Source organism: Rhodopseudomonas palustris (assembly GCF_007005445.1).
Taxonomy (GTDB): domain Bacteria; phylum Pseudomonadota; class Alphaproteobacteria; order Rhizobiales; family Xanthobacteraceae; genus Rhodopseudomonas; species Rhodopseudomonas palustris_G.
This window is the reverse complement of sequence record NZ_CP041387.1, coordinates 341,860-395,796: the sequence shown is the minus strand read 5'-3', so window position 1 is coordinate 395,796 and position 53,937 is coordinate 341,860. Positions and strand designations below refer to the sequence as shown.

Here is a 53,937-nt window from a genome sequence, read left to right as displayed (position 1 = left end):
CTCGTCCGGAGCCCGTGTCTGCGCGATCAGCGTCAGCGCTTCGGTCCAGCCCAGCGCGGCGCGCTCCCGATCGGTGTAGAGCGGCGATTCCCGCCAGGCGTCGAGCAGATACAACCGCTGCTCGGTCTCGCCATGGGCGCGGGCGTCCTTGCTGTGCATGTCGAGGCAGAACGCGCAGCCGTTGATCTGCGAGGCGCGCATCTTGACCAGTTCGATCAGGCTCGGCTCGAGGCCGCTGCCCTGGATGTAGCTCTCCAGCGCGACCATCGCCTTGTAGGCGTCGGGCGCAGCAGCGGCGGGGTTGAGGCGCGGTGTCATGGTCGTCTCCCTTGGTTGACGAGCATAGGACGAGGCAGCCGCGCGTGGTGTGACATTGCCGCGAGTGGCGCTTGCGACAAAAAAGACGCCGCCCGCCTGGGGGCACAGGCGGGCGGCGCTGGAGGGGCGGATCAGGGCGCTGATCAGCCCTGCGCCGAATTGTCGGGCGACGGATTCGGCTTGGTCCGGTGCTGGGCCATGAAGGCGTCGAACTCTTCCTTGTCCTTGGCGTGGCGCAGGCGCTCGAGAAATTCCTTGAACTGGACCTGCTCCTCTTCGAGCCGGCGCAACGTCTCCATCCGATACTCGTCGAATGCGCGGTTGCCGCTCGACGGCTGGCCGAAGCCGAAGCCGTCCATGCGCGACCGCATCCGGTCCATCTTCGACTGCATCCGCTCCATTTTGCCTGCGAAGCGATCGCGATCCCAGCAACCCATGTTTCTGCTCCAGAGTGTGTACAAAAGAAGGGCGAGGCCGATCGGCCACCAGACGATGAAGCCGGCCACCGTCAGCAGGATCCAGCCGGGATGCCACGACGGCCGGAGCGCGGGCTGGTAGCGCGCTTCGGACGAGCCCCATCGATTGTAGTCAGCGGCGTTGGCCATTTGCTTCTCCATCGGCTCGGTGCCGTTGTGAATGTAAATAACATTTACATAGTTGGGGTGTCGCCCCTGTTTGTCAAGCAAGACCGAAATCGGTTTGACCGATTTTTCGCCGCAGGGCTCACCTTGCAGTGAGCTCCTCGATCAGGCCGGCGAGCCCCAAGGCCCGGCGCGCTTCGGCTCGGCGGGCTTCCCAGCTTCCATCGCCTGGTCGCTGCGGAACCCAAGGCCGCGCAGATAGATCAACACGCCCGCTTCCAGCAATTCCTCGGGCGCCATCGGCAACTTGCGCCGGGCACCGTCGCCTCGGCCGAACAGCGAGGCGATGCCGTGCGACATCGACCAGATATGCAACGCCATCATCAGCGCCGGCGGCCGCGCCACACCGGGCGGGGTCAACGCGGCCAGCCTTTCGGCCGCAGCCCGGATCACGTTGAAGGCGCGCTCCGACGAGGTCAGCAGCATCGGATTGACGTCGACCGGAACCCCGGATTCGAACATCGCGGCGTAATAGGCCGGCTCGTTGCGGGCGAAGCTCAGATAGGCGTGCCCGACCCGCATGAAAGCCGTCACAGTGTCCGGCCGGCCGTCATCCCAGGCTTTCGCCAGTACCTGCTCGAACCGCTCGAAGCCGCGCTCGGCGATGTTGGACAGCAGCTCGTCGCGGTCACGGAAGTGGCGGTAAGGGGCAGCCGGACTGACGCCGGCCATCCGCGCGGCATCGGCGAAGGTGAAGCCGCCCGGCCCCTTCTCCGCGATCAGCCCGAGCGCCGCCTGCAGCAGCGCCTCCTTCAGATTGCCGTGGTGGTAGCCGCGCTCGGCGCGGCTCTGGTCCTTGCGCCAGCTCATGTGAAGGGCTTTAACATGAGGGCGATGTGAAGGTCACTAACGCAGTTGCACCGGCCCCGGGCTTTTCCGGGCGGCCGTTCAGCGGCGGCCGGCGGCCTGCATGGCCTCGAACCCGGCCAGTTCATTCTGAACCTCGGCGGGGAAGTCGGCCGTCTCCTGCACCTGGCGAATTTCGATGATCTCGTCCGGTCCCGCCGGGCAGCGCATCGCCCAGGCGATCGCCTCCTCGCGGGAGGCGACCTCGATCAGCCAGTAGCCGCCGAGCACTTCCTTCACCTCCGCGAACGGGCCGTCGGTGACCACCGGCTTGCCGGTGCCGAAACCGACGCGTGCGCCCATCGACGGCGGATGCAGGCCCTCGCAAGTAATCAGCACGCCGGACTGCTGCAGCGCCTCGTTGTACTTCATCATCGCCGCGACAGCTTCCGCGGCCGGCAATACGCCGGGCTCCGCGCTCTCGTAGCCCTTCGGGATCATCAGCATCATGAATCGCATCGTCGGTCTCTCCTGCTCGATTGGCAATTTGAAGACGATCAGCGACGGCGCGCCCCGACAAGGTGCGAAAGATTTGCAGCGCAACGCACGGCAGCGCACAAATTCACCGACAAATTGCCGCCGCATTGAGTGACCAGCCTGCGGCCGTCACTATTCGCAGAGTGGGGACTCGAAGTGCGAATGGTCGTCGCGGGGTGTTCAGCGTATCTCATCAACGATCAAGTCCGGCACGGTGTCGCCGGGTCGTACCTGCGCCGCAGGTCGTGTCCGATCGTGATGCCCGCGGGCCGCAGCCAAGGCTCTGCAAGCTGGGGAGAGAATCGCATGAACGACACCACCAAACTCGCCGCCTCGCGCGCGCTGGCGCATCTGCTGGCCGCCGCGGCATTGCTGACGATCGCCAGCGTGGTCTTCTACGTGCGCTGACGACTGAGTGCAGTGCGCTGAAGACTGACCGCTCGAAAATCACGCGAAGCGCCGCCGGCAAGATGCACGGTGGCAGCCTGCACGGTGGCGCTTCGCCGAATCGTCATCAGTGAGTTGCTGTGAGGTCAGCTATTGGTGGTGACGTTCGGATCCGACTTGAGCTGATCGTAGGTTTCCTTTTCACCGCGAACCTCTTTTTCCGCCTGTAGCCAGAATTCCTCGCTGCGACCATCGGGCTGGCCCTGGGCCTGCCACAGCTCGTTGGCGCGATGGCGAATGCGCTGTTCGATTTCGTCTTGCATGCAAACCTCCCAAATCATCAAAGGCGGAGTCGGCCCCGCCTGGACGCGCAGTTGTATTTCAGTTCGATGTAAACCAGATGTCGTCGACTTGTTCCAAACCGCGATCGGCCGCGACCGCGCGCCGCGTTTGAACGAACCGCACTGGACAGGTTCGGCTCGGCACTGCATGTGTGCCTGGTAACCTGTGGTGCCCTGCGCACGACGCCGGCGCCGATGATCCTCCCGCCCGACGACACTCACATGACTGGAACGCCCATGACCTCATCCACGACTCGAGTCGCGCTGGTAACCGGCGCCGCACGCGGCATCGGACTGGCGGCAGCCAAACGCTTTCTCGCCGATGGCTGGTCGGTGGCGCTGCTCGATATGGACGATGATGCGCTGCGCACGGCGATGCAGGCGCTGGCGCTACCGGACCGCACGATCGCGCTGCATTGCGACGTCGCCGACGGCCAGTCGATCGCCCGCGACATCACCGCCGTCACCGAACGGTTCGGCCGGCTCGATGCGCTGGTGAACAACGCCGGCATCGCGGTGTTCAAGCCCCTGATGGACACCACGCCCGACGAATGGCAGCGGGTGATGGAGGTCAACCTCACCGGCCCGTTCCTGATGACCCGGGCCGCTGTGCCGCTGATGCGCGATTCCGGCGGCGGCGCGATCGTCAACATCACGTCGATCTCGTCGCTGCGCGCCTCGACGCTGCGCGTCGCCTACGGCTCGAGCAAGGCCGGGTTGGCGCACTTCACCAAGCAATGCGCGGTCGAACTCGCCGCGCTCGGCATTCGCGTCAACGGCGTCGCGCCCGGCCCGGTCGACACCGCGATGGCCAAGCAGGTGCACACGCAGGACATCCGCTCTGACTATCGCGATGCAATTCCGATGGCCCGCTACGGCCTGGAGGAAGAGCTGGCGGAGGCGATCTTCTTCCTGTGCAGCGAGCGAGCCAGCTACATCACCGGGCAGATCCTGGCGGTGGATGGCGGCTTCGATGCCGCCGGCATCGGCCTGCCGTCGCTGCGCGGCGAACGCAAGACCAGTTAGTCGCTGAGCCGATCCGACGACTACGCGCTCGCACGCCCTGCGGCCTCGTTTTCCTGCATCAGCCGATCGAGATGCATCCGGATGTGCGAGGCCTCGGCGGGAGTGCGGGCGAGCGCGATCGCGCGATCGAAGGCGATGCGGGCTTCATCACCGCGTCCCTGCTGGAGCAGCAGCGCGCCCTTGGCGCCGAAATAGTGAAAGTAGCTGCCGAGCCGCGCCTCGAGCGGCTCGATCATCGCCAGTGCCGCTTCCGGGCCGCGCAGCTTGGCCACCGCCACCGCGCGGTTGAGCGTCACCACCGGCGACGGCTGCAGAACCTCCAGCGAGCCGTACAGTAGATCGATCTGCGCCCAATCCGTATCCTCGTAGCGCGGCGCGCGCGCGTGCAGCGCCGCGATCGCCGCCTGGATCTGATAGGCTCCGGTGCGGCTGTGCCGCATCGCCTTGTCGATCAGCGCCAGCCCCTCGGCAATCATCGTGGCGTTCCACAGGCCGCGATCCTGATCCTCGAGCAGGACGAGTCCACCGTCCGCGTCGAACCGCGCCGCGGTGCGGGCATGATGCAGCAGCATCAGAGCCGTCAGCCCCATGATCTCGGGCTCGGCCGGGAACAGCCGCAGCAGCAATCGCGCCAGCCGGATCGCTTCCTCGCACAGCGGCGCGCGAACCCCGGCGCTCTCGCCCGCCGCCGAATAGCCCTCGTTGAACACCAGATAGATCATCGCCGCGACCGCGCCGAGCCGCTCGGCGCGCTCGACCGCGCCTGGTGTCTCGAACGGCACGCCGGCCCGCGCCACCCTGGCCTTGGCGCGGGTGATGCGCTGTTCCATCGCCGCATCGGAGATCAGGAATGCGCGGGCGATCTGCGGCACCGTCAATCCCGAGACGATGCGCAGCGCCAGTGCGATCTGCTGTGTCGGCGGCAGTTCGGGATGGCAGCAGATGAACAGCAGCCGCAGAATGTCGTCGCGATAGTGCGAGCCGTCTAGCCGCTCGGCGAGCGCGTCCTCGGCATCGCCGAGATCGGAAATCACAGCATCATCGGGAAGCGGTTGTTGCTTCTTGCCACGACGCAGATCGTCGATCGCGACGTTGCGGCCGACCATGATCAGCCAGGCGGCCGGATCGCGCGGCGGTCCGTTCTGCGGCCAGGCCTTCAGCGCCCGCAGGCAGGCGTTCTGGAACGCCTCCTCGGCGGTATCGAGATCGCGGAAGTAGCGCAGCAGCGCACCGATCGCCTGGGGCCGCGCCGCAATGATCGCGGTTTCGATCCAGGCGAGATCGGTCATGACTGCGCAGTCCCGGGTGTGAACAGGCCGATCGGGCGGATCTCGTATGCCCCGCCCGGATTGGCGCGGCCGAGATCGCGCGCAACGTCAAGCGCGGCGTCGAGATCGTCGCACTCGACCACGTAGAAGCCGAGCAACTGCTCCTTGGTCTCGGCGAACGGGCCGTCGATCACCACCGCCGGCTCGGAATCCTTGCGCAGGGTCGTCGCCGCAGTGGTCGGCAGCAGCCGCGCCACCGGCCCGAGACGGCCGGCTTCGGCGAGCTTGCGATGAACCGCCTTCAACTTCTCCATCACGGCGGCGTCCTCTTCCCGACTCCAGGAGCCGACGAAATTCTCATCGTGATAGCAGAGGATGGCGTAGAGCATGCGGCGTTTCTCCATGACTGCAAGACGATCCGCGTCGCGGTTGCCCGACAGCATGGCGAAGAAGTTTGCGTCGGCCAAGGCGGGCATCCCGGTTCCAGAGCGGAGTGCCCCAAACCCGGATCGCTGCGCGATCCGCGCCTCTCCTGCAAGCGGGAGAGGTTGCACAGTGAGCGGGGAGAGAGAGTCGAAATTACGTCAGCAGCCGTGCCTTCAACTCCGCCAGCGCGCGCGTAAATATCTTGGCGTCGTCGCGTGCGCGCGCCAGCACAAGGGCCCCCTGGATCGACAGCACCGCATCCTCGGCGCAGCGCCGGGCCGTGGCCGCCGATGAGCCGCAGCGGCGCAGCGCTGCCGCCAGCGCATCCTGCCAGCGGGCGAAATAGTCGTTCACCGGCGCGGCAAACTCGTCGCGCGCATGACCGAGCGCGATCACGCCGACCAGGCAGACGCGATGACCGGAACGAAAATAGTCGTCGACGCCGGCCAGCATTGCCGCAATCGCAGCCCGCGGATCGTCGGGCTCGCGCAGCGGCGCGAAGATGTGGGTTTCGAACCAGCCGTCGATCTCGGCCAGCACCTCCTCGGCCATCTGCTTTTTGCCGCCGGGGAAGAAATGATACAGGCTGCCTTTACCGAGTCCCGTCGCCTCGCTGATCAGCGCCAGCGACGCCCCTTCGTAGCCGTGGGCGCGGAACACCTCGCCGAGCAGCGGCAGCAGGGTGGCTCGATCCTTCATGTCTCTCCCGACACGGTCTCAGAACGGCTCTGCGGCGAGCCCCGACACATCGGCCGGACGAGGCCCCGGCGCCGGCCAGTGGAAGCGGCGGTCGCCCTCGCTGATCGCGACGTCGTTGATGCTGGCCTCGCGCCGGCGCATCAGACCGTCGTCGTCGAACTCCCACTGCTCGTTGCCGTAGGAGCGATACCAAAGCCCGGCGTCGTCGTGCCACTCGTATTGAAAACGCACGGCGATGAACCGGTCGTCGAACGCCCAGAGATCCTTGACCAACCGGTAGTCGTGCTCCTTCGCCCATTTGCGGGTCAAGAATTCGACGATCGCGTCACGGCCTTGCAGAAACTCGGCACGATTCCGCCAGCGGCTGTCTGGCGTATAGGCGAGCGCCACCCGCGCAGGATCACGCGAATTCCAGGCGTCTTCGGCCATCCGCACCTTCTGGGCGGCGGTCTCGCGGCTGAACGGCGGCAACGGCGGACGCGACATGACGGCTTCTCCACTGCGAACGGAACGCAGCGAGACTGTACCGATCGGTACAGAGAGTCAAGCGCGCCCGTCCGGCTCGTTCGTTGGCCGGGGCGGCTCCGGGCTCGCTTCAGCTTCGGCGTGCGCCCGCCTCGGTTCACCGTGATCGACCGGAACTGTGGGAGGGACCGCCACCAGGGTCGGCAGAGTTCGATACCAGGTGGCGAGCCAGGCGACACCGGTCAGAAGTCCGATGCCGCCGACGCTGACCAGGATCTGCATCGCGATGCTGCCCGAAACCTGAACCAGGATCCAATGCGCCGTGAAAGCGAGGATCACACCGAAGCAGAACACCGGCAGCGAGCGCTGGCCGCACAGGATGATCGGCCGCAGATACTCCGAGCGCAGCGCCGGCAGATCCGGCGGCAGCAGTTTCACCACGATCGCGAGCAGTGCCAGGAAATGGATCAGCCGCACCGGCGCCAGGCTGGTCTTGTCGATCGGATACAGGATCTTGCCGATCGACTCCGGCACCAGGCCGTACAGCGCTTCGAAATTCCACGACAGCGCGATCACCAGGGCCACCACCACGATGCACCAGCTCAAGAGCTGGTTGGGCAGCGACTTCACCCAGGGACGGATCTGCGGGCCGTTGCCGAAGCCGCACCAGATGCCGAACACGAACAGGAACTGCCAGGCGAACGGGTTGAAATACCAATGCCCGTCCGGAAACGACGGCAGATTCCAGCCGAAGTGGCGGGAGACGAAGTACAGCAGGCCCGAGCACACCAGCGTCAGAGTCGGCCTGCGCAGCAGCCCCCACAAGATCAGCGGCGCGGCGACGACCAACACGATGTACAGCGGCAGCACATCGAGATTGACCGGCTTGTAGGTGAGCAACAGCGCCTGCTGGATCATCACGTCGGGATTGGCGAGAAACTGCGCGACGTTGAACTCGTCCTTGTACATCGGATTGTCGAAACGACGCGCCGCGCGGGAGATCTGCGCGGTGAAGAACAGAAACAGGAAGATGTGAGCCACATAGAGCTGCACGGCGCGGGTCCACAGCCGCTTGGTGGCGGCGACCATTTCGCCTGCACGCACCGCTGGCCCGTAGGCGAAGCCGATCGAATAGCCGGAGATGTAGACGAAGAACTCGGCGGCGTCGCAGAAGCCGTAATTGCGCAGCGTGAACCAGTTGAGGAAATTGTACGGGATGTGATCGACGAAGATCATCCATTGGCCGACCCCGCGCAGGAAATCGAGCCGCAGATCGCGCTCGCCCTGCCCCATCAACGGCACCTCGCGCGGCTGCACTCCCCTCGTCACGCTTCGCCTCCCTGTGCGCCCGAATCAGCCGTTACGCGGCCAATCTAGCCGACGGCGGCTACAGAGGCTGTCCGGGAGACACCGGGGCGGCCCGAAGGCCGCCTGGCAAGCTAATGCAGCTTCACAGTGGGGGTGGGCCGTGTCGCGCCGGACAGCACGCTGAGCAGCGTGCGGCCGCGGCCGTACAGCGCGGCTTCGTGCATCTTATACAGCGAGCTGTACATGAAGCGGGCGAAATAGCCTTCGATCAGGAAGCTCTTGCCGACCAGCGAGCCCATCAGATTGCCGACAGCCGAATACTTGCCGAGCGACACCAGCGAGCCGAGATCCCGATAGCGGAACTCGCCGAGCGGCTCGCCCTTCAGCCGCTTCTCGATCTGCTCCAGCATGAACTCCGCCTCCTGATGGGCGGCCTGCGCCCGCGGCGGGATGCCGTTCTCATAACCGGGGATCGCACAGGCGGCACAGTCGCCCATTCCGAACACGTCGTCGTCCCGGGTGGACTGCAGCGTCGGGCGGACCACGAGCTGGTTGATCCGGTTGGTATCGAGCCCGTCGATCTCCTTGAGGAAATCCGGCGCACGCACGCCGGCGGCCCACACCACCAGTTCCGACGGAATGACCTCGCCGTCGGCGAGACGGACCGCATGATCGAGCACTTCCGCCACGCGAGCCCCGGTCCGCACCTCGACGCCGAGGTCTTGCAGCAGCTTGAGCGTCGCGTCCGAGATTCGCGGCGGCAGCGCCGGCAGAATCCGCGGCGCGGCTTCGATCAGCACGATCTTGAGGTCGTGCTCGGGATCGATCTTGTCGAGCCCGTAGGCGATGATCTCGCGCGCGGTGTGATGCAGCTCGGCGGCGAGCTCGGTGCCGGTGGCACCGGCGCCGATGATCGCAACGTGGAGCTGACCGGGCTCGATCGGGGTGTGCTGATGCTGGGCGCGCAGACAGGCATTGACCATGCGCTTGTTGAAGCGCGACGCCTGCTCCGGCGTCTCCAGCGGCACCGCGTGCTCGCGCGCCCCCGGGGTGCCGAAATCATTGGTGACACTGCCGACCGCGATCACCAGCGTGTCGTAACCGAGCTCGCTCTCCGGATTGATCTCGCGGCCCTCGTCGTCGACCACCGGTGCCAGCTTGATCACCTTGCGGGCGCGGTCGAGGCCGTTCATTTCGCCGAGGCGATAATGGAAGCCGTGCCAATGCGCCTGGGCCAGATAGTTCAGCTCGTGCTGGGAGCGGCGCAGCGAGCCGGCCGCAATCGCATGCAGCAGCGGCTTCCAGATATGGGTTCGGCTGCGATCGACCAGGGTGACGCGAACGGCATCCGACTTTCCGTATTTGTCCCCGAGGGCCGTGGCGAGTTCCAGGCCGCCGGCACCGCCGCCGACGATCACGATCCGATGGGGCTTAGCAGTCATGGGCAATCCAGGCGCAGGGGGGATGAAACGAGCGACCCGAACTGTTTACCATCAATCGGACCGGCACCCTAGCTCCGGTACGCAACCGCACACAGGATCAGTTAACATCCGCCTTCATCGCGAGCCGCAGCGGTACCGGGATCGGTCGGGCTCGACCGCCGGAGACGAACGCAACCTTGACCTTGGCCTCCATCAGCACGAGATCGCCGCGCTTGATCTGCTGCTGCATCGTGATCGAAGCGCCGCGGACTTCGATCGGCCGGGTGATCACCTCGAGCAGATCGTCCATCTTGGCGGATCTGAGAAAGTCGAGCTGCATCGCCCGCACCACGAAGGCGAAGCCCGGCGTCTCGTTTTCGGCCTCCTCGAACAACTCACTCTGCGCCGCGCCAAGCAACCGCAGGTAGTTGGTTCGCCCGCGCTCCATGAAGCGCAGATAGTTGGCGTGATAGACAATGCCGGAGAAGTCGGTGTCTTCGTAGTAGACCCGGACATGCATGTGGTGAGCGCCGTCGATGATGGCGCCGTCGAGGGGGTGGGGCAACTCGTCACTCCACTTGGGCGGAGATCGATAGTCGATCGGCCACCGCTTTTAATCTCTTATCGCGCGTCCATAGCTGCGCCTCAGGCGTCAGCAGCGTCGAAGCGACTAGATGTGCATCCACGTAGCCGATTCCCGAGCCGGCCAGCTCGGCGCGCGAAATGAGCCGCAATACCTCACCAGGCACCGCAATCGTCGCTTGAGGAAGGTCCGAAAGGTCGGTCGCGATCATCTCAAAGTGAACGTTATGGCCCAGCGCTAACTCGCCCAGAACAAAAGCATGGACCAGGACCTCTTCCCGACCAAGAGCGGCGCTGAGCGTCGAGTCTCCCTTGCGGAAATGGTCGATCCAGATCGATGTGTCGACCAGGAGCATCAGTCGTTGGTGAATTTGGGTGAGCGCCGACGCGGGGGCGCCTTGGCATCGGGCATCGACCCACCCATGCGCGCAAGTCGCCTCGCTGCTTCACGTTCGACATAGGCCTGCAGCGCCGTCTTGATCACTGCGGACTTTTCGTCGAGGCCTGCAAATTTCTGAGCTTTCGCAAACAACTCATCGTCGATGGCAATCGTCGTTCTCATGAGGCTCCTCCGTCGGCATCAAATGTAGCATCATCCGATGCCGATTTCTATGCCGCCTTTATTCCTCCTCCCCCCCGAACAACCCGAACTGCGACGGGTCACGCGACGGGGCGGCAAGGCCGAGGTGGCGGAAGGCGTGGTCGGTGAGCAGGCGGCCGCGCGGGGTGCGCTGCAGGTAGCCGCACTGGATCAGATACGGCTCGATGATGTCCTCGATCGCGTCGCGCGGCTCGGACAGCGCCGCCGCCATGGTCTCGACGCCGACCGGGCCGCCGCCATAATTCAACGCGATCGTCGAGAGATAGCGCCGGTCCATCGCGTCCAGCCCGGCGCTGTCGACTTCCAGCGCCTGAAGGGCGTGGTCGGCGATGGCGCGGTCGATCGCTTCGGCATCGGCGTGTGAGGCGAAGTCGCGGACCCGGCGCAGCAGCCGGCCGGCGATGCGCGGCGTGCCGCGGGCGCGGCGGGCGATCTCGTTGGCGCCGTCATTGGTGATCGGCGTGCCGAGCACGCGGGCACCGCGCCGCACGATGCTCTCGAGCTCGTCGATCGTGTAAAAATTCAGCCGCACCGGAATGCCGAAGCGGTCGCGCAGCGGATTGGTCAAGAGGCCAGCGCGCGTTGTCGCGCCGACCAGCGTGAACTTCGACAGGTCGATCTTCACCGAGCGCGCCGCCGGGCCCTCGCCGATGATCAGGTCGAGCTGGAAATCCTCCATCGCCGGATACAGCACCTCCTCGACCGACGGGCTGAGGCGGTGGATCTCGTCGATGAACAGCACGTCGCGTTCTTCGAGATTGGTCAGCAGCGCGGCGAGATCGCCGGCCTTGGCGATCACCGGGCCGGAGGTGGCGCGAAACCCGACGCCGAGCTCGCGGGCGACGATCTGCGCCAGCGTGGTCTTGCCGAGACCGGGCGGGCCGACGAACAGCACATGATCGAGCGCTTCCTTGCGCTTGCGCGCGGCGTCGATGAACACCTGCAGATTGGCGCGCGCTTGCTGCTGGCCGACGAACTCGGACAAATTCTGCGGCCGCAGCGCCGCATCGCCAAGATCATCGCCGCGGCGCTCGGGGGTGACGAGGCGGGAGGGATCAGTCATTGGGGAAGTGTACCACGCCGCAGCGCCTGTTCTCCCCTCCCCCCTGCGGGGAGGGGTCGGGGGTGGGGGGCCACGAGCATTGTGCCTGCGGCGCCCTCACCCCAGCCCTCTCCCGCAGGCGGGAGAGGGAGCGCGCTGTGCGCGGGGAGAGGACTTCGGCCAACACGCTCACAGCACCCGCTCCCGGCTGTATTTGTTCGGCAGCAGCTCGCTGATCCCGACCGCTTCGACGCCGTCGGGCCCGGGCACCAGCACGCGGGCGTTGCGGTCGTAATCCCAGATCAATTCGCGGCAGGCGCCGCAGGGCGACACCACGCGGACCTCGCGATTGGACTCGTGCGGCTTGGGGTGGCGCACCGCCACGATGGTGTCGATGCCGGCCTCGCCCAATTCGGTGATTACCTGCCCCAGCGCGACCGCCTCGGCGCACACCGCCATGCGGCCCAGATACGCGTCGAGATTGACCGCGACATAGCGCCGGCCGGTGCGGGTCAGCAGCGCGGCACCGACCTCCTGCCAGTCGTTGCGATAGCGCTTGGTAATCGCTTCGATCGCGGCATCGATCAGCGCGCGGTCGGTGTCGGTGATACTCACTTCGACAGCTCCTTCAGGCCGAGCTTGATCAGTTGCGCGGTCGCGGCGTCCTCGCCGGCACTGCGCGACGCCGCAGCGACAGCCGCCGCCGCCTGCGGCTGGCCATAGCCGAGATTGACCAGCGCAGAGATCGCGTCGGCGACGGCGCGCGGCGCGGTGTTGTCGTCGATCGCGCCGGACAGATGCACCACCGCCGGATCGACGTTGCCGAGCGCCGGCACCTTGTCCTTAAGCTCGGTGACGATGCGCTCGGCGACCTTCGGCCCGACGCCGGGCGTGCGCGCCACCGCGGCTTTGTCACGCAACGCGATCGCATTGGCGAGGTCGTGCGGCGGCAGCGTCGACAGCACGGCCAGCGCCACCTTCGCGCCGACGCTCTGCACCGTCTGCAAGAGGCGGAACCACTCGCGCTCGGTATCGGTGCGGAAGCCGAACAGCTTGATCTGGTCTTCTCGCACATAGGTCTCGATCGACAGCACCGCCGCCTCGCCCGGCGACGGCAGCGCCTGCAGAGTGCGGCTGGCGCAATGCACCTGATAACCAACGCCCTGCACATCGAGGATCACATAGTCCTCGCCGTAGGAATCGACGACGCCCTTGAGCTTTCCGATCATGGGGCGGCCCCGGCGCGCAGCATCTCTGCTCCCCTCCCCCTTGCGGGGAGGGGTCGGGGGTGGGGGGCCCCGAGCACGGTGCTCGCGTCGCCCTCACCCCAGCCCTCTCCCGCAAGCGGGAGAGGGGGCGCGATGTGTGCGGGGAGAGGCATTGCTCCAAACATCCTCATGCGCTCACCGCCTTCAGCCGCTGCGTGGCGACGCGGTGATGGGCGTGGGTGATGGCGATGGCGAGAGCGTCGGCGGCGTCGGCGGTTTTCGGCTCGGCCTTGGGCAGCAGGATCTTCAGCATCATCTGGATCTGGGTCTTGTCGGCGTGGCCGGCGCCGACCACCGTCTTCTTGACGAGATTGGGCGCGTATTCGGCGACCAGCAGACCGTGCATTGCCGGCACCAGCATCGCCACGCCGCGCGCCTGGCCGAGCTTCAGCGTCGCGGCGCCGTCCTTGTTGACGAAGGTCTGCTCGACCGCGGCCTCGGCCGGCGCGTGGGCGGCCAGCACCTTGGCGAGCCCGTCATGGATCGCCAGCAGCCGCTCGGCCAGCGGCAGCGTGTCCCGCGGCTCCACAGAGCCGCACGCCACATAGACCAGCCGATTGCCCTCGCTCTCGACCACGCCCCAGCCGGTGCGGCGGAGGCCGGGGTCGATCCCGAGAATACGGACGCTGCGAATCGAGGGCTGGCTCATGGCGCAGTGATAACGCCATATAGACGTGAACGAAACAGAAACGGGGGACGGGGGAAACGCCGTCCCCAGCGTGAGGCACTGCCACAGCCCCACTCTCAGCCGTCATCCCCGCGCAGGCGGGGATCCAGTATTCCAGAGCACTGGCATTTGGCCGCAGCGACGGCCCCGCTCTATCGGCAACGCACTGGAATACTAGGTCGCCCGGTCGAGCCGGGCGATGACGGGAGAATTTGGGGCGAACGCACCCCGCCAAAGCAAGTCTCAGATGGCAGCCTCACCCCGCCATCTTCGCCATCAGGGCGTCCGAGACCTCGAAATTGGCGTAGACGTTCTGAACGTCGTCGTGGTCGTTCAGCGCATCCATCAGCTTGAACAGCTTCTCGCCGGTCTCGTCGTCGACCGCGACCGTGTTCTGCGGCTTCCAGATCACCGCCGCCTTGCGGGCTTCGCCGAATTTGGCTTCGAGCGCCTTGGCGACGTCGCGGAAGGTCTCCTGCGAGGCATAGACCTCGTGGCCGGATTCCGACGACACCACGTCGTCGGCGCCGGCTTCGATCGCGGCATCGAGCATGTCGTCGGCGGAGGCCTTGTCGGCGTCGTATTCGATGATCCCGGTGCGGTCGAACATGAACGACACCGAGCCGGTTTCGCCGAGGTTGCCGCCGGACTTGGTGAAGAACGAGCGGATGTCGGACGCGGCGCGGTTGCGATTGTCGGTCAGCGCCTCGACGATCACCGCGACGCCGCCGGGACCATAACCCTCGTAGCGGATCTCGTCGTAGTTCTCCGAGTCGCCGCCGATCGCCTTCTTGATCGCGCGCTCGATGTTGTCCTTCGGCATGTTTTCCGCGCGCGCCGCCAGCACCGCGGCGCGCAGCCGCGGGTTCATCGCCGGGTCGGGAGTGCCGAGCTTGGCGGCGACGGTGATTTCGCGGGCGAGCTTGCTGAACAGCTTGGACCGCTGCGCGTCCTGCCGGCCCTTGCGGTGCATGATGTTCTTGAATTGCGAATGTCCGGCCATGCGCTCTCTCTCGCGGGTCGATCCGTTGGAATTTAGGGCTGCGGCGCGGGGTTATAAGCGGCGCATCCGCCAAAATCAAAGACTTGCCGCAACCGCTGACCGTGACCCCCGAAATTCCACCGAAAGAAAATTTAACCGTAACTTCACGAGGGCACGCGAGAGTAGCCGACCATATTCTAGTTCTGCGGGAGGAACCATGGCCATCGGCCTATTTCGCAAGCGGCAGCCGGCCATCGCCGCGCCTGCCGTGGCCGCCGTCGCGGCGCCCGGAGCGGCCGAGCCGGCCGCCGCGGTCGCAGAGGCCGATTCGGCGCGCGAGATGCTGGAGCTGTTGGAACTCGAGCTCGGCTCGCTGATTCGCCAGCTCGAGCGTGCCGCCCATTCGGTGACGACCGGCGTGGAATCGACCACCGCCACGCTGCACACCATTCGCGAGCGCACCGACGCCCTCACCGGCCGCACCAGCGCCGCACAGGCGACCGCCAGCTCGTTTTCGCAGGCCGCCGACAAGTTCACCGACTCCGCTCACGGCATCGGTGCCCAGGTCCGCCAGGCGTCCCAACTCGCCGACGACGCCTGCGCCGCCGCCAATGAAGCCACCGCCAATGTCGAGCGGCTGCGCGATTCGTCGGCGGCGATCGGCAACGTCGTCAATCTGATCTCCCAGATCGCCCGACAGACCACGTTGCTGGCTTTGAATTCGACGATCGAGGCGGCCCGCGCCGGCGCGGCGGGGCGGGGCTTCGCGGTGGTGGCGACCGAGGTCAAGGCGCTGGCGGTGCAAACCCAGGAGGCCACCGAGGAAATCAAGCGCAAGATCGACGCGCTGCAGCGCGACGCCTCCAGTTCGGCCGATGCCGTCCACCGCATCACCAGCGCAATCGCGGCGATCCGGCCGGTGTTCGACAACGTCAACGGTGCGGTCGCCGAGCAGAACGCCACCACCGGCGACATCGCCGACAACGCCACCTCGGCATCGACGTTCATCGCCTCGGTCGGCGACAGCGCTGCGGAAATCGACAGCGCCACCCGCGAGGCCGAACAGCACGGCGACGAGGTCGCGCGCGCCGGCCAGAACGTCACCAACTTCGCCGAGAAGCTGCGGGCGCGCACCGCAGTCCTGCTCAAGCTCGGCGACCGCGAGGATGCGCGGCGGCGCGAGAAGCTGCCGTGCCACCTGCAGATCGAGCTCGACACGCCGCGCGGCAGGATTACCGCGCCGGCGTATGAGATCTCGATGGAGGGTGTGCTGATCAGCGGCCCGGCTGCCGCCGCGCTGGCGGTCGGCCAGACCTTTGCGGCCGAGTTGCAGGACGTGGGCGCGTGCCGCGTCCGCATCGCAGAGCACGGCAAGGCCGGCGCGCTGGCGCGGTTCGTCGCACCCGACGCCGGCCTGCAGGAGCGGATCGAGGACCGGCTGTGGGCGATCCGCGACGAGAACACCGAATTCGTCACCCGCGCGATCGAGGCCGGGCACGAGCTTGCCAAGATCTTCGAACGCGGCATCACCTCGGGCGCGCTGACGGTGGAGCAGATGTTCGACGACAACTACGTCGAGATCGCCGGCACCGACCCGAAGCAGTACCGCACGCAATATCTCGATTGGGCCGACCGCGCGTTGCCGCCGTTCCAGGAAGCGTTTCTGGCCAAGGATCAGCGGATGGCGTTCTGCGTGATGATCGACCGCAACGGCTATCTGCCGGTGCACAACAGACTGTATTCGCAGCCGCAGCGGCCGGGCGACGTCGCCTTCAACACCGCCAACTCCCGCAACCGCCGGATCTTCAACGATCCGGCCGGGCTCGCGGCCGGCCGCAACACCCGCTCGTTCCTGATCCAGAGCTACGCCCGCGACATGGGCGGCGGCCAGACCGTGATGATGCGCGAGATCGACGTGCCGGTGCGGGTCCGCGGCCGCCACTGGGGCGGCTTCCGTACCGCCTACAAGCTGTGAGCAGAGGCGGCTGCTAACCGGCCAGCCGGTAGCGGCCGCTGATCACCGGGTCGCCTTCGGTGGCGACGACGCCGCGCATCACCAGATCTTCCAGATGCGCCAGCACCGAATAGCCGGCGGCGCTCATCAGTCGCGGGTCGATGCCGATATAGATCGCCCGCACCATGCTGGGGATGTCGGTCTCGCCCTTGCCGAGGCGGTGCAGGATCGAGGCTTCGCGCGCCAGCCGGTGGCGCTTCAGGAAGCGGGAGTAGCGCGGGCCTTCGGGAATCTCGGCGCCGTGGCCGGACAGATAAAGCTGTTCATCGCGCCCGATCAGCCGGTCAAGCGACGCCATGTAGTCCGGCATCGAGCCGTCGGGCGGCGCCACGATGGTGGTCGACCAGCCCATGATGTGATCGCCGACGAACAGCGCATCGCCCTCGCGCCAAGCAAATGACATGTGGTTGGCGGTGTGGCCGGGCGTCGCCACCGACTCGATGGTCCAGCCGTCGCCCTCGATCACGTCGCCGTCGCGGATCGTGACGTCGGGCTTGAAGTTGCGGTCGGCGCCGGATTCGGTCGACACCGTCTCGCTCTCGAAATACGGCCGCGACGCCCGATGCGGCCCCTCGGCATAGACCGTGGCGCCGGTCGCCTGCTTGATCAGCGGCGTGCCGGGTGAGTGATCCTTGTGGGTGTGGGTGACCAGGATATGGGTGACGGTCTCGCCCTTCACCGCGTCGAGCAGTGCATTGGTGTGCGCCTCGTCCGCCGGCCCCGGATCGATGATCGCGACCTTACCGCGGCCGACGATGTAGCTGACGGTGCCGGTGAAGGTGAACGGCGACGGGTTGTTGCACAACACGCGGCGCAGGCCGGGACGGATTTCCTCGACGACGCCCGGCTGCAATCCAAACTCGCGATTGAACGGAACGTCGTCCTCGGGGCGATTCTCGTCGCTCATGGCGTTTCCAACCAGTTTGATTGTTGTTTGTTCTTCCCCCCTCACCGGGGTGGTCATCCCCGCGCATGCGGGGATCCAGTACTCACCGCCATCGCATATAGCGAACGCCCCGGGATACTGGGTCGCCCGCTTTCGCGGGCGATGACGGCAGAGCGCGGAACGAAGGACGCGGACTTACGCCACGCCTTACGCGAACGCCTGCAGCCCGGTGATCGCCCGGCCCAAAATCAGCGCGTGGACGTCGTGGGTACCCTCGTAGGTGTTCACCGTCTCGAGGTTCTGGGCGTGGCGCATCACGTGATACTCGATCTGGATGCCGTTGCCGCCGTGCATATCGCGGGCCATCCGGGCGATGTCGAGCGCCTTGCCGCAATTGTTGCGCTTGACGATCGAGATCATCTCCGGCGCCATCTTGCCTTCGTCCATCAGCCGTCCGACGCGCAAGCTGGCCTGCAGGCCGAGGGTGATCTCGGTTTCCATGTCGGCGAGCTTCTTCTGCACCAACTGGGTCGCGGCGAGCGGACGGTTGAACTGCTTGCGGTCGAGCGTGTACTGCCGGGCGCGGTGGAAGCAGTCTTCGGCGGCGCCCATCGCGCCCCAGGAGATGCCGTAGCGGGCGCGGTTGAGGCAGCCGAACGGCCCCTTGAGACCGGAGACGTTGGGCAGCAGATTCTCTTCCGGCACCACCACACCGTCCATCACGATCTCGCCGGTGATCGAGGCGCGAAGCGACAGCTTGCCGCCGACCTTCGGCGCCGACAGGCCCTTCATGCCCTTCTCGAGGACGAAGCCGCGGATCTGATTGTCGTGGGCGGCGGACTTCGCCCACACCACGAACACGTCGGCGATCGGCGCGTTCGAGATCCACATCTTGCTGCCGGTGAGGCGATAGCCGTCGGCGACCTTCTCGGCCTTGGTCTTCATGCCGCCGGGATCGGAGCCGGCGTCCGGCTCGGTGAGGCCGAAGCAGCCGACCCACTCGCCGGAGGCGAGCTTGGGCAGATACTTCTTGCGCTGGTTTTCGTCGCCGTAGGCGTAGATCGGATACATCACCAGCGACGACTGCACGCTGTTCATCGAGCGATAACCGCTGTCGACCCGCTCGATCTCGCGCGCGACGAGACCGTAGGCAACGTAGCTGGCGTTGGCGCAGCCGTATTCCTCCGGCAGCGTGATGCCGATCAGGCCGAGCGACCCCATCTCGTTGAAGATCTCGCGGTCGGTCTTCTCTTCGAGATACGCCTGCGACACCCGCGGCAGCAGCTTGTCCTGAGCGTAGGCGCGCGCGGTATCACGGATCATCCGCTCGTCTTCGGTGAGCTGATCTTCCAGCAGCAGCGGATCGTCCCACTTGAAGCTCGCCGGAGCCGGCTTGTCCTTGGTTTGCGCGCGCACGCTCATCGATTGCCCTTTCAGACCTTGCCGCGTCTGGCGACGTTGATGGGGAGGGTAAGACCTCGGTCAGGTGCCTTCAAGGTGCTCGTTGCCGACGATCTCGATGCCGAAACCGGACAGGCCCTTGTATTCGATCTGCGAGGTGGTGAGGTGCCTGATCGAGGAGACGCCGAGGTCGCGCAGGATCTGCGCGCCGACGCCGATCTCACGCCATTGCCGATGCCGATCGGCTTCCGCCGATTTCGGCTCGTCGATCGGCGCGACCGGCACGCCGGCGGCGCCGTCGCGCAGATAGATCAGCACGCCGGAGCCGTTCGTCTTGAAGTGATCGAGCACCGCCTGCATCCGCCGCGGGCCGGTGAAGATCTCCTTGACGATGTTCGGCTTGTGGAACCGGGTCAGCACGTTCTTGCCGTCGCCGATACCGTTGTAGACGCAGGCGACGTGGGCGATCTCGTCGAACGGCGAGCGGTAGGCATAGCCCTGCATCGGACCGATCGGGCTGTCGATCGGAAACGTCGCAACGCGTTCGATCAGCTTCTCTCGCGCCTGGCGATGCGCGATCAGGTCGGCGATGGTGACCAGCTTGAGACCGTGCTTCTTGGCGAATTCGACGACCTGCGCGCCCTTGGTGACGGTGCCGTCGTCGTTCATCAGTTCGCTGATGACGCCGACCGGCGGCAGGCCGGCGAGCTTGCACAGATCGACCGCGGCTTCGGTGTGGCCGGAGCGCAGCAGCACGCCGCCGTCACGCGCGATCAGCGGGAAGATGTGGCCCGGGCGGGCGAAGTCGGCGGCGCCGGCATTGGGATTGGCCAGCGCGCGGCAGCACGAGGCGCGCTCGTCCGCCGAGATGCCGGTGCCGTTGTCCGGCTTGTAGTCGATCGAAACCGTGAAGGCGGTGGTGTGGTTGCTGTCGTTGTGCGCGACCATCGGATCGAGCCGCAGCCGCCGCGCGTCGTCCATGGTGATGGGGGCGCAGACGATGCCCGAGGTGTGGCGGATGATGAACGCCATCTTCTCCGCGGTGCACAGCGAGGCGGCGACCACCAGATCGCCTTCTCCCTCACGATCGTCGTCATCGGTGACGACGACGATTTCGCCGGCGGCGAAGGCTTGCAGAACGTCTTGAATGGGGTGCGCCATGGTCGGATCTCTGAAACAGGACCCGACCATATGACGCAGCGCGGGCAGGGACGCAAGGCGCGCCGCCGAAGCGGCCGCCTTGCGCGAAATTCTCTACCGCACAGCGGAATTCCGCGATTCGGCGGCGGTCGGCGGTTACTCCGCAGGCGAAGCCGCCGCCGCCTTCTTCTTGACGAACTGATCGTAGGCCTCGACCGCCTGGGCAGCGTACATCACGCTGGGGCCGGCGCCCATGTAGATCGCCATGCCCATGGTCTCCATCACCTCGTCGCGGGTCGCGCCGTGCTTCACCGCGGCTTCGGCATGAAACCCGATGCAACCGTCGCAGCGCGTCGCGACCGAGATCGCGAGCGCGATCAGCTCCTTGGTTTTGGTATCCAGCGCGTTGGCCTTGAGCGCCGCCTGCGCGATCGCCGAGAAGCCCTTCATCACGTCCGGCGCACCGGTGCGGACTTCGCGCAACGCCACCGACAGCTCGCCGGTCAGATCGATCCAGTTCTTGTGCATGGTTTCACCTGTGCAAAAACAACGCTCCCGGGATCGAGGCGGCGCCTGATCCCGGGAGCAATTATGGAGTGCCGAGGCGTCAGGACTTGGTCGAGCAGGTCTTGATGCCGAACAGCGTGTAGGCCGGGCAGAAACCGATCGCAGCGGTCAGCAGCGGCACGACGCCGATCCAGGCCCAGATCGGACCGCCGGTCAACGCCCAATAGATCAGGCCGGCACCGACGATGGCACGCAGCACACGATCGATCATTCCCATGTTCACAGTCATCTTCGTTTCCCCTCGCTCGGTTGAGTGACACGCTGGTTCTAGGGCGCGCAGGGGGCACGGTCTGTGACCAAGTCACCGGCCGCGGCCGATCCGTCTAACGTTCAATGCCCCGATCGCGCGGCCGCCCGCAACGGCGCCGCGTTGCGCAGCTCGACGCGGCCGCGACCGAGATTGACCCAGCCGCGCCGCTCGAACGTCTTCAGATGCCGGCTGACGACTTCGCGCGCGGTGCCGATTTCAGCCGCGAGCTGAGCGTGGGTGATCGACAATTCGCGATCGTCCGCGGCCAGCGCCAGCAGGCGCGATGCCAGCCGGGTTTCGATCGAGGCGAACGCGACGTTCTGGATCACCGCCATCAGATCCGCCATCCGGGCGGCCTGGGCGTTGAACACGAAGCTGCGGAACTGCGCCGAGCTTCCCATCAGCTCGTGGAAGGTCGCGGCCGGCAGCCCCACCGCTTCGACCGGGCTCTCGGTCACCGCGAACGCGCTGTAACTGTCGGAGGCGAGCAGCGCCAGGGTGGTGAGAATGCAGATGCTGCCGGGACCGAGCCGATACAGCACGATCTCGTTGCCCTCGGCATCGAGCTGAAACACCCGGACGGTGCCGCGGCAGACCAGGATGAACATGCCGCAGGGCTGGTCAGGGGCGAACACCGAGGCGCCGGCCGGCAGGCTCATCGCCATCGCCGCACCGGCGAGCGGACTCCGCTCCTCGTCCGACAACCCGGCGAGCGCCGGAAAGCCCCGCAACCAATCTACCTCAGGCAAGCTCATCGCGACCAACCGGGTTCACGCTGGACCTGCCGAGATATCGGCCGACCAGCCAGCGCTCGGTTGATCTCTATCAATCGTCGGCAGCGGCGAACAGCCGCGTTTTGCCGCGATCCCGGGACAGCGAGGGATCCGGGACCGGAAGCAAGGCGTCGAGGTGCCGAGGCGGCGTCCGGAATTAGGCCCGGAGGTCTCCCCCGGCTCAGGGATTTTCGGTCGCCGTGGAAGGGCCGGAAATGACGTCGCCGTCGCGGTGGCGCCAATAGCGGGCGCGCAGCCGCGGAGCGATCCACCAAGCCACCGGCGCTGCCAGAATGAAGCTTGCCGCGACCGCCGCGGGAACCCATGCCATTGCGTTCTGTGCGAGCGCCGGGATCGTCAGCACGGCGACGATACCGATGCCGAACAGCACGGCATTGGTCATCATGTAGACCAGCGAAGCGATACGAAACCGGTTGGACATTCGAACCTCCTGTTCGGGGGTCAATGTCCGCGATGCGTGAGTTGTTCCGACGGGAACCGAACCTGGCCTTGACGGCGTCCCGGCGATGATCGCTCACAACTTCGGTGGCGGCGGCGGTCGCCGATTCGCGTTGATTCAGCGGATGAAGCACTCGCGCTGATCTAATGACAATCCCGACCGGCTGGCGGTGCAATGCTACTGATACCTTGTTGAATTTGCGAAGTGTCACCGCTGCCATCTTCGGCTATGCTGGCCGAATTCGTCGGGGACTCCAACGCGATGTCTTGCTTACGGAAATCGCTGCTGATCGGCGCCACTTTGCTGCTTGCCGCCCCGGCGCAGGCCCAGCTCTCACCCAACCCCGGCGCGGTCAATGATTGCACATTGCTGACCGACCCGACCGCGTTGCGCCGCTGCATCGAGAAGCAGCAGGGCGTCACCACGTATTCCGAGACGCCACCGCCGCGGGGCGATGTTTCGCCGCTGCTCAAGCGCGAGCGCGACTACTATCGCAACACCAAGACCAAGAAGCCGAAGCGCAAGCGCCCCCGGCAGCCGTGACCGGCCGGACCGGCTGTCAATATGTCGCCTGCACGATGCAGCCGCGGCCGCCAGCGGCGACCGACGCACACATTTCTGCTTCCGCAGTCGGCTTCTTCGCGGGGCCGCGGCCCGGCGCAGAGCGTGGCGCGACCGGTCGCGCGGCCATGGCGGTCGGGCTCGTCGTCGCGGCGATTTTTCGTGAGACGATCGACGGCCGTGCGGGGGCGGCGTCGGTGATCCTCGACGCATCGGCGCGGTTGGCTGCCCAATCCTCGGCGCTGAAGCCGGTGATGCGCAGCACATAGTCGCGCGTCTCGGCCGGCAGCTCCGAGGTGCCGCGCAGCCACGCCGACACCCGGCCGGCGCCGGCATTGTAGGCCGCGGCGGCGAGGCCGAGATTTCCGAACTGGCGGCGCAGGTCGGCGAGATAGCGCGCCGCAGCCGGGATCGCCTTGAGCGGATCGAACGGATCGTCGAGCCCGCGCTCGGCTGCTGTGCAGGGCATGAACTGGGCGATCCCCATGGCTCCGGCGCGGCTCACCGCAAGCGTGAACATCGTGCTTTCCTGATTGAGCAACCGGGTCAGGAATGCAGGCGGCAGGCCGTGCTGCTGGGCTGCCTGCGCGATCACCGGCGCCCATGGCGCCGTCGCCGCGACGGGCGCATCGAACGACGATTCGCCAAAGCGCGCGGCCACGACCAGGCCACCGGCATCGGCGATGCGCTGTTGCGCCGTCGCCCCGCCGCAGCTCGCAACGGCCGCGACGGCGGCGAGTGCCGCAGTTGCCAGCCAGGCGAGAGTAGCGCGCGCCGCCATGATCAGCTCCGCGGTGCCCATTCCGGCGAACGGTCGACCTGCTCGGCTTCGATGCGCTCCTCCTTGGTGAGGTACGGCTTCATGAACGCCGGCTGCGGTTTGTCGCGATCGAGATAGTCGCGGATCAGCTTGGCCTCCATCACCGGATCGGCGAAGCGCCACAGCTTCTGCCGAGCGCCCTCCATGATGGTGGAGTACACGGCGAGGTCGATCGCCTGTCGCACCGCAAGCTGGGTCGGCTCGCTGCGGGTGATGCCGGCCTCGATCTGCAGCAGCTTGTCGAGCGCCACGTATTTGTAGGTGTTGCCCTGCAGCGACACCGAATACACCGTCTTGGTGGTGGTGATGCTGGTCAGCACCTCGCCGCTCTGCACCGAAGCGACGCGCAGGCCGACGGTCACCATATCCCGTCGGAACTTGGTGTCTGCACCGATGCCCAGATAGTTGGCGCCGATGCCCCCGGTCATGTAGTTGGCGTCGAAGGCGACGATGCCGCCCTCGATCAGAAGGCCGGCGAACCGCATCGGTGGCAACGGCTTGGCGCGGTCGCGGTCGAATTCCTGGCGCGTGGCCCGGACCAACTGACGCTCCTGGAGCAGGTTGTTGAGGCCGTTGCGCTCCACGACACGGAACCAGGTCCCTCCGCCGGCGCGCTTCAGCGCATCGATCGCCAATCCGGCGCCGCCCTGGGTCACGGCGCGGGAGAACACCGCAACGTTGTCATTGGGCTCGTTCTTGCCGGTAAGGTCGGGGAATTGATAGATCGCCACGTCGATCTTCTGTTGAGGCGGCGGCAACGTCTCGAGATTGACAGCGGTCGGAGACGGCGGCGTCACCACAGGCGGTTCTTCGAAGAAGGCATCGCGATGACCGGGGCGCGAGCACCCGGCCAGCAAAACCGCCACTGCGGCGAGGCCAATGATCGATCTGAAATAGCGTGTCACGCGAAATATCCTCAAACAAACTTGGCTGAACGCCGGAATACGTCCAGGTCGGATCAATGCGTCACGGTCGGCAGACTGATCTGGGTGATGGTCGAACCATCGTTGATGGTGATGTTGGTCTGACCGTCGACCTTGGCGAAGCTGATGGTCGTGCCCTGGAAGCTGAATGTGCCGCTCTGCTGGGCGTTGGCGCCGAAGATGGCCTGCGTCACCTGGTTGGCGAGCGAGGCGTAGAGCTGGCTCTGCAGTTGCTGGGCGAAAATCTGCGACTGCGTCATCTGTTGCGCCCCGCTGGTCGGAGCGGCGCGGTTGAAGTGATTGCCCGCAGTCGCCTGCTGCATCTGCCACGATCCGTTGAGCGGACTGCCGCCGAACGCCGGATTGGTCGGGGTGTAGACCAGACTGCCCGCGTCCGCTTCTGCCGCGCCGACACACAGCGCCAAGGCGGTGAGAATGCCCACGTATCTCATCGATGACCTCCCATTTGCACGATCACGGCCCCGCCATTGTTGCCGATCTGGCTGAGGCCATAGCTGAGATTGCTGCCGATCTGGGTGCTGCTGTAGGCGTTGCGGTTGCCGGTGACGTCGATCCTGGCGCTGTTGTTGTCGCCGATCTGGCTGTTGTGCAGCACGTTCTGATTGCCGTTCACGGCGAAGCTGGACTCATTGCCGGAGCCGAGCTGCGACTGCAGCGTCACGTTCAACGAGCCGCGCACGTCTGACGTCACGGAGTTGGCGTTGCCGGTCTGGCTGACAATCGCGGTGTTGTGGCCGCCGCTCGGCAACGCACCGTCGGCGACCGGTCCCTGCAGCGTCCGGCTCACCAGATAGCCGGAGAAATCAGTGTAGAGATCGGCCGGCTGCGCAGATGCCATACCGGCCAGCGCGACGAGACCAAGCATCGCCCCAGCTACCCGAGGCACGGCTGCTCGCATCGACGGGTTCATTTGACAGTCTCCGGATCGAGATTGCATTGGATGGTGACGCTGCCGAACGACACGTCCAGTCTGGCGGCATATCGGTTGGCGCTGCTGTAATCGAGCACGACATTGCCGACGGTCACGCGTTGCTCGGCGATGGCGGTGAACGCGCCTGCCTGCTTGATGCGGGAGGTACCGGCGGCGCCGGCCTTGTCGACGGCCAGCTTGTAGCTGCCGGCACCGTCGCGTACCGCAGTGATCACCCCCTGCAAGGTGACGTGGCCGCCGCTGACCGCAGCCTCGACCTCGCACTGGACGACCGGCGGGACTTGATCCACAGCCATTCGACTCTCCGCGACGCGAACACCGGAAGATCGGCGACCGGACATGTCCGGTCGCTCCACTTCCAGGAGGAAAGCGAGGCGCGAACGCCCCGCTTTCAGGGCTTCAGCCGGGCACTAGTGCTGCTTGATGCTGGCGTAGTTGCCGGTGCCGGTCTGATTGAGGTTCGAGTAATTACCCGCGCCAGTTTGGGCGACAACAATCGTGTTCGTTGCGCCGCTCTGGACGTAGTAGCTCGCGTGGAGCGAACCGCCCTGCGTGACGCTCGCGGAATTGCCATCGCCACCAGACTGCTGGCCGCTGCTGTACAGGCCGAAGCCACTCTGCTCGACGACCGCAGTGTTCTGCGAACCCACCGTCCCAGCACCGTTCTGAATGTTGACAATGTAGTTGGTTGCGCCGCCGCTGTTGGTCTGCGTATACGTCAGCTTGCTGTACGATCCAAACTGACTATTGTTGACATTATTATTGTTGTTAGTCTGCGAACCAGCGATCGAATTGTTGGTGCCGCCCTGGTTGTTGAAAACGAAGTTCACGTCGCCCGTCTGTGTTCCATTTGCGGTGTTGTTGCTGCCGCTCTGGTTGGACACGTACGAGTTACCGTTACCCTTCTGCTTAATCGGAGTATCCGAGCCGTAGATTCCCCCGGTGATGCCGATGGTGTTCCCGACGCCCGACTGATTGGAACTGAAGACATTGCCGGCGCCCTCCTGCCAGGCATTGGCCCCGAGCAGATCGCCATTCTGGTAGATTCCGAGCGAATTCGAATCGCCACCACCCTGAACGGCAACGGCATAATTCAGGCCGGCACTGTTCTGCGAAATCGTGGCAACGTTGTAGTTGCCACCGAACGGCATTTGGACGCTTGTCGCCCCGTCGGTCTCGGCGGCACCAAGGCCCTGGCGGACGTAGGCCATAGCCCATTTGCCGGTCTGCGTGACCGACGTGTTGTTGCTCGTATTGCCCTGCTTGATGCTGAAGACGTTGTTCTCGCCGTTCTGGACGACGGACACCTTGCTGCCGACCGACGAGGAATCCTGAACAATCTTGTTGAACACACCCGAGTCATTGGTCCAGTTCCAGCCGGCCGGCACGGAACCGTTGTTGGTACCGAACTGCTGCAATTCGACATCGCTGCTGACGCCAGCCTGCGCAATATCGGCTGAGTTACCGGCGCCGGACTGGATGCCCTTGGTGTCGCGACCGACGCTGTTGCCGGTGCCGGTCTGCGAGACTGTGAGAACGTTGTTGCCCGCAAGGCCACCGTTGTTCTGCTCGAAGCCAGACCAACCATTATAGGTGCCGACAGAGTTACCCGAATTGAATTGCTCGATCGCGGCGTGTTGACTGGCGTCATACTGGTTCAGAATCACCACGTTGCTATCCGCCAACGCAGCACTCGCAGTCAGCGTCAGAACGCTCACCGTTGCAAAGAATAGATTACGCCTCATCGACAAATACTCCCCTGTTGAAAGATCAATGCCGTACTTCCATCGGGTCTGCTGCCGGATGGAATATCGCGTTATTAGGAGGAGTCCAAAGCTTAGACAATGATTAAGTTGTATCATTATGATGCACTCACGGTTTTTACGCTGTACACTCGATGAGTGATCTATACACTTTCAAGTAATTGAATAGTCATCCCGAAATAGAACAGTATAATCACCACCCTCAAAAGCGATTAGCTGCTGCATGATAAGTAATAAGCGTTCATACGCGGAGGGCGTAGCAAGATCGGACTCGCGTCTTCGGAAATTCCAGACTAGAAAACAACTACACGCCCAACCGTGGGTGGTAACAAGATGTTCCTTTTGATCTATGCGGCAGCATTGGCCTGGAGCGTGGTCGGCGCGGCTCATGCACAGTCTTCACAGCCGGCCCGGGCGCCCGCCGCCGCCCCCGCCCCCCAGCGACCGGCCGGCGCGGCGCCGGCGACCGCCGATTCGCCGAAATGTCCGGAGGCGTGCGTCCGCGCCAACAACGAGAGAGCCTCGGCGATCTGCGCCCGCAAGATCGAGGCGCAGGCACCGGGTGACTTCGAATGGATCAGCAGGCCGTTCGCCGGCATTTTCCAGCAGGCCGATCCATCCAAGCCGGACAACGCGATCGTCAACTATCGCGGCGACTCGATCCGCTTCCTGTCGCCGCAGAAGGAGTGGGTGCGGGTGTCGTATGAATGCGCGTTCGACGCCGAGCGCGGCATCGTGGCCGGCGTCCGCGTCCGGCCCGGCCGGCTCGATCAGCCGGTGGCGCTGCAGCCTCCGCCGGGGCCCAACGGCCAGCCGCAACAGACCGGCCCGGTGAAGGCCGGGCCGTTGGCCGATGCCATCCTGAAGGCCGCCAAGCAGCGCGGCGCCCAGCCACAGAAGCCGCCGCCCCCGCCCAAGGTCGGCGAGCCGAGCCCGATCGACTTCACCCAGATCGATTCCCGTCGCGGCGCCTGGTGAGTCCCAGGCCGGCGCAGCGAAGCCCAAAACCTCGCACCGGCGGCGACCGCGTCACGATGATGCTGAACGATGCTGCTGAATGTGAAGGGATCGGGAAAAGGCGGCAATTCGCCGAAAATCTTGGTCGGAGTGGCAGGATTCGAACCTGCGACCCCTGCGTCCCGAACGCAGTGCTCTACCGGGCTGAGCCACACTCCGACAAGAGGCCCGGCTTATAGCGTCCGCCTTCCGGCTTCGCAAGCGTTCCAATGGGGATAATGAGAGGATTTTTATCCAACCGCCGCCCTCCGGTCAGGGGCGGCGGTCGCGCGCGTGAAAGCTCAGCCCCGAACGGGCGTGAAGCCGTAAAGACGGTAGGCGTTTTCGGTGAAGACGCGGTCGCGCGCGGCCGCATCGGGCACCCAGTCGGCGAGCAGGTCGAGCAGCTCGCCGACATTCATCATGTGCGTCCAGGTCGCGACGTGCGGCCAGTCGCTGCCCCAGACGCAACGATCGGGCGCCGTCTCGTGAAGGAGTCGGGCGAACGGAATGGTGTCGAGGTAAGGAAATCCCGCGACCGTGTTCCGATAGGCCCCCGACAGCTTCACCCAGGCGCCGTCGCGCACCAGCGACACCAGCGTCTGGAAGCCGGGATCGTCGATCCCCCGCGACACCGGGAAATGCCCCCAGTGATCGACGATAAACGGCACCGGCAGATCCCCGAGCTGCGGCGCCAGCGGCACCAGATCCTTGGCGTCGATCAGGAACTGCAGATGCCAGCCGAGCTCCTTGGCCATCGCCGCATATTCGCCGACGCGTTCGAACCCGATGCCGCCGCCATACAGGATGTTCAGGCGGAGCCCGACGACGCCGGCATCCTTGAGCGCCGCCAGCTCCTTGTCCGGCAGCCCGAGCGGGATCACCGCAATGCCCTTCAGCCGCTCGCGGTGGGCCTGCAGCGTTTCCAGCATCAGGCGATTGTCGGTGCCGTGCACGCTGACCTGCACCAGCACGCCATAGGTCATGCCGGTGGCATCGAGCATTGCCAGATACGACTCCGGCGTTGCGGCGGGCGGCGTGTAGCTGCGGCCGTCGACGAACGGATAAGTCGGCGGCAGCCCGATGACGTGGGCGTGAGTATCGACCGCACCGGGCGGGACGACGTAACGCGTCGGCCGGCGCGGTGCCGGATCCGGCCCCGGGCACGCCGGAGCCGGAACCTTGGATCGATCAGCCTTACTCATCGGCGCTCAGCACCCTGCCGCGGGTCTCCGGCAGCGCATAGGCGGCGGCGAAGAACAACACGTAGGCGAACACCGCGAACAGGCAGATCGCGTTGGCGAGCGTGGTGACCTGCGACAGATAGCCGACCAGGAACGGAAACAGCGCGCCGACGCCGCGGCCGAAATTGTAGCAGAAGCCCTGCCCCGAGCCGCGCAGGCTGGTCGGGAACAGTTCGGTCAGGAACGCGCCCATGCCCGAGAAGTAGCCCGAGGCGAAGAAGCCGAGCGGGAAACCGAGCACCCAGAGCATTTCGTTGGATAGCGGAAGCTGCGTATAGGCCAGCACCACCACCATCGCGCCCAGCGAGAACGTCAGGAACAGGCTGCGGCGGCCGAACCGATCGGCGAACCAGGCCCCGACCAGATAGCCGACGAACGAACCGATAATCAGCGTCGCCAGATAGCCGGTCGAGCCGACGATCGACAGCTTGCGCTCGGTGGTCAGGAAGCGCGGCACCCAGAAGGTGATCGCGTAGTAACCGCCCTGGCAGCCGGTCGCGACCAGCGAGGCCAGGATGGTGGTCTTGAGGATGCGGCCCTGGAAGATCGCCAGGATCGAGCGGCTGCCGCCCGCTGCGCTGACCTTGGCGCGGGCTTCCACCGCGACCTGCGGCTCCTTCACATAGGCGCGCAGATAAAGCACCAGCAGCGCCGGCAGCGCGCCGATCGCGAACATCCAGCGCCACGCCTGATCGGCCGGCAGCAGCGAGAACAGCGCAGCCTGCGCCAGCACCGCCATGCCCCAGCCGACCGCCCAGCCCGACTGCACCGAGCCGACCGCACGGCCGCGATACTGCGGACGAATCGTCTCGCCGATCAGCACGGCACCGGCCGCCCATTCGCCGCCGAAGCCGAAGCCGAGCAGCGCGCGCAGGATCAGCAGCTGTTCGAAGTTCTGCGCGAACGCGCACAGCAGCGAGAACAGCGAGAACCAGATGATGGTGAGCTGCAGCGTGCGGACACGGCCGATCCGGTCCGCGAGATAACCGGCGGCCCAGCCGCCGACCGCTGACGCCAGCAGCGTCACGGTGCCGGCAAGACCGGCCGATCCGGCATCGACGCTCCACAGCGCGATGATCGTTCCGATCACCAGCGGGTAGATCATGAAGTCCATGCCGTCGAGCGCCCAGCCTGTGGCGCAGGCCCAGAACGTGCGCTTCTCGGTGACGGTCATGTCTTTGTAAAAGCCGGTCAGACTGGTGTCCGTGATCGGCGCGACCGTGCTTGTAGATGTCGTCGTACTCATACCTGTCCTCCCTCGCTCGCCTTCGTCGGGCGATCGCTCACGGCGACAGATTTCTCAATCAGGAGGACGCGTCTGCCGGAAAATTATCAGGGAGCCGCGGCGTCCGCGGTTCCTTGTCGAAAAATTACTCGCGGCCGCACTGCAGCCGGCGATACCGCGCCGGGCTTTCGCCGGTCACCTGACGGAACGCGACGCCGAAATGCGATTGCGACGAGAAGCCGACGCCGAGTGCGATCTCGACGATCGGCAGGTCCGACGTCTCCAGCAGCCGGCGGGCGGCGGCGACGCGCTGCTCCACCACGAAGCGATGCGGCGTCATTCCGGTGGAGCGTTTGAAACTGCGAATGAAACAGGACGGGCTCATGCCCGCGACCTCGGCCATCGCCGCCAGCGTGATCGGAGCGCCGAGATCGGAACGGACGAATTCGGCGATCCGGTCGCGCACCGGAGCTTCCAGCGGCACGGACGGCTCGGCGAGCCCACTACGCGGCGCCGAATAACGATCCGTCAGATGCAGCGCCAGCGTATAGGCCAGTTGCTCGGCGAGCAGCGCATTCGGCCGGTCACCGCTGTCGCTGGCCTCGACCAGGCGCTTGGCCGAGGCTTCCAGCAGCGGATCGTCGACGTCCCACGCAGTGTCGCGCAAGCTGATCGGATCTGCGGACCCAAGCGAAGCCCCGACTTCCTTGAGCAGCGGCTCACCGAGATACAGCAGCAGCAGCTTGCCCCACTGGGTGTCCGGAATCGCATCCACCACCACACGCCGGCCCGGCTGGCCAATACGGAACCGCCCCGAGCGCACCGGCGCATCGCGGCGGACCTTGCCGTTTTCCATCAGAACATGGCGGCGGACGTCGTACAGCGTGATCGCGACGGTGGGCACCGGCAGTTCGCCGAACTCGTAAATATGCGGCCCCGTCACCTCGCTCACGGCCGCGGCAAATCCCGTGGTCGACCACAGATCGATCAAGGCCGATTGCCTTCGGCCGGTGACGCGTTCGGCATGAAGGAGGGGATTGAGCTGCATCGGAAGGGGCGCCTGTTTGAACGAACTATCCTCACTCCATATTCCGGCGGCTTGCAAGCCCCGGGCCCGCGCCCCGCCTAACCTGCGATTTCAACGGGGTTTTTCGCGTGCGGGGCGGCCGGATTCGCGGTTTGCGCGAGCCCGCGCCCAACAGACGCCTCGTAGCTCCCGCGTGCATGCAGCGCAGCGCCTCGACTTTGCTACTTCGCATCCGCACGAATTGCGATATGAAACCCGAAATGATGCTCGACCTGATCACCAAGACGCTGACCGCGACCGATGCGGACGAAGCTGCGCGGGCGCTGCGCGGCGGCGGACTGGTCGCGTTCCCAACCGAGACGGTGTACGGGCTCGGTGCCGATGCGGCCAATGCCAAAGCGGTGGCGCGGCTGTACGCCGCCAAGGGCCGGCCGTCGTTCAACCCGTTGATCGCACACGTCGCCAGCCTCGAAGCCGCACGGACGATCGCGCGGTTCGATGCCGCCGCGCTGCGCCTCGCCGAAGCGTTCTGGCCGGGACCGCTGACGCTGGTGCTGCCAAAGGCGACGAACTGCTCCGTGTGCGATCTCGCCACCGCCGGCCTCGACAGCGTCGCGCTCCGGGTGCCGTCGCATCCGGTGGCACAGGCCCTGCTCCGCGCCTTCGGCGGCCCGGTGGTGGCGCCGTCCGCCAACAGGTCCGGCCACGTCTCGCCGACCACCGCAGCGCACGTCGCCGCCGATCTGGGCGGCCGGATCGATGTGATCGTCGATGGCGGGCCAGTGATGGTCGGGGTCGAATCGACGATCGTCGGTTGCCTCGGTGCGCCAGTGTTGCTGCGGCCGGGGGGCGTGCCGCGCGAGGCGATCGAGCGTGTGCTCGGTCACAAGCTGGGCGCGCCAGCCGCAACTAACATCACCGACGATCACGCGCCTCTCGCTCCAGGCATGCTCGCGTCGCACTACGCGCCGCGCGCAACGGTGCGGCTGAATGCGGCCGAGGTAAAGCCGGGCGAAGCGCTGCTGGCGTTCGGCTCCGAACTGCCGCCAGGTGTCGAGACGGCCGTCGCCGTACACAACCTGTCGCCGCGCGGCGATCTCGCCGAAGCCGCGGCGCAATTGTTCGGCGCGCTGCGCGCGCTCGACGAGCGCGGCGCGCGCGGCATCGCGGTGATGTCGATCCCGCAACACGGCCTCGGCGAAGCGATCAACGATCGCCTGCGCCGCGCAGCGGCGCCGCGCCCATGAATCACGAACAAGCCTATCGCGACGTCGTTGCGGGCGAAACGAATCGATCCAAACGCGTCTGAGACGCGTTCGGATCGGCTCGCTTCGCTCCTCGCAACGACAGGGAAGAGGAAACATCATGAACATCGTCAGCCCGCTCTCGCCCGCCTCTCTCTCGCCCGAACTGATCGCGCGCTTCACCGCGATCGTCGGCGACAAGCACGCGCTGACCGATCCCCTCGAGCTCGAAGCCTACATCACAGAGGAGCGCAATCTGTATCGCGGCCACTCGCCGCTGGTGCTGCGTCCCGGCTCCACCGACGAAGTGGTTGCCATCTGCAAGCTGGCGAACGAGGCGTGCGTCGCGCTGGTGCCGCAAGGCGGCAACACCGGCCTGGTCGGCGGGCAGACGCCGCACAATGGCGAGGTGGTGATTTCGCTGAAGCGGATGGACAAGATCCGCGAAGTCGATACCTCGTCGAACACCATGACGGTCGAAGCCGGCGCCATCCTGCAGCGGGTGCAGGAGAAGGCCGCGGAGGTCGACCGGCTGTTTCCGCTGTCGCTCGGCGCGCAGGGAAGCTGCACCATCGGCGGCAATCTCTCCACCAATGCCGGCGGCACCGCGGCGCTGGCCTACGGCCTCGCACGCGACATGGCGCTCGGCGTCGAAGTGGTGCTCGCCGACGGCCGGGTGCTGAACCTGCTGTCCAAGCTGAAGAAGGACAACACCGGCTACGATCTGCGCAATCTGTTCATCGGCGCCGAAGGCACGCTCGGCATCATCACCGCGGTGACGCTGAAGCTGTTTCCAAAGCCGCGCGCGGTCGAGACCGCGTTCGTCGGACTGCAATCGCCGGACGATGCGCTGAAGCTGCTCGGCATCGCGCAAGCCGAATCCGCCGGCAATCTGACCAGCTTCGAACTGATCGCCGAGACGCCGCTCGATTTCTCGGTGCGCCACGCCAACAACCGCGACCCGCTCGAGGCGCGCTATCCGTGGTACGTGCTGATCGAACTGTCGTCGCCGCGCGACCACGCCCGCGCCGCGCTGGAGTCCATACTCGAGCGCGGCTTCGAAGACGGCATCGTCGTAGATGCGGCGATCGCAAGTTCGGTGCAGCAGCAGCAGGCGTTCTGGAAACTGCGCGAGGAGATCTCGCCGGCGCAGAAGCCGGAGGGCGGCTCGATCAAGCACGACATCTCGGTCCCGGTCGCCGCCGTGCCGCAGTTCATCGAACAGGCCAACGCCGCCGTGGTCGCCCTGATCCCGGGTGCGCGGCCGGTGCCGTTCGGCCATCTCGGCGACGGCAACATCCACTACAACGTCAGCCAGCCGGTCGGCGCCGACAAGGCCGGGTTCCTGGCGCGCTGGCACGACGTCAACAAGGTGGTGTTCGAGGTGGTGCTGCGGCTCGGCGGCTCGATCTCGGCGGAGCACGGCATCGGCGTGATGAAGCGCGACGAGCTTGCCGAGGTGAAGGACAAGACCGCGATCGAACTGATGCGGTCGATCAAGACGCTGCTCGACCCGCACGGCATCATGAATCCCGGCAAGGTGGTGTAGGTCTCTCCACCGTCATTGCGAGGAGCGAAGCGACGACGCAATCCAGCGCTCAGTGCTCGGCGCTGCTGGATTGCTTCGCTTCGCTCGCAATGACGTTTTGATCACCGTCAGAACAACGAGCCCTGCCCGCTGTCATCCGCCGAGATCTTGGGCCGTGCCGCGCGCTTCGGTGGCGCCGGCTTGACGGCAGGCGGCTGCGCCGGCGCCATTTCCTCCGCGGTGATCGGCAGGATCAGTTGCGGATTGTCGTTGGCGGTGCGGTTGACCGCGGTCGAGACCGGGTGCCAGACGAACTCGCCTTCCCCCGGCGGCCGCAGCAGGGTCATCACCGCGTCGAGGTCGGTTTCATCGCTCTCCAGCCAGCGCGCGAAATGATGCGGGGCGATCGCCACCGGGACGCGGTCGTGCAGCTCGGCGAGGCCGCCGCGCGCCGCGGTGGTGACGATCGCCACGGTGTCGAGCTCCTCGCCGTTCGGCCCGGTCCAGGTCTCCCACAGCGCCGCGAACCCGACCGGCCCGCAGGCCGCCGGATGGATGAAATACGGCTGCTTGCGGGCTCCCCCGGCCTTCCACTCGTAGTAGCCATCGGCCGGCACCAGGCAGCGCCGGCGCCTGAACGCATTGCGGAACGCCGGCTTGTCCTGGACGGTTTCAGCGCGGGCGTTGATCAGCAGCGAAAACGTCCGCGGATCCTTCACCCAGGATGGGATCAGCCCCCAGCGCATCAGCCGGAACCGGCGGGCGCCCTGGTCGACGATCACCACGGGAATCGGCTGGGTCGGGGCGATGTTGTAGCGTGACGGAAAATTAGGCTGATCGGCGTAGCCAAAGAGCTGTCGGATAGCGGCGGGAGCCGAGGTGATCACGAAGCGTCCGCACATGCTGTCAGGACCCGGTGGCGTGTTCAGTGCTTGTTAACTTCGGTAAACAAAAATGCCGCCGATGGCGTCGAGTGAATCTACAGCAGCGCAAGGCGGGACCGCCCGATACGACGAGGCGCGCGCTACTCAGCTTGCTTCCGCCAATATCAACCCGAAGACGGGCCTCGCGACCGACTATCTGAATCATTTCAACGAAGCCGTGATGCTGCTCGAAATGATTCCGGACATGCCGGAGTGCTCGGAAGACTTCCTGTCGTGGCATCCCCTCTCCTACGCGGAACATTTCAGGGCGTCGAACTTCAAGGCGCGCGATCTGGCGATCGAAGCCTATGACATGGCCGATCCGGGCATAAGATCGGATTTCGACGACATCACCAACAACATGACGGCGATCCTCACCGCGGTCGGCGAGGCGATGCGCCAGGCGTCGCAGGACGGCACCCGGGCCAAGCTGGCCGAGAGCGCGGTCGGCTGGATCAAGCCGCTGATCGGCCGCGCCGGCGGCATCATCAACGGCCAGGGCAGCGAGGCCGACGTCGATTACATCATGGCGCATTGATCGCCGTGACCGAGGCCGCACCGGCGCAGCCGCGCCATCCGCAACTCGCAGTCAGCGCCGCGATCTTCCGCGACGACCGGTTCCTGCTGGTGCGCCGAGCGCGGACGCCGGCCAAGGGTCTGTATTCGTTGCCGGGTGGCCGGGTCGAGTTCGGAGAAACACTGGAACAGGCGGTGGTACGGGAGGTCGCCGAGGAAACCGGCTTGTCGATCGAGATCGTCGGCTTCGCCGGCCGGCGCGAAGTGCTGCCCTCCCCGGTCGGTGCAGCCGGGCACTACGTGATCATGGTGTTCGCAGCGCGCTGGGCGGCCGGCGAGCCGCAGCTCAATGACGAACTCGACGACGCCCGATGGATCGGCCCAGACGAACTGGCCGCCTTTTCGACCACCGAGGGGCTGGCAGAGCTGGTTGCGGGCGCTCGGGCGATGGTCGGAACCTGACCGCCCGGCATGCATCGCCTTCTTGCTGCAACCTCTGAAACGGCCTATCAGGCCGGCCATGCTGAAGCGTTCCCTCGCCGTGCTGACGATCCTGGCCTGCTGCGGGCTCGCCCCGGCGCGCGCCCAGGACGGTGCGGCGCCGTTCGACGCCGAATTGCAGCGACTCGCTGAAATTCTCGGGACGTTGCATTATCTGCGCCCAATTTGCGGCGGCAATGACGGGCCGAAGTGGCGCAACGAGATGCAGGCTCTGATCGATGCCGAAACCCCATCCGGGGAACGTCGCACCCGGCTGATCGCCGCTTTCAACCGGGGCTATAACGGGTTCCAGCAGACCTACCGGACCTGCACACCGGCCGCCACCGTGGCGATTCGGAGGTATTTGGAGGAGGGATCGAAGCTGTCGCGCGATCTCACCGCGCGATACGCGAACTGACCGGCCTTGCGGCTGCGGGTTTATCCCAGCCCGTTAACCTTTCCTAAAGAACTGCCTAGGCGTTCGGCAGCCGCATGCTAACACTAGCCCATTGCGCTTCGCGGTGGAGCGCGCCGAGACTGCTGAAGTTCATGAGCCTGACGACTTTCCCCATCGACTGCGACGTTCCATCCGACCGCGATCAGAAGCAAACGGCGCTCAGCTATCTCAGCGAGGCATGGGCCGAGGCCCTGCACGACGGGGTCGACGGCGATTGCCTGGCGCAAGCCAGCCTGTTCACCGCTTTTGCGGAGCTGGTCGCCACCTACGGTGAAGACGCCGTCGCCAAGTTCGTCGAAGGCCTGCCCGGCCGTGTGCTCAACGGCGAATTTTCGATCGGCCTGGCCAAGCAATAGCGGGATCGGACGGCGTCGCCGGTTCAGGTACGGGCGAACGCCTGCAGCCCCTTGAAGGTCAGCCGCTTCGGATCGCGCACGCCGGCGAGATAGAAACGCCGGATGGATTCGGCCACCACTGCACGATCATAACCGGTCAATGCGACGATCGCTTCGACCGCGGTCTTTTGAGCTTCCATCTGGAATCCCCTCTCGGCGTATCGGTCAATCGACGACCCCGGCGATCGTGCGACGCGAAATGCTGCGCCTGTTGCGTTGCTTTCCCGTTAACCATCGGTGCTGCCGCGCTCCTCGCGCGGGCCGAATCGTTCTGGCGCGATCATCGCGGATGATGACCGCATTGGGGATACGCAAAATACCCCACCGGAGTTCCACGGAGGCACGGACAAAACGACTCGGCGCGCAGGCTGTTGGCACGGCACATTCAGTGCAGCTCAGCGGACTCGGCTTGGGCATTCCGGCCAATGCCCCGGTCGCGGAGGTGCTGCGCCTGATTGTGAGCGCCTATGGCTTCAGCGTCTCCAGAAACCGCACCGGCTCGCCGGTCGACGGCGTCGTCAGTTCGCCCTGCCACATCACTTTGGCGCCGCGCACGAAGGTGCCGACCGGCCAGCCGGTGACACGCACGCCGTCATACGGCGTCCAGCCGGCACGCGAGGCGACCCAGTCGTTGGTGATGGTCTCGCTGCGCTTGAGATCCACCACCGTGAAATCGGCGTCGAAGCCGGCGGCGATGCGGCCCTTGCAGGCGATGCCGAACAGCCGCGCCGGGCCGGCGCTGGTGAGATCGACGAAGCGCGCCAGTGACAGCCGGCCGGCATTGACGTGATCCAGCATCGTCGGCACCAGCGTCTGCACGCCGGTCATGCCCGAGGGCGAGGCCGGATAGGTCTTTGCCTTTTCCTCCAGCGTATGCGGCGCGTGGTCGGAGCCGAGCACGTCGACGACGCCCTGCGCCAGCCCGTGCCAGATGCCGTCGCGGTGCCAGGCGTCACGCACCGGCGGATTCATCTGCGCCTTGGTGCCGAGCCGCTGGTAGCACTCCGGCGCTACCAGCGTCAGATGGTGCGGCGTGACTTCGACCGACGCCACGTCCTTGTGCTCGCGTAGAAACTCCATCTCCTGCCGGGTCGAGACGTGCAACACGTGGATGCGCTTGCCGGTCTGGCGCGCGATTGCCACCAGCCGCTGCGTCGCCTGCAGGGCAGCGACGTCGTCGCGCCACACCGGATGCGAGCGCGGATCGCCCTCGATGCGCTCACCCTTACGGTCGTTGAGCCGGTACTCGTCCTCGGCGTGGAACGCGGCACGGCGCTGGATTACCGACAGGATGCGCTTGAGGCTCGGATCGTCCTCGACCAGCAAACTTCCAGTCGACGAGCCGATGAACACCTTGACGCCGCAGCAGCCACGGGCGCGCTCGAGCTTAGGCAGTTCCTCGACATTGTCGCGGGTGCCGCCGATGAAGAACGCGAAGTCGCAATGCATGCGGTGCTCGGCGCGCTTCACTTTGTCGGTGAAGGTCTCTTCGGTGATCGTCAGCGGATTGGTGTTCGGCATTTCGAACACCGCGGTGACGCCGCCCATCACGGCGCTGCGCGAGCCGGTTTCGAGGTCTTCCTTGTGGGTCAGCCCGGGCTCGCGGAAATGCACCTGGGTGTCGATCACGCCCGGCAGCACGTGCAGGCCGCGGCAATCGATCGTCTCGCCGGCCTTTTCGGCGTCGAGCAAGCCCAGTGCAGCAACGCGGCCGTCCTTGATGCCGATGTCACCGACGCCCTCGCCGTCCTGGTTGACGATGGTGCCGCCCTTCAGAATGGTGTCGAATGTGCCGGTCATGACGTCCTCGGGTGCCCGTTTTGGAGCGAAGCGGCGCGAGTCTTGCAAAGCCTTGTTGACCAGCGCCCGGCCGCCTAACTTGGGATGTCTTAGTCGGCCGGACCGCTAACGCAAGGATGTTTCCGGCCGGCGTCACGAGAGAAATCAATGCAGGCAGCCTTCCTCTCCGACCGTGGCGTTCTCAAGATCAGCGGGCCCGACGCACGGCATCTGCTGAACGGCCTGGTCACCACCGATCTCACCAAGCTCGCCCCCGGGGCCGGCCGATTCGGCGCTCTGCTGACGCCGCAGGGCAAGATCGTCGCCGATTTCCTGATCACCGAGCTGCCGGCCGAGGACGACGGCGGCTTCCTGCTGGATTGTCCGAAACCGCTCACCGAGGCGCTGGCCACCAAGCTGAAATTCTACAAGCTGCGCGCCAAGGTGCTGATCGAGAACCTGTCGGACCGGCTCGGCGTGCTGGCGCTGTGGGGCGGCGAACCGCCGCAACCGCCCGAGATGGGATTCCGCGATCCGCGCGGCGAACAGCTCGGCTGGCGCATCCTGGTGCCGGAAATCCTCGCCACCGCGACCGCCGAAGCGCTCGGCGCGACGATGGCGACGGCCAGCGCCTACGAGGCACATCGGATCGGCTGCGGCGTCCCGGCCGGCGGCCTCGACTTCGGCTATGCGGACGCGTTTCCGCACGAAGCCAATATGGACCGGCTGCACGGCGTCGATTTCAACAAAGGCTGCTACATCGGCCAGGAAGTGGTGTCGCGGATGCACCATCGCGGCACCGCGCGGACCCGGATCGTGCGCGTCACCTTCGACGGCGCAGCGCCGCAGCCGGGCAGCGAGATCACCGCCGGCGACAAGAGCGTCGGCACCATGGGATCGTCGGCGACCGGCCGCGGGTTGGCGCTGCTGCGCATCGACCGCGTCGCCGAGGCGCGCGAAGCGTCGGTACCGCTCGTTGCGGGCGGCGTCCCGCTGCTGATCGCCGCCCCGAACGAGCTGACCCCGACGCAACGGAAAACCGGCACATGAGCCGCGGACCTCGCGTTGGTGCCGATGGACTGATGCGCTGCCCGTGGCCGGGCGACGATCCGCTTTACGTCACGTATCACGACACCGAATGGGGCGTGCCGGAATACGACGACCGCGCACTGTACGAGAAGCTGATCCTCGACGGCTTCCAGGCCGGGCTGTCGTGGATCACGATCCTGCGCAAGCGCGACAATTTCCGCCGCGCCTTCGACGATTTCGATCCGGCCAAGATTGCACGCTACGACGCCGACAAGGTGGCTGCGCTGATGAACGATGTCGGCATCGTCCGCAATCGCGCCAAGATCGAAGGCGCGATCGGCAGCGCCAAAGCGTGGTTGAAGATTCAGGAAGACGGCCCGGGCTTTTCGAAGCTGCTGTGGGACTTCGTCGGCGGCGCGCCGATGGTCAACAGCTTCAAGACCACCGCGGGCGTGCCGGCGTCGACGCCGCTGTCGGTGAAGATCTCCAAGGATCTGGCGGGACGCGGCTTCAAATTCGTCGGGCCGACGATCGTTTACGCGTTCATGCAGGCGGTCGGGATGGTCAACGACCATCTGGTCGATTGCCACTGCCACACCACCTGCGGCGCGATGAAGAAACCGGCGCGGCGCAAGACTTCGCCGCGCCGCTGACCGCGCCCTGCGCGTTCGGCCGGCTGCTTCACCTCGCCAGATGGTTCGCCAGCGCGATGTAAAGCGGGATGCCGACGATGAGGTTGAACGGGAAGGTGATGCCGAGCGACAGCGTCAGCGCGATCGCCGGATTGGCGCGCGGCAGCGCCAGCCGCATCGCCGCCGGCGCCGCGATGTAGGACGCCGACGCCGTCAGCGTGATCAGCACCGCGGCGCTGCCGCTGGACAGACCGAGGGCCATCGCCACGACGCTGGCCATCGCTGCACCGATCAGCGGCATCACCAGACCGAACGCCGTGGTGGCGGGTGACAGGTCGCGCCAGCCGCGGGCCAGCCAGCGGCCGGCGACCAGGCCGAGATCGAGCAGGAACAGACAGAGCAGCCCGGGGAACAGATCACCGACGAAGGGCTTCAGCATCGTCATGCCGGCGTTGCCGCTGATGGCGCCGATCACGAAGGCCCCGACCAGCATCACGATCGAGCCGTGCAGCGCGATCTCCCGAAACACGCTGCGTTCGGAGGACGCTTGGTCGCCGCTGCGGCTGTGCGCGATCATCAGCGCAGTTAAGATCGCCGGCGTTTCCATCGCCGCCGCGACCGCCACCAGCCAGCCGTCGAACGGGATCGACAGTTGGGTGAGCGCGCCGGTGACGGCGAGAAACGTCACCGCCGAGATCGACCCGTAATGGCCGGCGACCGCGGCGGCGTCGACCGGCTCCAGGCCGCAGATCCGGCGCAGGATGATGTAGGCGATGATCGGCACGGTGGCGGACAGCAGCACGCCGGCCACCATCGTCAGCACCAGGAGAGAGCTGAAACCGTGATGCGCGACCTCGGCGCCGCCGCGGAAGCCGATCGACATCAACAGATACAATGCCAGGAACTTGGTGATCTGCTCGGGCAGGCCGAGATCGGAGCGTAGCAACGCCGCGATCAGGCCGAGGCCGAAGAACAGCACCATCGGCGACAGCAGGTTGGTAGAAGCGAGGTCGAAGATTTGCACGCGTCGGTCCCTTTCAACTTCGCCCGGCTCGCGGCCGGAGCGGTGACGTCGGGGTTCCGTAAGGCGGCGGCTATGATTTTTGAAATTGATAATGTAAAACCGTTACATTGCAGAAATTGATGATGATCGGATGCCCCGCCGCCTGACCAATCTCGATCTCGACCTCGCCCGCACCTTCGTCGCCATCGCGGCGATGGGCAATTTCACGCGCGCCGCGCAATCGCTGCGACTGCAGCAGTCGACGGTGTCGCTGCAGATGCAGCGTCTCGAAGACGCGCTCGGCCAAAGCCTGATGCAGCGCAGTCCGCAGGGCGTGCGGCTGACCGCCGAAGGCGAGATCTTCCTCGGCTATGCGCGGCGCATGCTCGAGCTCAACGACGAAGTGGTGGCCCGCGTGCTCGAGCCGCAGATGCGCGGCGTGGTCCGGCTCGGCACGCCCGAGGATTTCGCCACCCGCCATCTCCCGGACGTGTTGGCGCGGTTCGCCCATGCCTATCCGGCGGTGGCGCTGGAGGTGACCTGCGACCTCACGCTCCATCTCATCGATAAGTTTGGCAAAGGCGCGTTCGACCTCGCGCTGGTCAAGCGCGAACGCACGGGCAACGGCGGCGGCATCCGCGTCTGGCGCGAACCGCTGGTCTGGGTCACGGTCGATCGCCGGGCGATCGATACCGGTCGGCCGCTGCCGCTCGTGGTGTCGCCGACGCCGTGCGTCTATCGCAAGCGCGCCGTCGACGCGCTCGACCGCGCCCGGCGGCCGTGGCGGATCGCCTATACGTGCGGTTCGCTCGCCGGTTCGCTTGCCGCCGTCAAGGCCGGCCTCGGCGTCACGGTATTGCCCAAGGACATGGTACCGGCCGACCTCGACACGATCGACGGCGCGCCGCTGCCGGACCTGAAAGACACCGAGATCGCGCTGTTGCACGCACCCGATCTGTCGCCGCCGGCGCAGCGGCTGAGCGAACACATCGTGCGCTGCCTCGGCTGACGGCGTAAGAAGCGGCGACCGAAACGCCACCTGCAACAAGGAAACCATGACGAGTTCGCCACCCGCAACGCGCGCAGCCTCCAGTCGCGTCTGGCAGCGGATGCTGTCTGGCCGAAGGCTCGATCTGCTCGACCCCTCGCCGCTCGACGTCGAATTCGCCGACATCGCCCACGGCCTCGCCCGGGTAGCCCGGTGGAACGGCCAGACCAGCGGCGCGCATATTTTCTCGGTAGCGCAGCACACCCTGCTGGTCGAGGCGGTGATGCGCGAGAAGAACCCGAGGATCGACGCCAGGCTGCGGCTTGCCGCGCTGCTGCACGACGCCCCGGAATATGTGATCGGCGACATGATCTCACCGTTCAAGGCGGTGATCGGCGAATCCTACAAGCGGGTGGAAAAGCGCCTGCTCGGCGCGATCCACATCCGGTTCGGCCTGCCGGCGGTTCTCGACGAGGCGATCGAACGCCAGATCAAGGCCGCCGACCGCGGCTCTGCCTACCTCGAAGCGACCCACCTCGCCGGTTTCACCAAAACCGAGGCCAAGCGGCTGTTCGGCAGCGATCCAGGCCTGCCGGACGCGATGGTCGAGGACTATCTGACGCCCTGGCCGGCCGGAAAGGCCGAAAAGCGATTGCTGGCCCGGTTCGAGAGCCTGCAGGATTGAGCCTCCGTCATCGCGCTTTCACCGCCCACGGCGCAGGATTAAGATCGCGCCAACCTCGGAAAGGCTCATGATTCACGTCTGCTCACTCGCAGCCCTGCATCCGACCGTCGCGGCGACCGAGGCCAGCCATGTGCTCTCGGTATTGGCCAATGTCGGCCAGGTGCAGCGCCCGGCCACCGTGCTGGAGGCCAACCATCTGCGCATCGAGATGGACGACATCACCGAGGTGATGGACGGCTTCAACGCGCCGAATCTCGACCACATCAGCCGGGTGCTGGATTTCGTCCGGAGCTGGGACCGTTCGGCCCCGCTGGTGGTGCATTGCTACGCCGGCATCAGCCGCTCCACCGCCAGCGCGTTCGCGGCCGCCTGCGCGCTCAATCCGCACCGCGACGAGGTGACGATCGCCCGCCAGATCCGCTTGGCCTCGCCCTGCGCGTCGCCGAACAGGTTGATCGTGGCACTGGCCGATCGGGCGCTCGGGCGGCAGGGGCGGATGTTGCGCGCCCTCGAGGCGATCGGGCCCGGCGATCTCAGCATCGAGGGCGTGCCGTTCCGCGTCGATCTCGAATGAGCCTGCCGTCCGAGATGAACGACAAGGCGACCGTCCCGATCGAGATCGGCCTGACCGCGGCGATCGTCGCGATCGAGGCCAACGAGCCGATGATCCTGACCGCGTCGGGCGACGGTGGCGGCAGCCTCGCCGGCCTTCCCTATGGCCCGTTCGACGCCATCACCCACCGCACTCTCGAAATCGGGCTGCGCGCCTGGGTGGAGGAGCAGACCGGGCTGCGGCTCGGCTATGTCGAGCAGCTCTACACCTTCGGCGACCGCGGCCGTCACGCGCGGCTCGGCGACACCGAGGTCCACGTCGCCTCGATCGGCTATCTGGCGCTGACACGCGCGGCCGACAACGCCGCGCGCGCGGCCGGCGCGACCTTCGAGCCGTGGTATCGCTTCTTCCCGTGGGAAGACTGGCGCGAGCAGCAGCCCGCGATCATCGCGCGCGACATCATCCCCGAGCTCACCGCCTGGGCCGCCCAGGCCGAGGAGCCGGATACGGCGCGGGCGCTGGCGCGGCGGGATCGGGTGCGGCTGTTCTTCGGCATGGATGGCGCGCCCTGGGACGAGGAGCGCGTGCTCGACCGCTACGAGCTGCTTTACGAGGCCGGGCTGATCGAGGAGGCCCGCCGCGACGGTCGCCCGGCGGCGCTGTCGCGCAGCAAGATGCCGACGCTCGGCGTCGCGATGCGGTTCGACCACCGCCGCATCCTCGCCACCGCGATCGCGCGGCTGCGCGCCAAGCTGAAATACCGCCCGGTGGTGTTCGAACTTCTCCCGCCCGAGTTCACACTCACCGAATTGCAGCACACCGTCGAGGCGATCTCCGGCCGGCATCTGCACAAGCAGAATTTCCGCCGCCTGGTGGAAACCGGCGCGCTGGTCGAACCGACCGGCGAGATGTCGACACGAACCGGCGGGCGCCCCGCCGCGCTGTTCCGCTTCCGCCGCGAGGTGCTGCAGGAACGCCCCGCCCCCGGCCTGCGCGTGCGCGGCCGGCGGTGAGCACAGCCCAGAATAGAGCTGGACGCCGAACACAATTTATTATGAGATATTTCGCCGATGTGAGCCGTTCATTGGGCACTGGGCCGCAGGAATGCCTGAATCATGGAGCGCGGATGATTTTTCTCCGCCGTCTAAACGAACCAGTAAACCGCTCGACTTTTGGGATCCGGAGGATCCCCGTGCGGTTAGAATTATTGATGCAGTTTTCGAAACTGATGAAACAGACCGCAGTCTCCTTGTAGAAGCAACGACGGACCAGTCTCGGGACAACAGTCACCAATTCACGGCGCGATGGTCAGACTATGATGACCCTGTGCCCGAGCATCTTTCTTCAACTCCGGCCGCAGTCAAATCGGAACCGTGGCACGACTACGTTCCTATCGGCGCATATGACCCGTTCGCCCAAGAAGCCCCTTTTGTTATCGAGTGGCCTCAGAATGCTAGAGAGAGTGTCGCGACGAAATGCGCCAATGCAGCGCTAGCCCTTGCGGGCGTCACTGAACGAGAAAGACGACGCCTATTTCGACGCTTTGTTGAACTCTTTACAGATTACCCACATCCCTCAAGCTATTTGGCGATTACGAACCTGATCCGACAAGAAGGTGCGTCACCCGACGACCTACTAGCTGCTTACGACCTAAAACAAGCGTGGATTGACAACCCACTATTCTCTCTTGTTCTCCAGAAGGGAGGCCACGTCACCCTAACCAACGATCGAGACAACCAGCTTTACTGGAAACTGGCCTTTCGGCTCATCATTCAGACACGTGGAACGCCTCCTGAGACGATAATCGACCCATCTTGGGTCGACGAGTGGCTCGATCTGCCCCATGGAGACCCTCTTCGGTTTCGCTTCCTCGACTACGCCTGCGCACGTTTGGAAGCATTCGGGAATGGAGCGTTAGGCGAACCGCCAACCCATCGGCGACGAGGCAATCATCTGGAAGCTTATCCAGCAGGTCGCCTATATCCGCGATTCCGATACGAACGAGACTCGCTCAAAGACATCGCGATAGTGGACGGATATCGACTTGCCAACAATTTCTCAAGAACAGCTTTGTTGGCGGGGATTTACGTCAATCCAATCGGGCACTACGCCTCCGCCTTGAAAACCAACGACAGCAATACTAGCGAGTTTAAAGAAGCCTATGACTGAATTGATACCTATCATTGGCGCGTGGGTATGCCAACGAACCTCCCCAGACAAGATCGGATTGGTTCTGCAGATCAGCACTCGAGGAGACCAAGTCAAGATCGAGGTCGATTTTGGACCGTTAGGTAGACTTTGGCTCTCGCGAGATGAGTGGGGATGCGGACTAAGGCCCGGCTTTGCGGTTCAAGACGTCCCCCTGTCGAGCGTAAGACGTACACTCGGCACCGGAACTGTTATTGAGATCCGAGAAATCGCAACTCGCGAGCAAGCATTGGTTCAACTTCACCAATCGGGAAAGGTAATTTGGCTTCCATTCGAGCGACTTAGGCGAGTTAAGGACCCAACATTACGTTTCAAGCGGTCGGACCCCAGCGGTGACCACTCGGCCGAAAGAACCTCTCTCAACATTGTTGCCCATGCGCTCAAGGGCTGGAATGAGGCTACAGGCGCCCTGGATCGATTAGATGTCGATCCTCTTCCTCACCAGATTGCATTGGTTCACCGCATAATAAATTCGGGCCAAACCAATTGGCTCATCGCGGACGATGTGGGACTTGGAAAGACAATTGAAGTCGGCCTTCTCATGGCAGGACTCGAGCGAAAGGAGAATCTTCGTCGAATCTTGCTCGTTGTACCATCGGGACTCACCCGACAGTGGAAAGACGAGATGCTGCTTAAGTTCGATCGACGCTTCCTTATATATGGCGTCGATTTTCGTATTTTTGATCATAGAGAATGGGGCCTCTACGAGAGAGTGATCATCTCTCTCGATCTAGCAAAGCCGCAATCGACGGATGACAACGGAGCAGACCTATCAACTACCTTTGGAATGCTGCTAGCCGCAGGAAATTGGGACATCGTTATATTCGACGAGGCACACAGGCTTGCACGCAACGATCGCGGTCAATCGACTCTTCGTTTTCGACTTGCGCAAGCTTTGCGCAGAAAGACCGACTCTCTGGTTCTGCTATCCGGCACCCCTCACCAGGGTGACAATGGAAAATTTCGTAATCTGTTGACGTTGGCGCGCCCTGATCTGAGGGCTGCCATCGACCAGCTCGAATTCAACAGCGACGTCGTAAGAGAGATAGTTCTTCGAAATCGGAAAATCGATACTGTCGACATCGACGGGAACTTTCTCTTCAAAGGCATTTCAGTGAAGAGAATCGAAGTTGATCACGACGCGAATTTCGCAGACATGGAAGAGAATCTGAAAACCTACCTCAGAAATGGATACCAAGCTGGAGAAACGATAGGGGGATCAGAAGGACGCGCCGTCGGCTTTGTAATGACAATCTATCGGAAACTGGCGTCATCTTCCGTGGCAGCGCTCCATATGGCTCTGAAGCGTCGCTTAGACAGAATCCTCAACGGAGGAATAGCCGACCACACCGTCCCACCGCTGCAAGACGAAGAGATCGACGACATCGAAAATCAGACAGAGACAGCCTCAAAACAATTCTTCGATGGCGAAGTAGATATGATCCAACGCCTGCTGATCAAAACAACAGATTGCATGCGCCTTGATAAAAAAGGGAACGAATTAGTCAAACTGATCGATAGATTGGTCAACAAGGACGGGAAGAAAGTTCTTATATTTACGGAGTATCGCGCCACCCAAGCTTTCATTTTGTACATACTGCGCTCTGTTCTAAATATAGAATCCGTGTTGATCCACGGAGGGCATACCGCAGACGACAAACGCGCAGCAGTTGAAAAGTTTGAAGATGACGTTCCTGTGCTGATCTCAACAGAGGCCGGCGGCGAGGGACTCAATATGCATCGCAACTGCCACATTCTAATAAACTATGATCTTCCTTGGAATCCCAGCCGGATTAGCCAAAGAATCGGGCGCCTGTACAGGTATGGGCAAAAGCAAAGGGTGATCGTTTTCAACTTTCATGCCAAGGACACGATAGACAACGAAATTCTTGGAGTTCTTATCGATCGTGTAATGGCAATCGTTGCGACGATGTCAAAAGTAAGCGCGGAATTCTCAGACTACGACGCTTACGCTGCGGAGGTGATGGGAGAGCTTTTGGATAGAATAGATATCTCTACCCTCCTTGAAGAAGCAAGAAATGGGACAATTGATCGCCCTGCTGACAGAATAGATGCAGCCCTTGAAGAGGCCAGAAAGGCAAAAAGGATGCAGGACGAAGTCCTGCTCTCTTTGAGTGATCTTGAAATCAAGAATACTATCGAGAACACCTTTAGCACGAAAGAAGTCGCTTCGATCATCAAACGAGCTCTCCCTTTCTTTAGAATCGAATTCTCCCATGAGAGCGATCCGGAAAAATTCCTGATAAGGCTCCCCGAGGACATGAAAGGCAAATTTCCTGAATTTGGAACACGAACCGTGATTCCAGTGACAACCAACCGGAGCTCTTGGCGACCGCATACAGATTTGGTGCTGCTCGATTTTTCATCGTCGTTCGTCGAGTTTATAATTGATTCAGTCACATCCCCAGAATTCGATGGAGGCTACGGTAGCTTCGACGACCCTTCCCTCCCCGAGTTTTTCGCGGCCTTTCTGGCGCGATTTCAGAACGATCAAGGAAGAACTCAAGCGGAGCGACTCATTCTCGTGGAACGGGCACCAGATGGTCGGTACGCCAGCACAAATCAGCTAGTGAAGAGATTGTTGAGTTCGATCGGTTCAGACGCACCACCGAGCAAAAAGGACCCTGCGATAAAGCAGATAGAAATTGCGTCGGCTAGGGATCGCGCCGAGGTCACAATGGCCTCCGAACTTAGCAAATTCCTCCACCCTAATGACCTCATCCTTCTGGCTGTCGGTGAGAGAGGCCTTATCGAGAGAGAGGGGAAGGACAACCAACTTGGCCTCGCTGCATCACCCACCTGAGGTTTGGAGAAGGGCGCTCAGTCTGAACCCAATCTCCGGCCGGCATCTGCACAAGCAGAATTTCCGCCGCCTGGTGGAAGCCGGCGCGCTGGTCGAACCGACCGGCGAGATGTCGACACGAACCGGCGGGCGCCCCGCCGCGCTGTTCCGCTTCCGCCGCGAGGTGCTGCAGGAACGCCCCGCCCCCGGCCTGCGCGTGCGCGGCCGGCGGTAAGTCAGTCAAAGCGAAACGCCCCGCCGTCCGGGCCGCTCGCCTGGAGGTTGGATGTTCGAGCTACTGGCTTTCGCACTCGCCGTCGTCGCATTGATCATCGCGCGCAAGACGCAGACCCAGATCGCCGAGCTGCGGGCCCGGTTCGACGCCCTCACCGCCGGACAGCCCGTCCCCGCGACGCCCCCAGCCGCCAAGGCACCGCCCACTGCCATCAACGAAGCCCCGCCGGAGCCTCGGACCGAGCAGACGCCGGAGATTGCCGCAACGATTGCGGCCGAACCGCCGCAATCCGACACTGCGCCTGCTGCCGAGACAGCGGCCGACACGGCGCCCGCGGCGGCGAAGCCCGGCTTCGAGGAGCGGATCGGCACCCGCTGGGTGGTGTGGGTCGGCGGCCTGACGCTGGCGCTCGGCGGCTTCTTCATGGTGCGCTACTCGATCGAGCAGGGCTTGCTCGGCCCCGGCGTGCGGGTGCTGCTCGGCGGACTGTTCGCGCTGGCGCTGCTGATCGCCGGCGAATGGACCCGCCGCAAGGAAGCCGTGGCGCAACTCGCCGCGCTGCCGATCGCCAACATTCCGGCGATTCTCACCGCGGCCGGCACCGCGGTGGCGTTCGCGACGGTGTATGCGGCCTACGCGCTGTACGATTTTCTCGTCCCCGCGACCGCCTTCATCCTGCTCGGCCTGGTGGCACTCGGCACGCTCGCCGCCGCACTGCTGCACGGCCCGGCGCTGGCCGGCCTCGGCGTCGTCGCCGGCTTTGCAACGCCGGTGCTGGTGTCGTCCGGCGAGCCCGACTACTGGGCGCTGTATATCTATCTGGCGGTCATCACCGCCGCCTCGTTCGCGCTCGCCCGCATCCGACTATGGCGCTGGCTGGCGTTGACGACGGTCGCGCTCGCTCTGCTGTGGACGCTGCCCGGCCTCGAAGGCGCCGCGACGCTGATCGCACCGCACGCCTTCCACGTCATCGCGGGCTTCGCGCTCGCTGCACTCTTGGTGGTGTGCGGCCTGCTGTTCGGACCGCCGATCGAGCCCGGCCGGATCGAACCGGTGTCGTCAGCGGCGCTTGCCACCTATCTGCTCGGCGCAGCGCTGATCGTGGTGGCCAGCGCGCACAGCGATCCGGCGCTGATCGTGTTCGCGGTGCTGGTCGCCGCGACGCTTGGCATCGCCTGGCGCGCGGCGGCCGCGACCGCCGCGGTCGGCGCCGCGGCCGGCCTGGTGGGCCTGGTGTTTCTGTCGTGGGTGGTGCGCGGCAGTCCCGAACTGCTGGTGATGCCGGGCGGAGCGTTGCCGGGGATCGGCGCCGATCCGCTGGCCGGCCCGGTGACCACGCATTTGGTTGCCGCCGCATTGTTCGGCCTCGGCTTCGCCGGTTTCGGCATCCTGGCGCAGGGACGATCGCCGAACGCCGGCGTGCCGGTGATCTGGGCGGCGGCGGGCGTGTTCACGCCGCTGGCGCTGCTGATCGCGCTGTATGCGCGGATCTCGCATCTCGACCGCTCGATCCCGTTCGCGATCGTCGCGGTGGTGCTGGCCGCTGCGTTCGGCCTGGCGACGGAACGTCTCGGCAAGCGCGACAACCGGCCGGGACTGCCGATTTCGATCGCGCTGTTCGCCACCGGAACGCTCGGCGCGCTGGCGCTGGCGCTGACCTTTGCGCTCGAGAAGGGCTGGCTTACCATCGCGCTGGCGCTGATGGCGGCGGGGACCGCGTGGATCTCGCTGCAGCGTCCGATCCCATTCCTGCGCTGGCTCACCGCGATCCTCGCCGGCATCGTGGTGGCGCGGATCGGCTATGAACCAAGGATCGTCGGCGACGCGGTCGGCACCACACCGGTGTTCAACTGGCTGCTGTGGGGCTACGGCGTGCCGGCGGCCTCGTTCTGGCTCGCCAGCATCTGGATGCGCCGGCGCGGCGACGACAAGCCGCTCCGCATGGTGGAATCGGCGGCGATCCTGTTCACCGTGCTGCTGGCGTTCATGGAGATCCGCCACGCCGTCAACGGCGGCGACGTCTATCGCGACAACGCGGGACTGACCGAGGTCGCGCTGCAGGTCTGCGTCACGCTGGCAATGGCGATCGGCCTCGAACGGCTGCGGCTGCGCAGCCACAGCCCGGTGCACAACGTCGCCGCGATCGTGCTGGCGATCTTCGCGGCGCTGGGCAGCGTGTTCGGCCTGTTGCTGCTGGAGAACCCGGCGTTCTGGTCGAACTATATCGGTGGCGTGGTGATCAACAGCCTCCTGCTCGGCTATGCGCTGCCGGCCGTGCTGGCGCTGCTGTTGTCCTACGCGGTGGCGGGCGTGCGGCGCCCGGCCTACGGCAATGGCTTCGCCGCATTGGCGCTGATCATGGGGCTCGCTTACGTGACGCTGGAAATCCGGCGGCTGTATCAAGGCCCCGTGCTGTCGCTCGGCGCCCCGAGCGACGCCGAACAATACACCTACTCGCTGGCCTGGCTCGGCTGCGGCGTGCTGCTGCTCGGCGCCGGCCTTGTGTTCGACTCGCAACGCGCGCGTTTGGCGTCGGCGGTGGTAATCGGGCTGACCATCTGCAAAGCCTTCCTGATCGACATGTCGACGCTGACCGGCGTGTACCGGGCGCTGTCGTTCATGGGCCTCGGCTTGGTGCTGGTGGCGATCGGCTGGCTGTATCAGCGCATCCTGTTCCGGCCGCGCGGCACAGCGCCGGTGGCGACTGCGTCGTCGCAGCCTCCGCCGCCGTCGGGCTCGTCTTCAATGTGATCAGTCGGCGACCGCCTCAGCCGGCGGTCTCCGTCAATTGCTCGGTCAACGCCGTGAGGGCGATCTTGACCCGCCTGTTGCGTCGGCCCTTCTTCTCGACGTTGGTCACAGCGAGGCTTGCGATCTCGCCGGTCGACCGCACATGGGTGCCGCCGCACGGCTGACGGTCGACCTCACCGATGCTGACCAATCGAAGCTGCTTCCCGGTCTGCGGCGGCGCAGCCTGAACCGTCCGTACCAGCGACGGCTCGGCCGATAGCACATCGGCGCTCCGGTACTCGATCTCGACCGGCAGGTCGTTTCGGACGAGCGCGTTGAGGCGATCCGTGAGCGTCTCTCGATCGAGAGCCGTCTCGATATCGAAATCGAGACGCGCGTAGTCGGGATAGATCGCGCATCCTGTCACCGGAGCATCGACCAGACTGCACAGTAGATGCAGCGAGGTGTGGAGACGCATCAGCCGGTATCGCCTCTCCCAATCGATCCGGGCCAGCACCTTGGCTCCGATCAGGCTCCGGTCGGGCGGCGTCGCGAGGACATGAGCGATCCGGAGACGGCCTGGGATATAATGCGTATTCACGACCGGCAGCGGCACGCCGCCGTCCAGGACCAGTTCGCCGACATCACCCGGCTGGCCGCCACTCTCAGCATAGAAGATCGTCTTCTCGAGACACACCCCCGCATCCGACTGGTCGACAATGGTGGTCTCCAATTCCCGGACGTAAGCATCGGTTTCGAATAGCTTGATCGTGGGCACGATGGTCATGGCGCCTCGGCTGCGGACGAACAGTATGGGCGATCGGGTGAGCCCAGACGACGGCCGTGCTCTGGCGATGTCGCGCACAGTGCGGCCACCGCCGGAGATGCAATCGCTCCGGATATCGTCGTGCTCAGATCGTTGGTGTCAGAGGCGGCTCAGACGCAGGACTACCCGCGAGCACCGCTCGAACGTGATACGTCGATGTTCGTCAAAACACGGCCGGGATGTTGCCATGCGACCTCCTGCTCGTCGGCCTCGCACCACGCGTCCCTCTTGGCCGAACTAACAACACGACCAGAGGTTGATTTGCATCATCTGCAGACGCATTGTGCGGGTCAACCAAAACATTGTCTGGCAAACAATGTGGATACCCGACATTACCGGCAGACATCCCGTGCGCTACGTCGCCATCGTCGAAGCCTTGGCCGAGGCGATCGCGAGCGGCGTGTTACGGCCGGGAGACCGGCTCCCCACCCATCGTGAGCTCGCCTGGCGCCTCGAGGTCAATGTCAGCACGGTGTCGCGCGCTTACGCCGAGGCGAGCCGGAGACATCTGATCTCCGGCGAGGTCGGACGCGGGACTTATGTGCTGTCCGAGAGCCGAGAAGCGGTCCTGTTCGTGCTCAAGGAGCCGAACGACAACACCGCTCTCCGTGTCATCGATCTGTCCACCAACGTTCCGGCGATCGATCCGTCGACGACCGATCTGGATCTGGCCCTGGCGGACATCGCAGGTGATGGAGGATTGGCTGCCGCGCTCGATCATCCGACACCCACGCTGATTGCCCGCACCCGCGCCACCGCAGCGAGTTGGGTCGCCGCGCGCGGTCTGGAATTGCGCCCCACCGACATCGTGCCGACGGCAGGCGCGCAGCAGGCATTGCTCGCGGTGCTGCTCGCCATCTGCACTGCCGGCGAACCGGTGCTGGTCGAGGAGATGACCTTCCCTGGTATCAAGGCATTGGCCCGCCAGCTCGGTGTGCCGCTGCATGGCGTCGCGATGGACGCGCAGGGAATCTTGCCGGAGGCGCTCGACCGCGCGGCGCGGGCAACGTCGGCGCGCATCGTGGTGCTGGTTCCTGCGCTGCAGAATCCCACCGGTACGACGATGAGCGAGGCGCGCCGGGCCGAGGTGGCCCAGATCGCGAAGCGGCGCGATCTGCAGATCATCGAAGACGATATCTACGGCACCCTGGCAGCA

General features: G+C 65.1%; 60 protein-coding genes, 1 tRNA gene and 1 pseudogene (2 of these 62 cut by a window edge). 21 read left to right on the top strand and 41 right to left on the bottom strand.

What is annotated here, in order from left to right:
• From FLL57_RS01870 to FLL57_RS01850, 5 genes are all read right to left on the bottom strand, one after another.
• Positions 1–318 carry the 5' portion of a carboxymuconolactone decarboxylase family protein gene (locus FLL57_RS01870; RefSeq protein WP_047308990.1) on the bottom strand. 150 nt of this gene lie to the left of the window's left edge, so 318 of the gene's 468 nt are visible here — the first part of the coding sequence; the start codon lies at positions 316–318; its stop codon lies beyond the left edge, outside the window.
• A gap of 143 nt (positions 319–461) precedes the next feature.
• Positions 462–923, bottom strand: a complete 462-nt coding sequence (locus tag FLL57_RS01865) for a DUF2852 domain-containing protein (RefSeq protein ID WP_013501060.1) — start codon at positions 921–923, stop codon at positions 462–464.
• Positions 924–1,064: 141 nt separating this feature from the next.
• A complete protein-coding gene (locus FLL57_RS01860; RefSeq protein ID WP_142881975.1) occupies positions 1,065–1,769 on the bottom strand; it encodes a TetR/AcrR family transcriptional regulator in 705 nt (234 codons plus the stop codon).
• 78 nt (positions 1,770–1,847) lie between these two features.
• Complete coding sequence (locus FLL57_RS01855; protein ID WP_142881974.1) at positions 1,848–2,264, bottom strand: YciI family protein; 417 nt, start codon at positions 2,262–2,264, stop codon at positions 1,848–1,850.
• Positions 2,265–2,815: 551 nt separating this feature from the next.
• Positions 2,816–2,992 carry a DUF2934 domain-containing protein gene (locus tag FLL57_RS01850; protein WP_013501057.1) on the bottom strand — a complete coding sequence of 59 codons (177 nt, stop codon included), beginning with the start codon at positions 2,990–2,992 and terminating at the stop codon, positions 2,816–2,818.
• 255 nt (positions 2,993–3,247) lie between these two features.
• On the opposite strand from FLL57_RS01850, the gene FLL57_RS01845 reads away from it, so the two are divergent.
• Entirely contained in the window at positions 3,248–4,036 is a 789-nt protein-coding gene (locus tag FLL57_RS01845; RefSeq protein ID WP_047308986.1) for an SDR family NAD(P)-dependent oxidoreductase, read from the top strand.
• A gap of 20 nt (positions 4,037–4,056) precedes the next feature.
• Here the strand turns inward: FLL57_RS01845 and FLL57_RS01840 are convergent, their stop codons facing one another.
• From FLL57_RS01840 to FLL57_RS01765, 14 genes are all read right to left on the bottom strand, one after another.
• Positions 4,057–5,325 carry an RNA polymerase sigma factor gene (locus FLL57_RS01840; protein ID WP_013501055.1) on the bottom strand — a complete coding sequence of 423 codons (1,269 nt, stop codon included), beginning with the start codon at positions 5,323–5,325 and terminating at the stop codon, positions 4,057–4,059.
• Positions 5,322–5,693, bottom strand: a complete 372-nt coding sequence (locus FLL57_RS01835; protein WP_142884146.1) for a YciI family protein — start codon at positions 5,691–5,693, stop codon at positions 5,322–5,324. Before FLL57_RS01835 ends, FLL57_RS01840 begins: the two co-directional genes overlap by 4 nt.
• 190 nt (positions 5,694–5,883) lie before the next feature.
• A complete protein-coding gene (locus FLL57_RS01830; RefSeq protein ID WP_013501053.1) occupies positions 5,884–6,429 on the bottom strand; it encodes a TetR/AcrR family transcriptional regulator in 546 nt (181 codons plus the stop codon).
• 18 nt (positions 6,430–6,447) lie between these two features.
• Positions 6,448–6,915: a DUF1348 family protein gene (locus FLL57_RS01825; protein ID WP_013501052.1), complete on the bottom strand. Its 468-nt coding sequence runs from the start codon at positions 6,913–6,915 to the stop codon at positions 6,448–6,450.
• 57 nt (positions 6,916–6,972) lie between these two features.
• A complete protein-coding gene (locus FLL57_RS01820) occupies positions 6,973–8,187 on the bottom strand; it encodes an OpgC domain-containing protein (protein WP_047309022.1) in 1,215 nt (404 codons plus the stop codon).
• Between the two features lie 146 nt (positions 8,188–8,333).
• Positions 8,334–9,644: an NAD(P)/FAD-dependent oxidoreductase gene (locus FLL57_RS01815; RefSeq protein ID WP_013501050.1), complete on the bottom strand. Its 1,311-nt coding sequence runs from the start codon at positions 9,642–9,644 to the stop codon at positions 8,334–8,336.
• 97 nt (positions 9,645–9,741) lie between these two features.
• Positions 9,742–10,143, bottom strand: a complete 402-nt coding sequence (ybgC, locus tag FLL57_RS01810; RefSeq protein ID WP_047308982.1) for a tol-pal system-associated acyl-CoA thioesterase — start codon at positions 10,141–10,143, stop codon at positions 9,742–9,744.
• A 49-nt stretch (positions 10,144–10,192) separates the two neighbouring features.
• Complete coding sequence (locus FLL57_RS01805; protein ID WP_047308981.1) at positions 10,193–10,561, bottom strand: type II toxin-antitoxin system VapC family toxin; 369 nt, start codon at positions 10,559–10,561, stop codon at positions 10,193–10,195.
• Positions 10,561–10,767, bottom strand: a complete 207-nt coding sequence (locus FLL57_RS01800) for a type II toxin-antitoxin system VapB family antitoxin (protein WP_047308980.1) — start codon at positions 10,765–10,767, stop codon at positions 10,561–10,563. Before FLL57_RS01800 ends, FLL57_RS01805 begins: the two co-directional genes overlap by 1 nt.
• Positions 10,768–10,825: 58 nt before the next feature.
• Positions 10,826–11,869, bottom strand: coding sequence for a Holliday junction branch migration DNA helicase RuvB (gene ruvB, locus FLL57_RS01795; protein ID WP_142881972.1), 1,044 nt, complete (start codon positions 11,867–11,869; stop codon positions 10,826–10,828).
• 168 nt (positions 11,870–12,037) lie between these two features.
• Positions 12,038–12,463: a cytidine deaminase gene (locus tag FLL57_RS01785; RefSeq protein ID WP_142881971.1), complete on the bottom strand. Its 426-nt coding sequence runs from the start codon at positions 12,461–12,463 to the stop codon at positions 12,038–12,040.
• Entirely contained in the window at positions 12,460–13,077 is a 618-nt protein-coding gene (gene ruvA, locus FLL57_RS01780; protein WP_142881970.1) for a Holliday junction branch migration protein RuvA, read from the bottom strand. The genes FLL57_RS01785 and ruvA overlap by 4 nt, the downstream gene beginning before the upstream one ends.
• Before the next feature lie 166 nt (positions 13,078–13,243).
• Entirely contained in the window at positions 13,244–13,765 is a 522-nt protein-coding gene (gene ruvC, locus FLL57_RS01770) for a crossover junction endodeoxyribonuclease RuvC (RefSeq protein ID WP_047307674.1), read from the bottom strand.
• A 274-nt stretch (positions 13,766–14,039) separates the two neighbouring features.
• On the bottom strand, positions 14,040–14,786 hold the full coding sequence (locus FLL57_RS01765; RefSeq protein ID WP_013501043.1) for a YebC/PmpR family DNA-binding transcriptional regulator: 747 nt from the start codon (positions 14,784–14,786) through the stop codon (positions 14,040–14,042).
• Positions 14,787–14,982: 196 nt separating this feature from the next.
• Here FLL57_RS01765 and FLL57_RS01760 point away from each other — a divergent pair, with 196 nt between their 5' ends.
• Complete coding sequence (locus tag FLL57_RS01760) at positions 14,983–16,740, top strand: methyl-accepting chemotaxis protein (protein ID WP_142881969.1); 1,758 nt, start codon at positions 14,983–14,985, stop codon at positions 16,738–16,740.
• 13 nt (positions 16,741–16,753) lie between these two features.
• On the opposite strand, the gene FLL57_RS01755 is transcribed toward FLL57_RS01760, so the two are convergent.
• The 7 genes from FLL57_RS01755 to FLL57_RS01725 all read right to left on the bottom strand — a co-directional run bounded on the left by FLL57_RS01755 (position 16,754) and on the right by FLL57_RS01725 (position 22,238).
• A complete protein-coding gene (locus tag FLL57_RS01755) occupies positions 16,754–17,686 on the bottom strand; it encodes an MBL fold metallo-hydrolase (RefSeq protein WP_142881968.1) in 933 nt (310 codons plus the stop codon).
• Between the two features lie 186 nt (positions 17,687–17,872).
• Positions 17,873–19,087 carry an acyl-CoA dehydrogenase gene (locus FLL57_RS01750; protein WP_013501040.1) on the bottom strand — a complete coding sequence of 405 codons (1,215 nt, stop codon included), beginning with the start codon at positions 19,085–19,087 and terminating at the stop codon, positions 17,873–17,875.
• A gap of 60 nt (positions 19,088–19,147) precedes the next feature.
• Positions 19,148–20,227, bottom strand: coding sequence for a 3,4-dihydroxy-2-butanone-4-phosphate synthase (gene ribB / locus FLL57_RS01745; protein ID WP_142881967.1), 1,080 nt, complete (start codon positions 20,225–20,227; stop codon positions 19,148–19,150).
• Between the two features lie 135 nt (positions 20,228–20,362).
• Positions 20,363–20,734 carry a carboxymuconolactone decarboxylase family protein gene (locus FLL57_RS01740; RefSeq protein WP_011156656.1) on the bottom strand — a complete coding sequence of 124 codons (372 nt, stop codon included), beginning with the start codon at positions 20,732–20,734 and terminating at the stop codon, positions 20,363–20,365.
• Between the two features lie 79 nt (positions 20,735–20,813).
• Positions 20,814–21,002 (bottom strand): YgaP family membrane protein, encoded by a 189-nt coding sequence (locus tag FLL57_RS01735; RefSeq protein ID WP_013501038.1) that lies wholly within the window; start codon positions 21,000–21,002, stop codon positions 20,814–20,816.
• A gap of 101 nt (positions 21,003–21,103) precedes the next feature.
• Positions 21,104–21,778, bottom strand: coding sequence for a Crp/Fnr family transcriptional regulator (locus tag FLL57_RS01730; RefSeq protein ID WP_013501037.1), 675 nt, complete (start codon positions 21,776–21,778; stop codon positions 21,104–21,106).
• 199 nt (positions 21,779–21,977) lie between these two features.
• On the bottom strand, positions 21,978–22,238 hold the full coding sequence (locus FLL57_RS01725) for a hypothetical protein (protein WP_013501036.1): 261 nt from the start codon (positions 22,236–22,238) through the stop codon (positions 21,978–21,980).
• A gap of 279 nt (positions 22,239–22,517) precedes the next feature.
• Here FLL57_RS01725 and FLL57_RS01720 point away from each other — a divergent pair, with 279 nt between their 5' ends.
• Positions 22,518–22,799, top strand: a complete 282-nt coding sequence (locus tag FLL57_RS01720) for a hypothetical protein (RefSeq protein ID WP_142881966.1) — start codon at positions 22,518–22,520, stop codon at positions 22,797–22,799.
• 16 nt (positions 22,800–22,815) lie between these two features.
• On the opposite strand, the gene FLL57_RS01715 is transcribed toward FLL57_RS01720, so the two are convergent.
• The 6 genes from FLL57_RS01715 to FLL57_RS01690 form a co-directional block, all read right to left on the bottom strand.
• Positions 22,816–23,598, bottom strand: a complete 783-nt coding sequence (locus FLL57_RS01715) for a transglycosylase SLT domain-containing protein (RefSeq protein ID WP_142881965.1) — start codon at positions 23,596–23,598, stop codon at positions 22,816–22,818.
• Between the two features lie 2 nt (positions 23,599–23,600).
• Positions 23,601–24,542, bottom strand: coding sequence for a CsgG/HfaB family protein (locus tag FLL57_RS01710; protein WP_013501033.1), 942 nt, complete (start codon positions 24,540–24,542; stop codon positions 23,601–23,603).
• A 53-nt stretch (positions 24,543–24,595) separates the two neighbouring features.
• Positions 24,596–25,012, bottom strand: a complete 417-nt coding sequence (locus FLL57_RS01705; protein ID WP_047310007.1) for a curli production assembly/transport component CsgF — start codon at positions 25,010–25,012, stop codon at positions 24,596–24,598.
• On the bottom strand, positions 25,009–25,446 hold the full coding sequence (locus tag FLL57_RS01700; RefSeq protein ID WP_234713421.1) for a curlin subunit CsgB: 438 nt from the start codon (positions 25,444–25,446) through the stop codon (positions 25,009–25,011). The genes FLL57_RS01705 and FLL57_RS01700 overlap by 4 nt, the downstream gene beginning before the upstream one ends.
• Positions 25,447–25,487: 41 nt before the next feature.
• The gene (gene csgH / locus FLL57_RS01695) at positions 25,488–25,808 is read right to left on the bottom strand and encodes a curli-like amyloid fiber formation chaperone CsgH (RefSeq protein WP_013501030.1); all 321 of its coding nucleotides are present in this window, start codon (positions 25,806–25,808) and stop codon (positions 25,488–25,490) included.
• A gap of 114 nt (positions 25,809–25,922) precedes the next feature.
• Positions 25,923–27,182 (bottom strand): curlin, encoded by a 1,260-nt coding sequence (locus tag FLL57_RS01690; RefSeq protein ID WP_235677193.1) that lies wholly within the window; start codon positions 27,180–27,182, stop codon positions 25,923–25,925.
• Positions 27,183–27,608: 426 nt separating this feature from the next.
• Here FLL57_RS01690 and FLL57_RS01685 point away from each other — a divergent pair, with 426 nt between their 5' ends.
• Positions 27,609–28,253, top strand: coding sequence for a hypothetical protein (locus FLL57_RS01685; protein ID WP_142881963.1), 645 nt, complete (start codon positions 27,609–27,611; stop codon positions 28,251–28,253).
• 121 nt (positions 28,254–28,374) lie between these two features.
• On the opposite strand, the gene FLL57_RS01680 is transcribed toward FLL57_RS01685, so the two are convergent.
• The 4 genes from FLL57_RS01680 to FLL57_RS01665 all read right to left on the bottom strand — a co-directional run bounded on the left by FLL57_RS01680 (position 28,375) and on the right by FLL57_RS01665 (position 31,788).
• A tRNA-Pro gene (locus FLL57_RS01680) sits at positions 28,375–28,451 on the bottom strand.
• A 122-nt stretch (positions 28,452–28,573) separates the two neighbouring features.
• On the bottom strand, positions 28,574–29,476 hold the full coding sequence (locus FLL57_RS01675) for an amidohydrolase family protein (protein WP_142881962.1): 903 nt from the start codon (positions 29,474–29,476) through the stop codon (positions 28,574–28,576).
• A complete protein-coding gene (locus FLL57_RS01670) occupies positions 29,469–30,761 on the bottom strand; it encodes an MFS transporter (protein WP_142881961.1) in 1,293 nt (430 codons plus the stop codon). The genes FLL57_RS01675 and FLL57_RS01670 overlap by 8 nt, the downstream gene beginning before the upstream one ends.
• 124 nt (positions 30,762–30,885) lie before the next feature.
• A complete protein-coding gene (locus tag FLL57_RS01665) occupies positions 30,886–31,788 on the bottom strand; it encodes a helix-turn-helix domain-containing protein (protein ID WP_142881960.1) in 903 nt (300 codons plus the stop codon).
• Between the two features lie 227 nt (positions 31,789–32,015).
• On the opposite strand from FLL57_RS01665, the gene FLL57_RS01660 reads away from it, so the two are divergent.
• Both FLL57_RS01660 and FLL57_RS01655 read left to right on the top strand, forming a co-directional pair.
• Positions 32,016–33,014, top strand: a complete 999-nt coding sequence (locus FLL57_RS01660) for an L-threonylcarbamoyladenylate synthase (RefSeq protein WP_235677192.1) — start codon at positions 32,016–32,018, stop codon at positions 33,012–33,014.
• Positions 33,015–33,132: 118 nt separating this feature from the next.
• Entirely contained in the window at positions 33,133–34,560 is a 1,428-nt protein-coding gene (locus FLL57_RS01655; protein ID WP_142881959.1) for an FAD-binding oxidoreductase, read from the top strand.
• Positions 34,561–34,667: 107 nt separating this feature from the next.
• Here FLL57_RS01655 and FLL57_RS01650 read toward each other — a convergent pair whose 3' ends face one another.
• Positions 34,668–35,441, bottom strand: a complete 774-nt coding sequence (locus FLL57_RS01650; RefSeq protein WP_142881958.1) for an SOS response-associated peptidase — start codon at positions 35,439–35,441, stop codon at positions 34,668–34,670.
• Positions 35,442–35,502: 61 nt separating this feature from the next.
• On the opposite strand from FLL57_RS01650, the gene FLL57_RS01645 reads away from it, so the two are divergent.
• From FLL57_RS01645 to FLL57_RS01630, 4 genes are all read left to right on the top strand, one after another.
• Positions 35,503–36,000 (top strand): hypothetical protein, encoded by a 498-nt coding sequence (locus tag FLL57_RS01645; protein WP_235677191.1) that lies wholly within the window; start codon positions 35,503–35,505, stop codon positions 35,998–36,000.
• Entirely contained in the window at positions 35,997–36,440 is a 444-nt protein-coding gene (locus FLL57_RS01640; RefSeq protein ID WP_142881956.1) for an NUDIX hydrolase, read from the top strand. Before FLL57_RS01645 ends, FLL57_RS01640 begins: the two co-directional genes overlap by 4 nt.
• A 58-nt stretch (positions 36,441–36,498) precedes the next feature.
• Positions 36,499–36,876, top strand: a complete 378-nt coding sequence (locus tag FLL57_RS01635; RefSeq protein WP_013501019.1) for a TIGR02301 family protein — start codon at positions 36,499–36,501, stop codon at positions 36,874–36,876.
• Positions 36,877–37,007: 131 nt separating this feature from the next.
• Positions 37,008–37,271 (top strand): hypothetical protein, encoded by a 264-nt coding sequence (locus tag FLL57_RS01630; RefSeq protein ID WP_013501018.1) that lies wholly within the window; start codon positions 37,008–37,010, stop codon positions 37,269–37,271.
• Positions 37,272–37,294: 23 nt separating this feature from the next.
• Here the strand turns inward: FLL57_RS01630 and FLL57_RS23235 are convergent, their stop codons facing one another.
• Together FLL57_RS23235 and FLL57_RS01625 are read right to left on the bottom strand one after the other, a co-directional pair.
• Positions 37,295–37,450 (bottom strand): hypothetical protein, encoded by a 156-nt coding sequence (locus tag FLL57_RS23235; protein WP_013501017.1) that lies wholly within the window; start codon positions 37,448–37,450, stop codon positions 37,295–37,297.
• A 325-nt stretch (positions 37,451–37,775) separates the two neighbouring features.
• Positions 37,776–39,110 carry a dihydroorotase gene (locus FLL57_RS01625; RefSeq protein ID WP_013501016.1) on the bottom strand — a complete coding sequence of 445 codons (1,335 nt, stop codon included), beginning with the start codon at positions 39,108–39,110 and terminating at the stop codon, positions 37,776–37,778.
• 147 nt (positions 39,111–39,257) lie between these two features.
• On the opposite strand from FLL57_RS01625, the gene FLL57_RS01620 reads away from it, so the two are divergent.
• Together FLL57_RS01620 and FLL57_RS01615 are read left to right on the top strand one after the other, a co-directional pair.
• The gene (locus tag FLL57_RS01620) at positions 39,258–40,139 is read left to right on the top strand and encodes a YgfZ/GcvT domain-containing protein (RefSeq protein WP_047309525.1); all 882 of its coding nucleotides are present in this window, start codon (positions 39,258–39,260) and stop codon (positions 40,137–40,139) included.
• On the top strand, positions 40,136–40,771 hold the full coding sequence (locus tag FLL57_RS01615; RefSeq protein ID WP_142881955.1) for a DNA-3-methyladenine glycosylase I: 636 nt from the start codon (positions 40,136–40,138) through the stop codon (positions 40,769–40,771). Before FLL57_RS01620 ends, FLL57_RS01615 begins: the two co-directional genes overlap by 4 nt.
• 28 nt (positions 40,772–40,799) lie before the next feature.
• Here the strand turns inward: FLL57_RS01615 and FLL57_RS01610 are convergent, their stop codons facing one another.
• Positions 40,800–41,774: a sodium-dependent bicarbonate transport family permease gene (locus tag FLL57_RS01610; protein WP_142881954.1), complete on the bottom strand. Its 975-nt coding sequence runs from the start codon at positions 41,772–41,774 to the stop codon at positions 40,800–40,802.
• Positions 41,775–41,904: 130 nt separating this feature from the next.
• Here FLL57_RS01610 and FLL57_RS01605 point away from each other — a divergent pair, with 130 nt between their 5' ends.
• From FLL57_RS01605 to FLL57_RS01570, 8 genes and pseudogenes are all read left to right on the top strand, one after another.
• Complete coding sequence (locus tag FLL57_RS01605) at positions 41,905–42,762, top strand: LysR substrate-binding domain-containing protein (RefSeq protein ID WP_047309527.1); 858 nt, start codon at positions 41,905–41,907, stop codon at positions 42,760–42,762.
• 46 nt (positions 42,763–42,808) lie between these two features.
• Positions 42,809–43,426 (top strand): YfbR-like 5'-deoxynucleotidase, encoded by a 618-nt coding sequence (locus FLL57_RS01600; protein WP_047309528.1) that lies wholly within the window; start codon positions 42,809–42,811, stop codon positions 43,424–43,426.
• A 67-nt stretch (positions 43,427–43,493) separates the two neighbouring features.
• On the top strand, positions 43,494–44,000 hold the full coding sequence (locus FLL57_RS01595; RefSeq protein ID WP_142881953.1) for a tyrosine phosphatase family protein: 507 nt from the start codon (positions 43,494–43,496) through the stop codon (positions 43,998–44,000).
• Positions 43,997–44,992 (top strand): NUDIX hydrolase, encoded by a 996-nt coding sequence (locus tag FLL57_RS01590; protein WP_080964228.1) that lies wholly within the window; start codon positions 43,997–43,999, stop codon positions 44,990–44,992. Before FLL57_RS01595 ends, FLL57_RS01590 begins: the two co-directional genes overlap by 4 nt.
• 91 nt (positions 44,993–45,083) lie before the next feature.
• A complete protein-coding gene (locus FLL57_RS01585; RefSeq protein WP_142881952.1) occupies positions 45,084–46,148 on the top strand; it encodes a hypothetical protein in 1,065 nt (354 codons plus the stop codon).
• Between the two features lie 58 nt (positions 46,149–46,206).
• On the top strand, positions 46,207–49,011 hold the full coding sequence (locus FLL57_RS01580) for a DEAD/DEAH box helicase (protein ID WP_185966177.1): 2,805 nt from the start codon (positions 46,207–46,209) through the stop codon (positions 49,009–49,011).
• Positions 49,012–49,039: 28 nt separating this feature from the next.
• Positions 49,040–49,225: pseudogene (locus FLL57_RS01575) on the top strand (NrtR DNA-binding winged helix domain-containing protein); the annotation flags it as partial.
• A 51-nt stretch (positions 49,226–49,276) separates the two neighbouring features.
• The gene (locus FLL57_RS01570; RefSeq protein ID WP_142881950.1) at positions 49,277–51,976 is read left to right on the top strand and encodes a DUF2339 domain-containing protein; all 2,700 of its coding nucleotides are present in this window, start codon (positions 49,277–49,279) and stop codon (positions 51,974–51,976) included.
• 16 nt (positions 51,977–51,992) lie between these two features.
• Here the strand turns inward: FLL57_RS01570 and FLL57_RS01565 are convergent, their stop codons facing one another.
• Positions 51,993–52,820: an alanyl-tRNA editing protein gene (locus tag FLL57_RS01565; RefSeq protein ID WP_234713397.1), complete on the bottom strand. Its 828-nt coding sequence runs from the start codon at positions 52,818–52,820 to the stop codon at positions 51,993–51,995.
• Between the two features lie 310 nt (positions 52,821–53,130).
• Here FLL57_RS01565 and FLL57_RS01560 point away from each other — a divergent pair, with 310 nt between their 5' ends.
• On the top strand, positions 53,131–53,937 hold the 5' portion of the coding sequence (locus FLL57_RS01560) for a PLP-dependent aminotransferase family protein (RefSeq protein ID WP_234713398.1). 531 nt of this gene lie beyond the right edge of the window; the window shows 807 of its 1,338 coding nt (coding positions 1–807); it begins with the start codon at positions 53,131–53,133; its stop codon lies beyond the right edge, outside the window.

Excerpts from the sequence above, each read along its gene's own strand:
- FLL57_RS01865 (WP_013501060.1), bottom strand. The coding sequence starts at position 923 with ATGGCCAACGCCGCTGACTACAATCGATGGGGCTCGTCCGAAGCGCGC.
- FLL57_RS01860 (WP_142881975.1), bottom strand. The coding sequence starts at position 1,769 with ATGAGCTGGCGCAAGGACCAGAGCCGCGCCGAGCGCGGCTACCACCAC.
- FLL57_RS01855 (WP_142881974.1), bottom strand. The coding sequence starts at position 2,264 with ATGCGATTCATGATGCTGATGATCCCGAAGGGCTACGAGAGCGCGGAG.
- FLL57_RS01850 (WP_013501057.1), bottom strand. The coding sequence starts at position 2,992 with ATGCAAGACGAAATCGAACAGCGCATTCGCCATCGCGCCAACGAGCTG.
- FLL57_RS01845 (WP_047308986.1), top strand. The coding sequence starts at position 3,248 with ATGACCTCATCCACGACTCGAGTCGCGCTGGTAACCGGCGCCGCACGC.
- FLL57_RS01840 (WP_013501055.1), bottom strand. The coding sequence starts at position 5,325 with ATGACCGATCTCGCCTGGATCGAAACCGCGATCATTGCGGCGCGGCCC.
- FLL57_RS01835 (WP_142884146.1), bottom strand. The coding sequence starts at position 5,693 with ATGCTCTACGCCATCCTCTGCTATCACGATGAGAATTTCGTCGGCTCC.
- FLL57_RS01830 (WP_013501053.1), bottom strand. The coding sequence starts at position 6,429 with ATGAAGGATCGAGCCACCCTGCTGCCGCTGCTCGGCGAGGTGTTCCGC.
- FLL57_RS01825 (WP_013501052.1), bottom strand. The coding sequence starts at position 6,915 with ATGTCGCGTCCGCCGTTGCCGCCGTTCAGCCGCGAGACCGCCGCCCAG.
- FLL57_RS01820 (WP_047309022.1), bottom strand. The coding sequence starts at position 8,187 with ATGGGGCAGGGCGAGCGCGATCTGCGGCTCGATTTCCTGCGCGGGGTC.
- FLL57_RS01815 (WP_013501050.1), bottom strand. The coding sequence starts at position 9,644 with ATGACTGCTAAGCCCCATCGGATCGTGATCGTCGGCGGCGGTGCCGGC.
- ybgC (WP_047308982.1), bottom strand. The coding sequence starts at position 10,143 with ATGCATGTCCGGGTCTACTACGAAGACACCGACTTCTCCGGCATTGTC.
- FLL57_RS01805 (WP_047308981.1), bottom strand. The coding sequence starts at position 10,561 with ATGCTCCTGGTCGACACATCGATCTGGATCGACCATTTCCGCAAGGGA.
- FLL57_RS01800 (WP_047308980.1), bottom strand. The coding sequence starts at position 10,767 with ATGAGAACGACGATTGCCATCGACGATGAGTTGTTTGCGAAAGCTCAG.
- ruvB (WP_142881972.1), bottom strand. The coding sequence starts at position 11,869 with ATGACTGATCCCTCCCGCCTCGTCACCCCCGAGCGCCGCGGCGATGAT.
- ruvA (WP_142881970.1), bottom strand. The coding sequence starts at position 13,077 with ATGATCGGAAAGCTCAAGGGCGTCGTCGATTCCTACGGCGAGGACTAT.
- ruvC (WP_047307674.1), bottom strand. The coding sequence starts at position 13,765 with ATGAGCCAGCCCTCGATTCGCAGCGTCCGTATTCTCGGGATCGACCCC.
- FLL57_RS01765 (WP_013501043.1), bottom strand. The coding sequence starts at position 14,786 with ATGGCCGGACATTCGCAATTCAAGAACATCATGCACCGCAAGGGCCGG.
- FLL57_RS01760 (WP_142881969.1), top strand. The coding sequence starts at position 14,983 with ATGGCCATCGGCCTATTTCGCAAGCGGCAGCCGGCCATCGCCGCGCCT.
- FLL57_RS01755 (WP_142881968.1), bottom strand. The coding sequence starts at position 17,686 with ATGAGCGACGAGAATCGCCCCGAGGACGACGTTCCGTTCAATCGCGAG.
- FLL57_RS01750 (WP_013501040.1), bottom strand. The coding sequence starts at position 19,087 with ATGAGCGTGCGCGCGCAAACCAAGGACAAGCCGGCTCCGGCGAGCTTC.
- ribB (WP_142881967.1), bottom strand. The coding sequence starts at position 20,227 with ATGGCGCACCCCATTCAAGACGTTCTGCAAGCCTTCGCCGCCGGCGAA.
- FLL57_RS01740 (WP_011156656.1), bottom strand. The coding sequence starts at position 20,734 with ATGCACAAGAACTGGATCGATCTGACCGGCGAGCTGTCGGTGGCGTTG.
- FLL57_RS01735 (WP_013501038.1), bottom strand. The coding sequence starts at position 21,002 with ATGACTGTGAACATGGGAATGATCGATCGTGTGCTGCGTGCCATCGTC.
- FLL57_RS01730 (WP_013501037.1), bottom strand. The coding sequence starts at position 21,778 with ATGAGCTTGCCTGAGGTAGATTGGTTGCGGGGCTTTCCGGCGCTCGCC.
- FLL57_RS01725 (WP_013501036.1), bottom strand. The coding sequence starts at position 22,238 with ATGTCCAACCGGTTTCGTATCGCTTCGCTGGTCTACATGATGACCAAT.
- FLL57_RS01720 (WP_142881966.1), top strand. The coding sequence starts at position 22,518 with ATGTCTTGCTTACGGAAATCGCTGCTGATCGGCGCCACTTTGCTGCTT.
- FLL57_RS01715 (WP_142881965.1), bottom strand. The coding sequence starts at position 23,598 with ATGGCGGCGCGCGCTACTCTCGCCTGGCTGGCAACTGCGGCACTCGCC.
- FLL57_RS01705 (WP_047310007.1), bottom strand. The coding sequence starts at position 25,012 with ATGAGATACGTGGGCATTCTCACCGCCTTGGCGCTGTGTGTCGGCGCG.
- FLL57_RS01700 (WP_234713421.1), bottom strand. The coding sequence starts at position 25,446 with ATGCTTGGTCTCGTCGCGCTGGCCGGTATGGCATCTGCGCAGCCGGCC.
- csgH (WP_013501030.1), bottom strand. The coding sequence starts at position 25,808 with ATGGCTGTGGATCAAGTCCCGCCGGTCGTCCAGTGCGAGGTCGAGGCT.
- FLL57_RS01685 (WP_142881963.1), top strand. The coding sequence starts at position 27,609 with ATGTTCCTTTTGATCTATGCGGCAGCATTGGCCTGGAGCGTGGTCGGC.
- FLL57_RS01675 (WP_142881962.1), bottom strand. The coding sequence starts at position 29,476 with ATGAGTAAGGCTGATCGATCCAAGGTTCCGGCTCCGGCGTGCCCGGGG.
- FLL57_RS01670 (WP_142881961.1), bottom strand. The coding sequence starts at position 30,761 with ATGAGTACGACGACATCTACAAGCACGGTCGCGCCGATCACGGACACC.
- FLL57_RS01665 (WP_142881960.1), bottom strand. The coding sequence starts at position 31,788 with ATGCAGCTCAATCCCCTCCTTCATGCCGAACGCGTCACCGGCCGAAGG.
- FLL57_RS01660 (WP_235677192.1), top strand. The coding sequence starts at position 32,016 with ATGAAACCCGAAATGATGCTCGACCTGATCACCAAGACGCTGACCGCG.
- FLL57_RS01655 (WP_142881959.1), top strand. The coding sequence starts at position 33,133 with ATGAACATCGTCAGCCCGCTCTCGCCCGCCTCTCTCTCGCCCGAACTG.
- FLL57_RS01650 (WP_142881958.1), bottom strand. The coding sequence starts at position 35,441 with ATGTGCGGACGCTTCGTGATCACCTCGGCTCCCGCCGCTATCCGACAG.
- FLL57_RS01645 (WP_235677191.1), top strand. The coding sequence starts at position 35,503 with ATGGCGTCGAGTGAATCTACAGCAGCGCAAGGCGGGACCGCCCGATAC.
- FLL57_RS01635 (WP_013501019.1), top strand. The coding sequence starts at position 36,499 with ATGCTGAAGCGTTCCCTCGCCGTGCTGACGATCCTGGCCTGCTGCGGG.
- FLL57_RS01630 (WP_013501018.1), top strand. The coding sequence starts at position 37,008 with ATGAGCCTGACGACTTTCCCCATCGACTGCGACGTTCCATCCGACCGC.
- FLL57_RS23235 (WP_013501017.1), bottom strand. The coding sequence starts at position 37,450 with ATGGAAGCTCAAAAGACCGCGGTCGAAGCGATCGTCGCATTGACCGGT.
- FLL57_RS01625 (WP_013501016.1), bottom strand. The coding sequence starts at position 39,110 with ATGACCGGCACATTCGACACCATTCTGAAGGGCGGCACCATCGTCAAC.
- FLL57_RS01620 (WP_047309525.1), top strand. The coding sequence starts at position 39,258 with ATGCAGGCAGCCTTCCTCTCCGACCGTGGCGTTCTCAAGATCAGCGGG.
- FLL57_RS01615 (WP_142881955.1), top strand. The coding sequence starts at position 40,136 with ATGAGCCGCGGACCTCGCGTTGGTGCCGATGGACTGATGCGCTGCCCG.
- FLL57_RS01605 (WP_047309527.1), top strand. The coding sequence starts at position 41,905 with ATGCCCCGCCGCCTGACCAATCTCGATCTCGACCTCGCCCGCACCTTC.
- FLL57_RS01600 (WP_047309528.1), top strand. The coding sequence starts at position 42,809 with ATGACGAGTTCGCCACCCGCAACGCGCGCAGCCTCCAGTCGCGTCTGG.
- FLL57_RS01595 (WP_142881953.1), top strand. The coding sequence starts at position 43,494 with ATGATTCACGTCTGCTCACTCGCAGCCCTGCATCCGACCGTCGCGGCG.
- FLL57_RS01590 (WP_080964228.1), top strand. The coding sequence starts at position 43,997 with ATGAGCCTGCCGTCCGAGATGAACGACAAGGCGACCGTCCCGATCGAG.
- FLL57_RS01585 (WP_142881952.1), top strand. The coding sequence starts at position 45,084 with ATGCCTGAATCATGGAGCGCGGATGATTTTTCTCCGCCGTCTAAACGA.
- FLL57_RS01570 (WP_142881950.1), top strand. The coding sequence starts at position 49,277 with ATGTTCGAGCTACTGGCTTTCGCACTCGCCGTCGTCGCATTGATCATC.